Annotated in this window: 53 protein-coding genes, 1 tRNA gene and 3 rRNA genes (1 of these 57 running past the window's edge); 36 read left to right on the forward strand and 21 right to left on the reverse strand. The window is 46.9% G+C overall.

The window, feature by feature from the left end; translation table 11 throughout:
- Positions 1-416: 416 nt before the first annotated feature.
- From MJ595_RS09900 to rrf (MJ595_RS09910), 3 genes are all read left to right on the forward strand, one after another.
- Positions 417-3,876 (forward strand): 23S ribosomal RNA (locus MJ595_RS09900).
- A gap of 170 nt (positions 3,877-4,046) precedes the next feature.
- A 5S ribosomal RNA gene (gene rrf, locus MJ595_RS09905) occupies positions 4,047-4,162 on the forward strand.
- 71 nt (positions 4,163-4,233) lie between these two features.
- Positions 4,234-4,349 (forward strand): 5S ribosomal RNA (rrf, locus tag MJ595_RS09910).
- Between the two features lie 372 nt (positions 4,350-4,721).
- Here the strand turns inward: rrf (MJ595_RS09910) and MJ595_RS09915 are convergent.
- The 3 genes from MJ595_RS09915 to MJ595_RS09925 are packed head-to-tail and all read right to left on the reverse strand — an operon-like array spanning position 4,722 to position 6,938.
- A complete protein-coding gene (locus MJ595_RS09915; protein WP_263322158.1) occupies positions 4,722-6,245 on the reverse strand; it encodes an IS66 family transposase in 1,524 nt (507 codons plus the stop codon).
- A gap of 40 nt (positions 6,246-6,285) precedes the next feature.
- Positions 6,286-6,636 (reverse strand): IS66 family insertion sequence element accessory protein TnpB, encoded by a 351-nt coding sequence (gene tnpB / locus MJ595_RS09920; RefSeq protein ID WP_263079172.1) that lies wholly within the window; start codon positions 6,634-6,636, stop codon positions 6,286-6,288.
- On the reverse strand, positions 6,633-6,938 hold the full coding sequence (locus tag MJ595_RS09925; protein WP_263079171.1) for a hypothetical protein: 306 nt from the start codon (positions 6,936-6,938) through the stop codon (positions 6,633-6,635). The genes tnpB and MJ595_RS09925 overlap by 4 nt, the downstream gene beginning before the upstream one ends.
- Positions 6,939-7,386: 448 nt before the next feature.
- Here MJ595_RS09925 and MJ595_RS09930 point away from each other — a divergent pair, with 448 nt between their 5' ends.
- The 3 genes from MJ595_RS09930 to MJ595_RS09940 all read left to right on the forward strand — a co-directional run bounded on the left by MJ595_RS09930 (position 7,387) and on the right by MJ595_RS09940 (position 8,805).
- Positions 7,387-7,635: an FHIPEP family type III secretion protein gene (locus MJ595_RS09930; protein WP_263322159.1), complete on the forward strand. Its 249-nt coding sequence runs from the start codon at positions 7,387-7,389 to the stop codon at positions 7,633-7,635.
- 182 nt (positions 7,636-7,817) lie between these two features.
- Positions 7,818-7,893: transfer RNA gene (locus MJ595_RS09935), tRNA-His, on the forward strand.
- A gap of 186 nt (positions 7,894-8,079) precedes the next feature.
- Positions 8,080-8,805: a glycerophosphoryl diester phosphodiesterase gene (locus MJ595_RS09940; protein WP_263322160.1), complete on the forward strand. Its 726-nt coding sequence runs from the start codon at positions 8,080-8,082 to the stop codon at positions 8,803-8,805.
- Between the two features lie 23 nt (positions 8,806-8,828).
- Here the strand turns inward: MJ595_RS09940 and MJ595_RS09945 are convergent, their stop codons facing one another.
- Both MJ595_RS09945 and MJ595_RS09950 read right to left on the reverse strand, forming a co-directional pair.
- On the reverse strand, positions 8,829-9,101 hold the full coding sequence (locus MJ595_RS09945; protein ID WP_263322161.1) for a DUF1971 domain-containing protein: 273 nt from the start codon (positions 9,099-9,101) through the stop codon (positions 8,829-8,831).
- Between the two features lie 127 nt (positions 9,102-9,228).
- Entirely contained in the window at positions 9,229-9,753 is a 525-nt protein-coding gene (locus MJ595_RS09950) for a DUF615 domain-containing protein (RefSeq protein WP_263322162.1), read from the reverse strand.
- 96 nt (positions 9,754-9,849) lie between these two features.
- Between MJ595_RS09950 and pmbA the strand changes: the two genes are divergently transcribed.
- Positions 9,850-11,205, forward strand: a complete 1,356-nt coding sequence (pmbA, locus tag MJ595_RS09955) for a metalloprotease PmbA (protein WP_263322163.1) — start codon at positions 9,850-9,852, stop codon at positions 11,203-11,205.
- A 480-nt stretch (positions 11,206-11,685) separates the two neighbouring features.
- The gene (locus tag MJ595_RS09960; RefSeq protein ID WP_263322164.1) at positions 11,686-13,344 is read left to right on the forward strand and encodes a hypothetical protein; all 1,659 of its coding nucleotides are present in this window, start codon (positions 11,686-11,688) and stop codon (positions 13,342-13,344) included.
- A 91-nt stretch (positions 13,345-13,435) separates the two neighbouring features.
- Here MJ595_RS09960 and mgtE read toward each other — a convergent pair whose 3' ends face one another.
- The 11 genes from mgtE to MJ595_RS10015 all read right to left on the reverse strand — a co-directional run bounded on the left by mgtE (position 13,436) and on the right by MJ595_RS10015 (position 22,705).
- A complete protein-coding gene (mgtE, locus tag MJ595_RS09965; protein WP_263322165.1) occupies positions 13,436-14,794 on the reverse strand; it encodes a magnesium transporter in 1,359 nt (452 codons plus the stop codon).
- 65 nt (positions 14,795-14,859) lie between these two features.
- On the reverse strand, positions 14,860-15,129 hold the full coding sequence (locus tag MJ595_RS09970) for an HPr family phosphocarrier protein (protein WP_263322166.1): 270 nt from the start codon (positions 15,127-15,129) through the stop codon (positions 14,860-14,862).
- Positions 15,126-15,989, reverse strand: coding sequence for an RNase adapter RapZ (gene rapZ / locus MJ595_RS09975; RefSeq protein ID WP_263322167.1), 864 nt, complete (start codon positions 15,987-15,989; stop codon positions 15,126-15,128). The genes MJ595_RS09970 and rapZ overlap by 4 nt, the downstream gene beginning before the upstream one ends.
- A gap of 272 nt (positions 15,990-16,261) precedes the next feature.
- On the reverse strand, positions 16,262-16,723 hold the full coding sequence (gene ptsN, locus MJ595_RS09980; RefSeq protein ID WP_263322168.1) for a PTS IIA-like nitrogen regulatory protein PtsN: 462 nt from the start codon (positions 16,721-16,723) through the stop codon (positions 16,262-16,264).
- An 18-nt stretch (positions 16,724-16,741) separates the two neighbouring features.
- Positions 16,742-17,053, reverse strand: a complete 312-nt coding sequence (raiA, locus tag MJ595_RS09985) for a ribosome-associated translation inhibitor RaiA (protein ID WP_263322169.1) — start codon at positions 17,051-17,053, stop codon at positions 16,742-16,744.
- A gap of 123 nt (positions 17,054-17,176) precedes the next feature.
- Positions 17,177-18,643 carry an RNA polymerase factor sigma-54 gene (locus tag MJ595_RS09990; protein WP_263322170.1) on the reverse strand — a complete coding sequence of 489 codons (1,467 nt, stop codon included), beginning with the start codon at positions 18,641-18,643 and terminating at the stop codon, positions 17,177-17,179.
- A gap of 224 nt (positions 18,644-18,867) precedes the next feature.
- The gene (gene lptB / locus MJ595_RS09995; RefSeq protein WP_263322171.1) at positions 18,868-19,593 is read right to left on the reverse strand and encodes an LPS export ABC transporter ATP-binding protein; all 726 of its coding nucleotides are present in this window, start codon (positions 19,591-19,593) and stop codon (positions 18,868-18,870) included.
- A 25-nt stretch (positions 19,594-19,618) separates the two neighbouring features.
- Positions 19,619-20,149, reverse strand: coding sequence for a lipopolysaccharide transport periplasmic protein LptA (lptA, locus tag MJ595_RS10000; RefSeq protein ID WP_263322172.1), 531 nt, complete (start codon positions 20,147-20,149; stop codon positions 19,619-19,621).
- Positions 20,136-20,705 (reverse strand): LPS export ABC transporter periplasmic protein LptC, encoded by a 570-nt coding sequence (lptC, locus tag MJ595_RS10005; RefSeq protein WP_263322173.1) that lies wholly within the window; start codon positions 20,703-20,705, stop codon positions 20,136-20,138. The genes lptA and lptC overlap by 14 nt, the downstream gene beginning before the upstream one ends.
- Positions 20,706-20,736: 31 nt before the next feature.
- Positions 20,737-21,711, reverse strand: a complete 975-nt coding sequence (locus MJ595_RS10010; protein WP_263322174.1) for a KpsF/GutQ family sugar-phosphate isomerase — start codon at positions 21,709-21,711, stop codon at positions 20,737-20,739.
- 40 nt (positions 21,712-21,751) lie between these two features.
- Positions 21,752-22,705, reverse strand: a complete 954-nt coding sequence (locus tag MJ595_RS10015) for a calcium/sodium antiporter (RefSeq protein ID WP_263322175.1) — start codon at positions 22,703-22,705, stop codon at positions 21,752-21,754.
- A gap of 410 nt (positions 22,706-23,115) precedes the next feature.
- Between MJ595_RS10015 and MJ595_RS10020 the strand changes: the two genes are divergently transcribed.
- The 9 genes from MJ595_RS10020 (at position 23,116) to MJ595_RS10060 (ending at position 29,606) form a co-directional block, all read left to right on the forward strand.
- Positions 23,116-23,934, forward strand: a complete 819-nt coding sequence (locus MJ595_RS10020; protein ID WP_263322483.1) for an ATP-binding cassette domain-containing protein — start codon at positions 23,116-23,118, stop codon at positions 23,932-23,934.
- A complete protein-coding gene (gene mlaE, locus MJ595_RS10025) occupies positions 23,924-24,718 on the forward strand; it encodes a lipid asymmetry maintenance ABC transporter permease subunit MlaE (protein ID WP_263322176.1) in 795 nt (264 codons plus the stop codon). The genes MJ595_RS10020 and mlaE overlap by 11 nt, the downstream gene beginning before the upstream one ends.
- Positions 24,719-24,720: 2 nt before the next feature.
- Complete coding sequence (mlaD, locus tag MJ595_RS10030; RefSeq protein ID WP_263322177.1) at positions 24,721-25,197, forward strand: outer membrane lipid asymmetry maintenance protein MlaD; 477 nt, start codon at positions 24,721-24,723, stop codon at positions 25,195-25,197.
- Between the two features lie 49 nt (positions 25,198-25,246).
- Positions 25,247-26,029 (forward strand): ABC transporter substrate-binding protein, encoded by a 783-nt coding sequence (locus MJ595_RS10035; RefSeq protein WP_263322178.1) that lies wholly within the window; start codon positions 25,247-25,249, stop codon positions 26,027-26,029.
- 2 nt (positions 26,030-26,031) lie between these two features.
- Positions 26,032-26,364, forward strand: a complete 333-nt coding sequence (locus tag MJ595_RS10040) for an STAS domain-containing protein (protein WP_263322179.1) — start codon at positions 26,032-26,034, stop codon at positions 26,362-26,364.
- A 430-nt stretch (positions 26,365-26,794) separates the two neighbouring features.
- Positions 26,795-27,043, forward strand: a complete 249-nt coding sequence (locus MJ595_RS10045; protein WP_263322180.1) for a BolA family transcriptional regulator — start codon at positions 26,795-26,797, stop codon at positions 27,041-27,043.
- A 19-nt stretch (positions 27,044-27,062) separates the two neighbouring features.
- Positions 27,063-28,325 (forward strand): UDP-N-acetylglucosamine 1-carboxyvinyltransferase, encoded by a 1,263-nt coding sequence (gene murA, locus MJ595_RS10050; RefSeq protein ID WP_263322181.1) that lies wholly within the window; start codon positions 27,063-27,065, stop codon positions 28,323-28,325.
- Positions 28,326-28,488: 163 nt separating this feature from the next.
- The gene (locus MJ595_RS10055) at positions 28,489-28,830 is read left to right on the forward strand and encodes a helix-turn-helix domain-containing protein (RefSeq protein WP_263322182.1); all 342 of its coding nucleotides are present in this window, start codon (positions 28,489-28,491) and stop codon (positions 28,828-28,830) included.
- 335 nt (positions 28,831-29,165) lie between these two features.
- The gene (locus MJ595_RS10060) at positions 29,166-29,606 is read left to right on the forward strand and encodes an Hsp20/alpha crystallin family protein (RefSeq protein ID WP_263322183.1); all 441 of its coding nucleotides are present in this window, start codon (positions 29,166-29,168) and stop codon (positions 29,604-29,606) included.
- A 345-nt stretch (positions 29,607-29,951) separates the two neighbouring features.
- Here the strand turns inward: MJ595_RS10060 and MJ595_RS10065 are convergent, their stop codons facing one another.
- Positions 29,952-31,076, reverse strand: coding sequence for a trypsin-like peptidase domain-containing protein (locus MJ595_RS10065; RefSeq protein ID WP_263322484.1), 1,125 nt, complete (start codon positions 31,074-31,076; stop codon positions 29,952-29,954).
- 76 nt (positions 31,077-31,152) lie between these two features.
- Between MJ595_RS10065 and MJ595_RS10070 the strand changes: the two genes are divergently transcribed.
- Together MJ595_RS10070 and MJ595_RS10075 are read left to right on the forward strand one after the other, a co-directional pair.
- On the forward strand, positions 31,153-31,914 hold the full coding sequence (locus MJ595_RS10070; protein ID WP_263322184.1) for a Nif3-like dinuclear metal center hexameric protein: 762 nt from the start codon (positions 31,153-31,155) through the stop codon (positions 31,912-31,914).
- A gap of 588 nt (positions 31,915-32,502) precedes the next feature.
- Positions 32,503-33,255, forward strand: a complete 753-nt coding sequence (locus MJ595_RS10075) for a hypothetical protein (RefSeq protein WP_263322185.1) — start codon at positions 32,503-32,505, stop codon at positions 33,253-33,255.
- Positions 33,256-33,361: 106 nt separating this feature from the next.
- Here the strand turns inward: MJ595_RS10075 and MJ595_RS10080 are convergent, their stop codons facing one another.
- A complete protein-coding gene (locus tag MJ595_RS10080; protein WP_263322186.1) occupies positions 33,362-34,696 on the reverse strand; it encodes an OprD family porin in 1,335 nt (444 codons plus the stop codon).
- A gap of 264 nt (positions 34,697-34,960) precedes the next feature.
- Between MJ595_RS10080 and MJ595_RS10085 the strand changes: the two genes are divergently transcribed.
- The 9 genes from MJ595_RS10085 (at position 34,961) to MJ595_RS10125 (ending at position 47,123) form a co-directional block, all read left to right on the forward strand.
- On the forward strand, positions 34,961-35,272 hold the full coding sequence (locus tag MJ595_RS10085; protein ID WP_263322187.1) for a PTS sugar transporter subunit IIB: 312 nt from the start codon (positions 34,961-34,963) through the stop codon (positions 35,270-35,272).
- 51 nt (positions 35,273-35,323) lie between these two features.
- Positions 35,324-36,652 carry a PTS sugar transporter subunit IIC gene (locus tag MJ595_RS10090; RefSeq protein WP_263322188.1) on the forward strand — a complete coding sequence of 443 codons (1,329 nt, stop codon included), beginning with the start codon at positions 35,324-35,326 and terminating at the stop codon, positions 36,650-36,652.
- Between the two features lie 84 nt (positions 36,653-36,736).
- Positions 36,737-37,045 carry a PTS lactose/cellobiose transporter subunit IIA gene (locus tag MJ595_RS10095; RefSeq protein WP_263322189.1) on the forward strand — a complete coding sequence of 103 codons (309 nt, stop codon included), beginning with the start codon at positions 36,737-36,739 and terminating at the stop codon, positions 37,043-37,045.
- A gap of 345 nt (positions 37,046-37,390) precedes the next feature.
- Positions 37,391-38,392 (forward strand): LacI family transcriptional regulator, encoded by a 1,002-nt coding sequence (locus MJ595_RS10100; protein WP_263322190.1) that lies wholly within the window; start codon positions 37,391-37,393, stop codon positions 38,390-38,392.
- 188 nt (positions 38,393-38,580) lie between these two features.
- A complete protein-coding gene (locus MJ595_RS10105) occupies positions 38,581-39,885 on the forward strand; it encodes a 6-phospho-beta-glucosidase (RefSeq protein WP_263322191.1) in 1,305 nt (434 codons plus the stop codon).
- A 59-nt stretch (positions 39,886-39,944) separates the two neighbouring features.
- Positions 39,945-40,679, forward strand: coding sequence for a chitin disaccharide deacetylase (gene chbG / locus MJ595_RS10110; RefSeq protein ID WP_263322192.1), 735 nt, complete (start codon positions 39,945-39,947; stop codon positions 40,677-40,679).
- A gap of 224 nt (positions 40,680-40,903) precedes the next feature.
- The gene (locus tag MJ595_RS10115) at positions 40,904-42,100 is read left to right on the forward strand and encodes a glycine C-acetyltransferase (protein WP_263322193.1); all 1,197 of its coding nucleotides are present in this window, start codon (positions 40,904-40,906) and stop codon (positions 42,098-42,100) included.
- A 34-nt stretch (positions 42,101-42,134) separates the two neighbouring features.
- Positions 42,135-43,160: an L-threonine 3-dehydrogenase gene (gene tdh, locus MJ595_RS10120; RefSeq protein ID WP_263322194.1), complete on the forward strand. Its 1,026-nt coding sequence runs from the start codon at positions 42,135-42,137 to the stop codon at positions 43,158-43,160.
- A gap of 111 nt (positions 43,161-43,271) precedes the next feature.
- Positions 43,272-47,123 carry a hypothetical protein gene (locus MJ595_RS10125; protein ID WP_263322195.1) on the forward strand — a complete coding sequence of 1,284 codons (3,852 nt, stop codon included), beginning with the start codon at positions 43,272-43,274 and terminating at the stop codon, positions 47,121-47,123.
- Positions 47,124-47,302: 179 nt separating this feature from the next.
- Here the strand turns inward: MJ595_RS10125 and folE are convergent, their stop codons facing one another.
- Positions 47,303-47,857, reverse strand: a complete 555-nt coding sequence (gene folE / locus MJ595_RS10130; protein WP_263322196.1) for a GTP cyclohydrolase I FolE — start codon at positions 47,855-47,857, stop codon at positions 47,303-47,305.
- Positions 47,858-48,111: 254 nt separating this feature from the next.
- Here folE and MJ595_RS10135 point away from each other — a divergent pair, with 254 nt between their 5' ends.
- The 5 genes from MJ595_RS10135 to MJ595_RS10155 all read left to right on the forward strand — a co-directional run bounded on the left by MJ595_RS10135 (position 48,112) and on the right by MJ595_RS10155 (position 52,826).
- On the forward strand, positions 48,112-49,131 hold the full coding sequence (locus MJ595_RS10135; protein WP_263322485.1) for an amino acid ABC transporter substrate-binding protein: 1,020 nt from the start codon (positions 48,112-48,114) through the stop codon (positions 49,129-49,131).
- A gap of 80 nt (positions 49,132-49,211) precedes the next feature.
- Positions 49,212-50,324, forward strand: a complete 1,113-nt coding sequence (locus tag MJ595_RS10140; RefSeq protein ID WP_263322486.1) for an amino acid ABC transporter permease — start codon at positions 49,212-49,214, stop codon at positions 50,322-50,324.
- A 10-nt stretch (positions 50,325-50,334) separates the two neighbouring features.
- The gene (locus tag MJ595_RS10145) at positions 50,335-51,420 is read left to right on the forward strand and encodes an amino acid ABC transporter permease (RefSeq protein WP_263322197.1); all 1,086 of its coding nucleotides are present in this window, start codon (positions 50,335-50,337) and stop codon (positions 51,418-51,420) included.
- A 34-nt stretch (positions 51,421-51,454) separates the two neighbouring features.
- Positions 51,455-52,177 (forward strand): amino acid ABC transporter ATP-binding protein, encoded by a 723-nt coding sequence (locus MJ595_RS10150; protein WP_263322487.1) that lies wholly within the window; start codon positions 51,455-51,457, stop codon positions 52,175-52,177.
- Between the two features lie 151 nt (positions 52,178-52,328).
- Positions 52,329-52,826, forward strand: coding sequence for a TIGR00645 family protein (locus MJ595_RS10155; RefSeq protein WP_263322198.1), 498 nt, complete (start codon positions 52,329-52,331; stop codon positions 52,824-52,826).
- An 88-nt stretch (positions 52,827-52,914) separates the two neighbouring features.
- Here the strand turns inward: MJ595_RS10155 and MJ595_RS10160 are convergent, their stop codons facing one another.
- A complete protein-coding gene (locus MJ595_RS10160) occupies positions 52,915-53,532 on the reverse strand; it encodes a trimeric intracellular cation channel family protein (RefSeq protein WP_263322199.1) in 618 nt (205 codons plus the stop codon).
- 169 nt (positions 53,533-53,701) lie between these two features.
- Here MJ595_RS10160 and MJ595_RS10165 point away from each other — a divergent pair, with 169 nt between their 5' ends.
- The 3 genes from MJ595_RS10165 to MJ595_RS10175 all read left to right on the forward strand — a co-directional run bounded on the left by MJ595_RS10165 (position 53,702) and on the right by MJ595_RS10175 (position 56,744).
- Complete coding sequence (locus MJ595_RS10165) at positions 53,702-54,328, forward strand: trimeric intracellular cation channel family protein (RefSeq protein WP_263322200.1); 627 nt, start codon at positions 53,702-53,704, stop codon at positions 54,326-54,328.
- 381 nt (positions 54,329-54,709) lie between these two features.
- The gene (locus tag MJ595_RS10170; protein ID WP_263322201.1) at positions 54,710-56,026 is read left to right on the forward strand and encodes an OmpP1/FadL family transporter; all 1,317 of its coding nucleotides are present in this window, start codon (positions 54,710-54,712) and stop codon (positions 56,024-56,026) included.
- Between the two features lie 133 nt (positions 56,027-56,159).
- Positions 56,160-56,744 carry a hypothetical protein gene (locus MJ595_RS10175; RefSeq protein ID WP_263322202.1) on the forward strand — a complete coding sequence of 195 codons (585 nt, stop codon included), beginning with the start codon at positions 56,160-56,162 and terminating at the stop codon, positions 56,742-56,744.
- Positions 56,745-56,917: 173 nt separating this feature from the next.
- Here MJ595_RS10175 and yaaA read toward each other — a convergent pair whose 3' ends face one another.
- Positions 56,918-57,671, reverse strand: partial view of a peroxide stress protein YaaA gene (gene yaaA / locus MJ595_RS10180; protein ID WP_263322203.1) — the 3' portion only. The gene runs 26 nt beyond the window's last position; only the last 754 of its 780 coding nucleotides appear in the window; its start codon lies off the right edge, out of view; the stop codon is at positions 56,918-56,920.

Raw genomic sequence — 57,671 nt, forward strand, 5'->3', positions numbered from 1 at the left:
CTGATTATCCTGAACAACACTAAGTTGCTCGGGATTTTCTTTGCTCTTTAACAATGTGGAATCCAAATTTAAGCTGAATTGAATTATTCAACTGATTGATTATTTATAATTAATTGGTCGTTTAATAAATTCTTGCTGAGACACTCTTAACGCCAGGATGGCGTGTATGCTGATAATGCAGGAGCAATTTTCAGCCAAGTGTATGGCGGTCCGATTCAATCGGACAATCGTTAAGGTAGTTATATGATTCATATGACAATCCTGAGTATTTTATTTTGACAAAGTATTTTTGCTTTAATCGAGGCGCAAGCTGAGTGATTGAGGGAGCATACATACCGTATGTGACCGAATGAACGAAGATTGCAACGACGAGTAGAGGAAAAAGACGAAGCCAAAAAGATCGCTTTGGGTTATATGGTCAAGTGACTAAGCGTGCACGGTGGATGCCTTGGCAGTCAGAGGCGATGAAGGACGTGGTAATCTGCGATAAGCGTTGGTAAGCCGATAAACAGGCCGTGACCCAGCGATTTCCGAATGGGGAAACCCACTCACATAAGTGAGTATTCCAGTGCTGAATACATAGGCGCTGGGAGGCGAACCCGGGGAACTGAAACATCTAAGTACCCGGAGGAAAAGAAATCAATTGAGATTCCCCCAGTAGCGGCGAGCGAACGGGGATTAGCCCTTAAGTTTATTTTGGTTTAGCGGAACGCTCTGGAAAGTGCGGCAACAAAGGGTGATAGCCCCGTACGCGAAAGGCCAATTTAAGTGAAATCGAGTAGGTCGGGACACGAGAAATCTTGACTGAACCGTCTTCGGACAAGGGGGGACCATCCTCCAAGGCTAAATACTCCTGACTGACCGATAGTGAACCAGTACCGTGAGGGAAAGGCGAAAAGAACCCCGTTGAGGGGAGTGAAATAGACCCTGAAACCGTGTACGTACAAGCAGTGGGAGCCCAGCTACTTAATCATTCTGGAAACTTTATGTATTACATTTATGTACTGCAAAATAAACAAGGTGATTTTTATATAGATTATACCTCTGATCTCAAAAGGAGATTAAAGGAGCATAACTCAGGAAAAAACACTTCTACGAAGTCTCATTCATGGGATCTTGTTTATTACGAAGCTTACAGATCAGAGATCGTAGCGAGAGAACGTGAGAAAAAATTAAAAGCTCACGGTCGATCAAAACAACTTTTACTCGAACGTGTTAAGGCACAGTTCTAGAGTGATTAAGTAGCTGGGTGACTGCGTACCTTTTGTATAATGGGTCAGCGACTTACATTCTGTGGCAAGGTTAACCGCATAGGGTAGCCGTAGGGAAACCGAGTCTTAATAGGGCGCCATAGTCGCAGGGTGTAGACCCGAAACCGGGCGATCTAGCCATGAGCAGGTTGAAGATCAGGTAACACTGATTGGAGGACCGAACCCACCGTCGTTGAAAAGCCGGGGGATGACTTGTGGCTAGGAGTGAAAGGCTAATCAAGCCCGGAGATAGCTGGTTCTCCTCGAAAGCTATTTAGGTAGCGCCTCGTGTCTCACCATCGGGGGTAGAGCACTGTTTGGGCTAGGGGGTCATCCCGACTTACCAACCCCATGCAAACTCCGAATACCGATGAGTGCAATCACGGGAGACACACGGCGGGTGCTAACGTCCGTCGTGGAAAGGGAAACAACCCAGACCGTCAGCTAAGGTCCCCAAGTAATAGTTAAGTGGGAAACGATGTGAGAAGGCCCAGACAGCCAGGAGGTTGGCTTAGAAGCAGCCACCCTTTAAAGAAAGCGTAATAGCTCACTGGTCGAGTCGGCTCGCGCGGAAGATGTAACGGGGCTCAAACTATTCACCGAAGCTACGGGTTCAGCACTTTTGTGTTGAGCGGTAGAGGAGCGTCCTGTAAGCCGTTGAAGGTCAAGCCGGGAGGCAGGCTGGAGGTATCAGGAGTGCGAATGCTGACATGAGTAACGATAAAGGGGGTGAGAGGCCCCCTCGCCGGAAGACCAAGGGTTCCTGCGCAACGCTAATCGGCGCAGGGTGAGTCGGCCCCTAAGGTGAGGTCGAAAGACGTAATCGATGGGAAACGGGTTAATATTCCCGTACCGCTGTTGACTGCGATGGAGTGACGGAGAAGGCTAGGCCAGCATGGCGATGGTTGTCCATGTTTAAGGTCGTAGGCCGAGGGTTCAGGCAAATCCGGACCCTCAAGGCCGAGAACCGATGACGACCGATCTTTAAGATCGGGAAGTGGTCGATGCCAGGCTTCCAGGAAAAACTTCTAAGCTTCAGGTCAACAGGGACCGTACCCCAAACCGACACAGGTGGTCAGGTAGAGAATACCAAGGCGCTTGAGAGAACTCGGGTGAAGGAACTAGGCAAAATGGTACCGTAACTTCGGGAGAAGGTACGCCCCCGCCGGTGATCGGACTTGCTCCGTAAGCTAGTGGGGGTCGCAGAGACCAGTTGGCTGCGACTGTTTATTAAAAACACAGCACTGTGCAAACACGAAAGTGGACGTATACGGTGTGACGCCTGCCCGGTGCCGGAAGGTTAATTGATGGGGTTACCTCACCACCAAATTGCTCTTATGTACTACATATATGTGATTCAAAACGTAAACGATGAGACAGATTTTTATCTGGGTTATAGCTCTGATCTTCGAAAAAGATTAGATCAACATAATTCGGGTATGAATGCTTCTACCAAGGGTAGAATATGGCGCATTGCTTACTATGAAGCATATCAAGTCAAAGAGTTTGCGAGAGCTCGCGAAGCTAAACTAAAGCGCAACAAAAAAATGCGTCAGATGTTAATGCAACGTGTGCGAGAGCAATTTGGTGGTGAGGGAAGCTCTTGATCGAAGCCCCGGTAAACGGCGGCCGTAACTATAACGGTCCTAAGGTAGCGAAATTCCTTGTCGGGTAAGTTCCGACCTGCACGAATGGCGTAACGATGGCCAAGCTGTCTCCACCCGAGACTCAGTGAAATTGAAATCGCTGTTAAGATGCAGTGTATCCGCGGCTAGACGGAAAGACCCCGTGAACCTTTACTATAGCTTCACAGTGGATCTTGATGTTGCTTGTGTAGGATAGGTGGGAGGCTTTGAAGCGTGGACGCCAGTCTGCGTGGAGCCAACCTTGAAATACCACCCTGGCAATATTGAGGTTCTAACCCAGGTCCCTAATCGGGATCGGGGACATTGTGTGGTGGGTAGTTTGACTGGGGCGGTCTCCTCCCAAAGAGTAACGGAGGAGCACGAAGGTGCGCTAAGTACGGTCGGACATCGTACGGTTAGTGTAAAGGCACAAGCGCGCTTGACTGCGAGAGGTACATCTCGAGCAGGTACGAAAGTAGGTCTTAGTGATCCGGTGGTTCTGAATGGAAGGGCCATCGCTCAACGGATAAAAGGTACTCCGGGGATAACAGGCTGATACCGCCCAAGAGTTCACATCGACGGCGGTGTTTGGCACCTCGATGTCGGCTCATCACATCCTGGGGCTGAAGCCGGTCCCAAGGGTATGGCTGTTCGCCATTTAAAGTGGTACGCGAGCTGGGTTTAGAACGTCGTGAGACAGTTCGGTCCCTATCTGCCGTGGACGTTGGAAGTTTGAGGAGAGCTGCTCCTAGTACGAGAGGACCGGAGTGGACGAACCACTGGTGTTCGGGTTGTGTCGCCAGACGCATTGCCCGGTAGCTATGTTCGGACGGGATAACCGCTGAAAGCATCTAAGCGGGAAGCCCCCTTCAAGATGAGACTTCCCTGACTCCTAGAGAGTCCTGAAGAGCCGTTAAAGACTATGACGTTGATAGGCTGGGTGTGTAAGCGTTGTGAGGCGTTGAGCTAACCAGTACTAATGACTCGTGCGGCTTGACCATATAACGCCAAAGCGATTTACCTTCTAGAGACTAGGTGCTTGAAACTAGAGACTAGAAAAGCTGTACACGAAGAGTGTTGTGCAAGAATTAAAGCTTAAAACCGGATTCCAGAGTGAGTGGAGATCAACTGGCCGCTGCCCGCTGATAACTGCCCACTCAAACGTGATTCGCCTGGCGACCATAGAATGTTGGAACCACCTGATCCCATCCCGAACTCAGCAGTGAAACGACATATCGCCGATGGTAGTGTGGGGCTTCCCCATGTGAGAGTAGGTCATCGCCAGGCACTAAATTTAAGTGTTCTGATAGTTTATCAGGATACAGTTCCAGAGAAATATCTCGAACAAAATAGTTTAGCTTGACAGCCATAGAACATTGGAACCACCTGATCCCATCCCGAACTCAGCAGTGAAACGATGTATCGCCGATGGTAGTGTGGGGCTTCCCCATGTGAGAGTAGGTCACTGTCAAGCACTTATTAGAAAACCCTGATAGTATACGCTGTCAGGGTTTTTTGCTATGTGCGCCGAGTATGGCGGTAAGCGCTAATTTCAACCCACCTTAAAACTCCAAATCAAAAAAGTTAGGGTTTCTACTTTTTAAACCGCACCATGCTAGAAAATGTATGTTTTGATAGATCTTACCTGGTGCGGTTTATACCTGCTTAAAAACGTCAGCATTTTTTCATAACCTCTGGCTTTTTCAGATGCTTCTTGTTTATGCTCAAAGTTCTATATAGCCAATGGAATCAAACACCAGAATCTCTTTACCAGGCTGGACTATCAGCATCTCACCCTCGAACCTGCCAACGATTGATGTAAGCGATTAATTAACCCCACCTTGATTTAAGAAGAGTTTTGATTCCATGGCAGCAGTTGCTCAATATCCGCCAGTGTTTTTGCTGCGGGTAGCTGGGTAAACACCTCCTTTAAATAGGCATATGGCTCCAAGCCACAGGCTTTCGCTGTCTCTACCAGACTGTACAGATTAGCGCTGGCATTAGCGCCTGCCTGACTGGTGCTAAACAACCATGCTTTACGCCCGATGACAAAGGGGCGAATGGCGTTTTCTGCCAGATTATTGTCCATGCGCAGATAACCCTCATCGCAGTAGCGAATCAGTTTATCCCACTGGTTATTGAGGTAATTAAGCGCCTTACCCAACAGTGTTTTAGGGGGCGTTTGTGGTAGCGATTTATCTAACCATTGTCGTAGCTGACTGAGAATGTCCCGGCTTTTCTGTTGCCGGATCATTTTCTTTTCTTCACAGGAACAGTCTTTTATTTCCCGTTCAATACGGTAAAGCTTCTGGATATAGGCCATTCCCATATAAGCCTTTCCAGTTTTTACCCCTTTTTTCAGGCCTTTTACCGCTTCATTGAATTTTCTCCGGGCATGGGCCCAGCAGCCCTGGCTGATAATGCCTTCCTGTCGGCCTATGGCAGCATAGCCCTCATAGCCATCCGTTTGCAGATACCCCTTAAAGCCTTCCAGCAACCTGACAGGAACGGACCCACTCCGACTGGGATCATAATCAAATAGAATGACTCTGTGATCTGGAACAGGCTCTGCCACCTGTACCCACATGTACGACAGGCTCTGTGCTTTCTTCCCTGACTCCCTCAGCACCTTGACATGGGTTTCGTCACAATGGATCAGCGGAGATTCAAGTAAATGATCTCGCATCAGGTTGACCAGGGGCTGTACCAGTTCACCGCAACGCACCATCCACTGGGCTGTGGTTGCCCTGGCCACTTCAACCCCGAGCCGGTTCAGCACAAACTGTTCTTGGCGGTACAGGGGCAAGCCGTCCACATATTTTCCGGTGGCAATGTAGGCCAGCAAGCCCGGTGTAGCGATACTACCCGGTATGGGCTGGGGAGGCATGGGTGCGGTCTGGATGGAGCCTTCACAATGGCGACAGGCATACTTTGGGCGCACGTTCTGAATAACCTGAACCTTGGCGGGAATGATATCCAGTTGCTCGCTGACTTCCTCGCCGATCCTGTGCAGGTCATGGCTACCGCAACAGGAGCAGACCTTTTCCTGTTCAGGGAGGTCATGTTCCCGACGAACCCTGGGCAGGGCTTCAGGTAATGGCTTGCGCCCCGGCTTCTTGCGCTGATGGGCAGGGACTGTGATTTCTGCCTCTGCTTTTGCCACTGCATCAGGATTGTCAGGCTGGTCCTGCTCGGCCTCATTGAACAGGCCGAACTGATTGGCTGGTGCTTTTTCGCTAGACGCGCCAAAGCGCTGCCGGATCAGTTGCCGGATATGTTCCTCAAGAGTGGAAAGCCTGCCTTGCAGCTGGGCAATGTAGGCTTTGAGGATAGTGGGGTCATCAGGAAGATGTGCAAGGGTGTCGTTCATCCCTGAAGGATACCCTAAGGCAGGAAGACAATTCCCTGCATCAGATCATTGACGTGTAGGTCAGCGCAGGATGAGGTTGAGGAGGACGAATGTCATAGCCATCCAGCAGTCGGTTGAGAAGATCACCATCAATATGGGAGGGCATGCTATCCCAGTGCCATTGGAACCGGAATTTCTCCAGTCGCTTATACCAGAGGACAAAGCCATTGCGCTCCCAGTAAAGCAGCTTCACCTTGTCTCTTCCCCGGTTGCAAAACACAAACAGCTTGCGGTCAAAGGGGGACAGAGCCATCTCCTGTTCCACCAGAGTGGCCAGGCCATTGATAGACTTACGCATATCCACGGGCTCACTATAAAGGAATACGTCAGTATCAGCCGCTGGACGAATCATAGGCACTGCAACGCCTGAACCAGCCCAGGCACTTGCTCGACGGATACCTCCAGCTTGATACCAGAGGGCAGGTGCATGACAACCGGAGACTGAGAAACAAGGTCAGGCTTTGACATCCCAGCAACAGGAATCAGTTTTGGCTGTGCAGGCCTGGTCATCAACTTTTTCTTCCAATAACTGAACTGATGGGGAGACAGTCCCCTCTGGCGACACCAGGGAGTTTGCCTTATGCCAGATTGTTGCCAGTCCTTAAGGTGCTGCTGCCAAAGCTGTCTGAGTTTGGCGGCTTCATCTGTTTTCATAGTAGGGTTTCCTAAAAAATAGAAAACCTAACTTTTTTGATTTGGAGTTTTAAGGTGGGTTTAAATTGGCGCTTACCGATTGATGGCCCTTTATCGCATCTGTAAAAACGAGTCAGCTGAAGCCGTTGCCCACAGTATTGGTCGCGATCCCCGCAGCGTTCGGGCATGGTTGAAAAAATATAATAAGTTTGGCCCTGAAGCATTGCATTACAGTCTTACCATAAAGCCATTGTTGTACAAGAAGCAGCAAAACGGCTCAATCTCGAGTTGATACCGCTACCCGCTTACAGCCCCGATTTTATGCCTGTAGAGGCTTTGTGGCGATGGCTCAGGGAAGATTTAACCTACCATTACTGTTAGGGATCAAAAGATGAACTTGCCGGTGCTGTCAATCAATTTTGCCAGGAGATTAATCAAGACCCAATAGCTGTGGCTGACCGTCTGTGGGTTGTTTCCTCACTGGTGCATATTCTGGCCTCCCCTGGAACCCAATATTACAGAACAGCTTCAGAAGCAATTACCGGATATTACCGGTCAAATGCAGAATACCGGCAAAACGCCTATCCTGCTGGCCGCCCCCCAGATCAGGCCGCTACTGGCACGCTTTGCCCGTATATGCTCTCCTGAGCTGGCGGTGCTGTCCTATAGTGAAATACCCGATAACCGGCAGATAACAGTGGATCTTACTCTGGGTTAAGCAGTGGTATGTCAAACGGTTACAATGCTCAGGGCTGTGGCTGATTGAAAGTATCCGAAGAGGTGATATGTAATTTCCGAATACAACCCAATTATTTTCAAAAAGGGCTTGAATAGCCGGGGCGCTTCCTTATAATTCGCATCCGTCTGGTGAGGGCAGCAAGCCTTACCAACGACGTAGTGGTGGGCGTAGCTCAGTTGGTAGAGCTCCGGATTGTGATTCCGGCGGTCGAGGGTTCGAGCCCCTTCGCCCACCCCAATCTCTTCTTTTAGATCATTTCTTGATTTTTTACTCTCCTCTCCAGTTATCTGAATCATCAACATCGTTTCTTTTTTGTAGCGTACGAAAGCTATTATTTTCCAATGTCATTGCTATGTGATTCAATCAGAATATAGTCAGAATCATCTCTACTCAGGAATGAGGAATAGTGCATTGGGCAGGTTAATGAGTTCTATCATTGGTCATCGTGGTGCTGCGGGTCTGGCTCCAGAGAATACCCTTGCGGGTATAGACAAGGCCGTAGAGCTTGGTATTGGCTGGGTTGAGCTGGATGTTACCTTGCTTGGCGATGGACTTCCTGTGATGTTCCATGACTCCCGGTTGCATAGAACAACCAATGGCAAGGGCTATATCAATAAAGTGAGCGGCCGTGAAGCCGGTTTACTGGATGCGGGTGGTTGGTTTTCTGATGAGTATGCGGGGGAGAAAATTCCAGGCCTTTTTGAAACGCTGGAATTAATAAAGCAAAGTAATCTTGGCCTTAACCTTGAGTTGAAACCTAATGGTTGTGATATACAACAACTGTCAGAAAAAGTTATTGATATCATCTCGCAGACATCCTTTCCAAGGGAAAAATTGTTAGTATCCAGCTTTAATTACGATATTCTTGAATTATATCAGGCTCAGTCTGATCATCAGTTAGGCTGTCTTTTTGAAAGGTTGCCAAGAAACTGGAAAGTGCTGGCTGAGAATGTGGGTGCTGTTAGTATCCACCTGAATGCCAATAAAATAACTGAAAAGAAGGTGGTGCAGATTAAGGATGCCGGGTATGAAATATACTGCTACACCGTAAATGATCCAGATAAGGCCTTAGTTCTTAAAGACTGGGGTGTTGATGGCGTATTTTCTGACTATCCCCAGCAATTGACTGGTATTTTTAAGAGGCTCTGACCTGGTTGTGTTCCTGTCGAGAACTAGTGATAGAATTCAACGTAGATCTCAGCATATCCACTTAATTTAAGATGATGCCTTTTGGTAGGAGCAATAACCATTTTTTTGTCTTTAGCTAGTGGGTATTCCTGACCCGTTTCATCATCACAGAATATCAGAGTTCCTTCAATAATATGGAGTATCCCCCAGGTTCCGGGGGCTGTGCTGTGTTCTTTAAGAAAAGCTTTAGGAATATTATCTGAAGTAAAAATAGTTGTTTTTTTATAGGGGGTGACTGAGCTGGGTAATTTAGTCATGACCGTATCTCCTATATGCAAAAGCATTGCCCATAACTTGCAAAAGCAGATTAACAGGCATGCTGCATCAAAGGTTTAGGAGTCCATGCTCAGTGCATCAAGCATGGCTCCTGCCTGTTATAGGTGTTTATGGCTCATCAATTTCCCGAAGGTACTTAAATAATTTTCGAGAGGCCGCAGGAGGCTTTTGTTGCTCAGCCTCTTTTTTGGCATTTCGAACCAGTTGCCGGATATGCTGGTGATCAGCTTCAGGGTATTTATCCAGATATTCTGTTAATGCAGGTTGTCCCTCATTGATCAGTCGTTCCCGCCAGCGTTCCAGTTGATGGAAACGACGATTGTACTCTTCGCTGGAGCTATCCAGCCTGTCCAGAAATTCCTGGATAGGGGCAATATCCTGATCCTGCATCAGTTTGCCAATAAACCCCAGATGACGCTTACGGGCATTATGGCTTTTAATGCGCTTGCTTTCATCCAGCGCATCCCGCAGCCGCTCGTTCAGGGGGAGCTTGTCTAGCATTGATGGCTTCATATCCATCAGGCGGGCGCCCATATCTTTTAAGGCGTGCATTTCGCGCTTGATTTCGGACTTGCTGACATATTCGATTTCTTCCTCGTCAAGGGTGTCCTGAGGAAGTTTATGGGAAGACATACAGTGCTTTACCGCTCAGATTGCTATGTTTGAACTCATTATTATAATAATTCTCGGGCTAGTTAAAAAATTAAATGATAAGGAACGGGTGGAGCTATGGGTGTAAATTCCAATGAAGTGCTGGATCCCAGAATGGAAGAAGGCCGTCTGAAAGGTTTAGTCAGTGATATTCTTGATGAGGCTCGCAAGCAGGGTGCTGATGGCTGTGAGGTGGGGGTTAGCCTGGATGCCGGATTATCTGCCAGTGTTCGCATGGGGGAAGTGGAGACGGTAGAGTTTAATCGTGACCAGGGATTTGGTATTACGGTTTATCTGGGGCAAAAAAAAGGGTCTGCCAGTACTTCCGATAGCACGGCTGGAGCTATTAAGGATGCGGTGAAGGCTGCCTGCAATATTGCGCGGTATGCCTCAGAGGATCCTTGTGCAGGCTTGGCAGACGCTGAATTGATGGCAAAAAATCTGCCAGACCTGGATCTTTATCACCCGTGGGATATCAGCGCAGAGGAGGCTATCGAGTTGGCAAAAACCTGTGAGGATGCCGGAAGGGGTTATAGTGATCAAATTGTCAACTCTGATGGAACTCACACTTCCTCACACAAAGGTTGTCGTGTTTATGGTAACAGTCACGGTTTTATTGGAAGCTATGTATCCAGTCGCCATAGCATCAGTTCGGTCTTGATTGCCCGACAGGGTGAAGAGATGCAGAGGGATTACTGGTATACCCTGGGCAGGGCGGCCTCTGCGCTGGAGTCTGCCGAGCAGGTGGGGCAAAAGGCTGCAGAAAGAACGCTTAGCCGTCTGGGTGGCCGTAAGGTTGAGACCGGTAAGGCACCTGTCCTGTTTGCCCCGGAAATGGCTTCCGGACTGATTTCGCATTTTCTGGGGGCTATCAGTGGTGGCAGCCTTTACCGTCAGTCTTCCTTTTTACTGGATCATCTTGGTAAGCAGGTGTTCCCGGAATGGCTGCGTATCCATGAGCAACCCTTGCTAAAAGGAGGGCTGGGTTCTGCCAGTTTTGATAATGATGGTCTTGGAACCCGGGCTAAAGATTTCATTAATGAGGGAATTCTCCGGAATTATATTTTGAGCACCTACTCTGCCCGTAAGCTGGGTATGCAGAGTACGGCTAATGCCGGTGGTGTCAATAACCTGTTCGTTGAAAGTAATGCTGGTGGGCAGCAGGCGTTGTTGAAAAAAATGGGAACCGGGCTTTTGGTTACAGAACTGATGGGGCAGGGGGTAAATCTTGTCACAGGGGATTACTCAAGGGGAGCTGGTGGTTTTTGGGTTGAGAATGGAGAGATTCAGTATCCGGTATCTGAAGTTACCATTGCAGGCAATCTAAAGGATATCTTTATGGGGATTGTTGCTGTGGGGAATGATGTTGATAAGCGAGGGAATATAGAGACAGGCTCTATTCTGGTGGATGAAATGGCACTTGCTGGTAGTTAGTTTTTTTGTGATTTTGCTATCCGGTGCCCGTAGCCGGATAGCTATCTACTAGGTTTGGAAGCCATGGTCTATCCCGTGAGTATGGCAGGTATTTTAACCGAAAAGATATTGTAGTGTTTAGGGAATAGACAGCTAAACTAGGATATTTCATAGATAAAGGTAAGTTCTGCCCAATCTGTTGATATGATTGAGTCGACAGGCAAAATGTTTCGGAGAGAGCAAGTGGGAACTTGTCATGAGCAAATTATCAGCAAGTTTTAGGTGTTCTGGGTTAAACTTGTTTATGGCTTGCTCCGGGGGAGGTTTATATACCAATTATTCAGAGTTGTTTTTCTTCTGAGGTAATCCTTTGTATTGGCTGGCTAGAAGCGTAAGTCAGTGCTATTTGTCTAAAAAATACTTCCTGACTTGCTTAATCAGTGAGCGTCGATTATGGTAATGAATTTTAAGTAGTCTTAGTTTAGATGTTGAGGTTTTATTATGTTGAAAGAAAATAGCGGAGCAATGTATAGGAGGTTGAGTTTCATTGTTATTACTTTATATGTATTTATACTTGCAACGATATCTTCTATATCAAATGCTGACCCCATAGATGCTGAAGACATAATAAGTATTGCTAAACAGTGGTGTTTTAATAGTGCAGAGTTATTGCATAAAACAATAAGGCAAGATAAGGGTGGGACAAAAAAAATTTTAAAGCAGGCGTTGGGGAAAGGGAATATAGATAAATCATGTTATGGATTAATAGTCGTTGATCAGAATATACAAAAACTTGGTAAAAAAGTTGGAATTATTACTAAAATTATGATGAAAATTAAACAACAAGTTGATGCAGACAATGAAAAGGCTGCTCGTCGTATTGCTTCAGGATTTTCACAAGCTCTCGAAGAACCTGCTATTTCTAATATTAAGGCAGGGATTAACCAATTAGTTGGTAATGAAAGAAGTACCGAAGGTGAAGATTACCGTGGAACAGAAAAACCTGTTGCTATGACAGCTTATGTTTACTCTGAACCTACTGCCCCTCCTCCGTCGTTACCACCACCATATGAACCACTAAAAAGATGGGGTGATGTGAGAGTTAATGATTACCCCTCTGAAACTATTGCCCCTCCTTTGTCGTTACCACCGCAATATGAATCACTAGATTCACCTGTTTCAGAAGCTGTTGATGAAAAAAGATTGTCATTTGAGGAATGGCGAAAAGGTGTGAACGATTTTGCTAGTAATAATTGTTTTGGGAAAGCTTTTTTATTTGGAGTCATGTCTAATGGTCAGTTTAAATTTGAGGGAAAGGTATTTGATTATAAAGAAAATGTAGAGTTGCCTGTTTTGTTGGTTGGAACAAAACGACTAAGTTATCCTTTGGGTTCTGATCTTGATAATCCAAATGAAGAGAAATTGTTAAGATCAGATATGAATTTGACAGATGGTAATATTCAAGATTGCACAATGACCCCAATTCTTGTAGTGGCTCCAAAAAGTTGTGAAAACTTTTATGTTAAAGTAAAAGTCGCTGATTCTTGGCTGGATAGAACATCTCATCCATGTGATAACTTTACTGGAGAGATTGTGCTAAAAATTTGCACAAGAATTCATGAATTGACAAGAATAGATCAGTCGATAGTTAAAAATAAAAATATAGGTGGAAGGGGGCGATTTATGACAGTGAGCATGCCTTGCAAAAAAGATTGTAGACAGTGCAGCGGTAACCATAAATTCAAACATCCAGGGAAGTGTCTTTCTTTTGATTGCGTAGAAAAAGGGGTTGAAGAGTTCGCTGGCCAAGAAAACTTCCTGGCCCGCAGGAATTGTTTTTTTCATGCTTTTATTACAATGAAAGGAGAAAAAAAGCGAGAAAAGTTACAAACAGAAACCTACTCTTCTCATGGCTTTGCTAGCATGAATGTTGCTAACCATGATAATTCTGACGTTACACTAAAGTTCGCAAATTTGATGACCTCAGGTGAGGCATGGAAACCTGTTCGATTTGTGAAAAAAGAAAGTAGTTCATACTCTTTGTCTAAGCCTCACTCGGTGAGAATTTATTTAGTCATGGAAGACCAAGGCGCTATAATCGAAGAATCTGACTATGTTCAACGGAGTCAGGAAAAAATGAACAAGTTAGGTTATTACTAACGACCTGTTTTTAGTGGGACTGGTCTGGCAAGAGTTCATCCATTACTTCAATGTCTACCGGGGTTTTCCTGCCAAAAATCAAACAGCGCATTTAACCGTAAAAAAGTGTGGCCAGCCCGAGAAACGACAGAAAGCCGATCACATCCGATACGGTTGTTAGAATGATGGTTCCTGCCAAAGCCGGGTCAACATTGATGGATTTCAGCAGGATAGGGAGGCTGGCTCCGGTCATGACCGCAACGGTAAGGTTGATAACCATAGCGCAGGCGATAACAAGGGATATGATCGGGTCCTGAAACCAGAACCAGGCGATAGCTGAAACCAGTGCAGCCCAGAGCAAGCCATTCAGAAAGCCGGCAGCGAGTTCCCGGCTAAGCAACCACCTCAGGTTTGTGGTACTGATTTGTCCCAGTGCCATCCCCCGAATGACCAGGGTGAGGGCCTGTCCTCCGGCATTTCCCCCCATTCCTGCAACGATGGGCATCAGGACGGCCAGGGCAACTACCTTATCAATGGTTTCCTGGAATACTCCAATAACGGAAGCCGCGATAAAAGCGGTAATCAAATTAATGCCGAGCCAGACCGCACGTCTTCTGGCTGTTCTGAGCGGCGGGGCAAAGGTGTCTTCATCATCATCAAGGCCCGCCATACTCATCATTGAGTGCTCGGCCTCTTCACGAATAACATCGATGACATCATCAATGGTGATCCGTCCCAGTAGTTTGCCCTTGTGGTTGACCACTGGTGCAGAGATCAGATCCTGTCTTTCAAAAATCTGGGCAACCTGGGTTGCCTGGGTATCCGCCTCAATAGGATCAAGGTCTGTTAACATTACTTCTCTGACGGTGGCTGAAGGGTCAGTGGTTAGCAACAAGGTCAGGGGAAGCCTGCCTATGTACTCATCCCGGCGGTTGACCACCAGAAGGCTGTCGGTCATATCCGGAATTTCTTCGTGTCTGCGCAAGTACCGGAGCACAACATCCACAGTATTGCTGGGGCGAATAGTGATGGTGTCAGTATTCATCAAACCGCCAGCAGAATCCTCAGGGTAGGATAGAATGGCTTCTACCCGCTGGCGATCCTGGCTATCCATGGAGTCCAGAACCTTGCGGGTGATGGTATCAGGAAGTTGCTGCAGTAAATCTGCTATGTCATCAACGTCCTGACCCTCAGTGATGGCTTTAAGCTCCGCAACATTCATTCGGTCCAGGAAAAACTGACGGACTTCATCACTGAGTTCCTGGAGTACATCCCCTTCCTGTTCACGATCAATAAGCCGCCAAAGTAAGCTTCGCAGCTTTGGTGGCGATGATTCCAGCAGGTGTGCCGAATCTGCCGGGGGCAGGCTATTAAGCATGACTCGCAGTTCTTGAGAAACACCATTCTCAAGCGCATCGTTCAGCTCCTTGAGTTCCTTGTCACCAATGCTTAATTGCAGTTGCTGGACCATATTTTCCGCCTAGAGGTCACAGATAAAAATAACGGTGTTATTTTATCGGTATGGAGAAGTTTTAATCACTCTCCCTCATTAAAATAATTATTGATGAGGGTGCAGAGAGCGTCACAGGCTTCTTTTTCATCATGGCCGTCAAGCATCAGTTCAATAGATGAGCCTTGTCCAGCCGCCAGCATCATAACAGCCATAATGCTTTTGCCATCAATATCCTGACCATTGAAAGAAACTCTTACCTTACAGGAAAAGCCTGAAGCGATGGATACAAACCGGGATGCTGCACGTGCATGCAAGCCAAGTTTATTGATGATTGTGACCTGCTTTTTTATCACTCTTCAGGCAGCTCCCTGTGACGGACTTGTATACTATGTGAATGATTGAAGAGCCTGCCTAGCCTCTCGGTCAGGAAGACGGAGCGATGTTGCCCTCCAGTGCAGCCAATGGCAACAGTCATATAAGTTCTCTGTCCCGATTCAAATTTGGGTAGCCATTTTTCGATAAAGGCTGATATATCATCCAGCATGCTTTGTACATCGGGCTCAGTTGATAAGAAGTCCTGAACGGGTTGTTCCAGGCCTGTGAGGCCTCTTAAGGATTCCACCCAGTAGGGATTGGGTAGACAGCGCACATCAAAAACAAAGTCAGCATCCATGGGGATGCCATGTTTAAAGCCGAATGATTCAAATAGCAGGGTGATACGGGAAGCATCTGCTGATTCTTCGATGCACGCTTTCCTGACCCGCTCCCTGATTTGATGAACAGAAAGTGGCGAGGTGTCTATTTTGATAGTGGCAAGGGATTGAACGGGACCAAGCAGTTTCTTTTCCTGCTCAATGGCTTCAGAGAGGGAGCATTGTTCGTTGGTCAGGGGGTGTTTGCGCCGTGTAGCACTGTAGCGTTGCATTAATGTGTTGTTATCAGCGTCAAGAAAGATAACCTTGCAATCAATGCCCTGTGCTTTAAGTTTGGCAAGAACATCCGGAAAGTTATCCATGGCACCGGGTACATTTCGGACATCAATGCTCACAGCCATGGCCGGAGGTGTGCTATGGGTCTCTTTCAGGGTGGTGTGAAGCCGGTCCAGAATGCTGACGGGAATATTGTCTACACAGTAGAATCCCCCGTCTTCAAGTGCATGCAGGGCTGAACTTTTTCCTGATCCGGATCGTCCACTGATAATAAATAGCTTCATAACACGTGATTTCCTGTCGGCCTCCTACTACAAAAGCACTCTAAGCTTTCAGCATAGAAAAGTATGGAGGGTTATTCATACAGATTTTAAACAAAATTTATGACTTTATGAATTATACCCATCACTCAATGGACAATAGGGAATAATTAGCGGGAAATGGAGTGGGATGCTGCTTCCCGTTAACTATTCCCTATTGTCCCGGGAAGTTGGGCAAACCTGTCTTTGGAGGCGGTCAGGTTATGGTTTTAAATCACTGGGGCCATCAAGAGATGTCAGGAAATCTCTACGGGAGTGGTAAAGTAGTCATAGAGCTCGTCCGATGAGTGGGCTTCACGTAATTTATTGAGCAGTGTGCTGGATTGAAACCGGCTGGCCAGGGCCTTAAGGATTTCCAGGTGTTCCTGGGTGTCTTCCACAGGTACAATCAGGGCAAAGACCAGATCCACGGGTTTCTGGTCCACTGCTTCGAAGTCAACGGGTTCCGCCAGCTGAAAAAGCAAGCCAGTGGGCTGGGTGCATGACTTGTGACGGCAGTGCGGAATAGCTATGCCATTGCCAAGACCCGTGGTGCCGAGGCGCTCACGGGACACAAGGCAGCCAAAAAGATCTTTGGCATTGATGGCAGGAACTTCGTCACTGATCAGGGTAGCAACGGCTTCAAGAACTTTCTTTTTGCTAACCCCGTGCACACCACAGAGGGTGCGCTCGGGAGTCAGTATGTTTTCAATGATCATACAATAATAAATATTGGCTCAGAACTTACCAGAGACGCCTTGTGTGCGATTCAGGTTTTTCTCTTTGTGTTTGACCAGCTGGCGGTCGAGCTTATCCGACAGCAAATCAATGGCGGCGTACATGTCCTCTGAGTCAGCGGCAGCATTGATATCTGCACCTCTTGTGTGAAGACTGGCTTCAGCCTTGTGGGTGAGTTTTTCTACACTCAGTGTCACTTGCACATTGGTGATACTATCGAAGTGTGCATCCAGGCGCTCAAGCTTTTTGGTTACGTAGTCGTGCAGAGCTTCTGTTACCTCGACATGATGTCCACTGATGTTGACTTGCATGTAGCGCTCTCCTGATCCCGTGTCTTGACTTCTACCAACCCCCGGGATCTTTCGGGTTGGTATAGGTTGATTCTATCATCCAAGACGCACCTTGCGATGCTTCAGGACAAAAAAATAATAATATTAAACGAGTCGCTTCCGTTCATTGGATGGCGGAATATGCAATGATTCCCGGTATTTGGCGATGGTACGCCTGGCCACCTTGATTCCCTGTTCTCCCAGTAATAGGGCAATTTTGTTGTCACTCAGGGGCTTCCGTGAATTTTCCTCGGCCACTATCTTCTTAATCAATGCCCGTATCGCTGTTGAGGAGCATTCGCCACCCCCGGCCGTACTGACATGACTGGAAAAAAAGAACTTTAGCTCATAAACCCCCCGGGGGGTATGCATATACTTTTGAGTGGTAACCCGGGAGATGGTGGATTCGTGCATGCCGACGGCATCAGCAATATCTGCCAGTACCAATGGCTTCATGGCTTCTTCACCCTGGTTGAAGAAGTCGTATTGGTACTCAACTATTTTTCGGGCAACCTTAAGCAGGGTGTCGTTGCGGCTTTGCAGGTTTTTTAAAAACCATTTTGCCTCCTGCAAGTGGTTTTTCATGAAAACATTATCCCGTGAACTATTGGCTCTCTGAACCATAGAGGCATAGTTGTTGTTAATTCGCAGGCGTGGAAGCGCTTCGGCATTCAGCTCAACCTGCCAACTGTTCTTGAACTTTCTGACCATAATGTCAGGGATGATGTATTCAGAGGCAGGTTGCTCAATCTCTGAACCGGGGTGGGGGTTAAGACTTTGAATCAGGCTTAGTGCTTCACGCAGAGGCTCTTCCTTTAGCTTCATTTTTTTCATGATACCGGCGTAATCATGATTACCCAGGGCAGGAAGGTGTTTGTCAATCAATTGGGCGGCAATATCCATATAGTCTGTGGAATCTGCCAGCTGATTAAGCTGAACGGTCAAGCATTCCCTGAGGTCATGGCTGGCACAGCCAACGGGGTCAAACTGCTGGATACGATGCTGTAGAACCATCACCTCATCCAGTTCAAGCTCCTCAAACTGTTGGTGAAGCGTCTTAAAAATATCTTCGATAGGGGTTGTCAGGTAGCCATTAGCGTTAACAGATTCAATGATAGTCAGGCCAATTAAACGATCCAGGTCGCTCATGGGGGCCATATTCAGCTGCCACTCCAGGTAGTCCTGCAGGGTGTCCACGGTGCGATTTTTGGCGAAGGGGTCCAGGTCTTCATCAGAAACGGGCGTAGCAGGCGCACTGGGATAGATATCATCCCACTTGGAATCCAAAGGAAGCTCTGATGGAATTTCATTATTCCACTCGGTTTCTTCTTTTGTTGTTTCCTGCCGGGGGCTGTCACTGAAGTCAGGTGGCTGCTCTCCCTGATATTGCTCTTCGCTGGCGGTGTTTGCAGAGTTGTCTTCCTCGGCCTCCAGCATAGGGTTTGACTCCAGTATTTCCTGAATCTCCTGCTGCAGATCCAGAGTAGATAACTGCAGTAGGCGAATGGCCTGCTGTAGCTGAGGAGTCATGGTCAGCTGCTGGCCCATTGTGAGCTGTAAGGATGGCTTCATAGGGCAACCGTTTACCTGTACTTCTTTATAAAAATTTTGACCTGTTATATTTGTACGTCATCTCCGTATAGTGGCGACTATAATCCTATCGTTGCCACAGGCAAAAGCAACTGATTTTTATAGGAATTCAGGTTTTCTGTATCTTGAAACCCGAGATGGCGAAAGATGCGTCCGGTGGGTGGCGGGTCGAAGTGGTAGGGTATTTCAACCCGCCGGGATAAAAGTTAAAGACTGAATTGATGCCCAAGATAGACATCACGGACTTTCTGGTTCGCTAATACCTTCTGACTGTCGCCTTCAGCAATGATATGTCCCTCACTGACAATGTAGGCATTCTCACAAATATCCAGGGTTTCCCTGACGTTGTGGTCAGTAATCAGGACGCCAATTCCGCGTTGTTGAAGGTGTCGTATAATCGCTTTAATGTCACCTACGGATATGGGGTCTACACCGGCAAAAGGCTCGTCCAGCAAAATGAAAGCGGGATCTGTAGCCAGGGCCCTGGCAATTTCGGCGCGTCGCCGTTCACCACCGGAAAGGCTCATTCCTGTACTGTCCCGGATATGGGTGATATGGAATTCTTCCAACAGGGACTCTGTTTTTTCAAGACGCTGCCGTTTTGATAAGTCCTTACGGGTTTCCAATATGGCCAGAATGTTATCCTTTACAGAAAGTCGGCGGAAGATAGAGGCCTCTTGTGGCAGGTAACCTATACCCGCCCTTGCCCTGCCATGCATCGGCTCGAAGGTAAGATCCCTTTGATCTATTCTGACAGCTCCCCCATCCGCTTTAACGAGACCCACTATCATATAAAAACAGGTGGTTTTACCGGCGCCATTGGGGCCTAGCAGGCCAACAATTTCACCACTATTGACTTGCAGGGAGACATCCCGGACCACCTGTCGTTTTTTATAGCTTTTACTAAGCTGTGTTGCGGTTAATGTTGCCATTCAGATGTATTTTAAAACCTTTGCTCTAGTTGGCAGGGGGGGTTGCAGCCTTTGGCTCCGGTCTGGGTTGGATGACCATGATGACCCGGCCTTTTTCGCCATTTCCGGCAGGTTGGCCAGAGGCATTAACGGTTTGCAGCTTCAGGTTGTATTCGATTTTTTCACCTTTGAATACATCGCCCTCCTGGGTGAGCTCTCCCTGTTGGAGTAGCTCAATGCGATCCCCGGCTGCATCATAGTTGATGGTGTTCCCCCAGGCTTTCAGCTTTCCCTTACCATTTTCCTGCTGTTGTTCGTAGTAGGCACGTTGGCCTTTTGCCACAACACGGGTCACTTTTCGATGGGCGTCATTGTATATGGTGATCAGGTCACCTTCTATCCGGGTACTTCCCTGAGTCATAATAACATTGCCACGGTACACGGAAATGCCTTTCTTATTATCAAGGTCAGCGGAGTTTGACTCAATTTCAATGGGCTTTTGCCGGTCTGATTGCAGCGCTGCTGCGATACCTGGAAGCATCAGTATCACAAGAAAAAAAGACTTAATTCGATTCATGGACTCCTCTTACCCTTGATTTAAGGTGGATCTGGCCTTTTTCATAATAGGTTTTCATTCCTATGGCCCTGACTTTGCTGTTGTTGCTGGTGATCAGTACAGGCAAGTCTGTTTCTGCCATTCCCTGGTCGGAATAGAGCGTAAGATAATCGGTATTCATCCGGGTGTGCCTGCCGGTGCTGATTTTATCCTGGTTCATAATGACATTATTCCATAGAACCAGCGTATCATTTCCTGATAATAATTTACCGTTCGCCGCATGGGCTGTGGTTATCTGTCCTGTTTTACGGTAGCTGGTCATGTGAGGCAAGCTCAATAGCGTCGTATCATTATGCGGGTAGTGGGAAATACTTTGGGATGTCAGCTGGTACTCAAGCTTGCCACCTTTACCGTATTGAAGAATATTGGCCTGTTCCAGAAAGTAGTCCGCATTTTTCCGGGCATCAGTGGATTTTTTCTGTGTTCCCGGGTGAAGGTCTGTGTCATAAGCCCAATAGCCCATAGCCAAAAGCATAAAAAGCAGGCTTAAAAAAATGGGAAGGTTCCGGTTGAACATGAATGGGACCTGATTCAGAGTGGCTAATAGATTACACAATGCCTGCTTTTAGCAGGTCGTGCATATTAATGGCACCAACGGCATGATTCTCATTGTCAACACAGATCAGTGCATTGATTTTGCGATCATCCATGATTTTGAGCGCCTCGGCAGCCAGTATATCCGGTGAAACTGTTGTGCACTTGGCGGTCATGACATCATCAATATTGGTGGTTTTGGGATTAGCCCCATGATCCAGTGCCCGCCTTAAATCACCATCAGTAAAAATACCAATAACTTTCCTTTGGCGGTCACATATGGCTGTCATCCCAAGCCCTTTTTGGGTAACTTCCAGCAAGGCATCGCCCAATAGGGTTCCCTCTGGAACCGTGGGCATTCGACTGCCCTGGTGCATGATATCCCTGACTTTAAGCAGGAGTTTGCGACCAAGGGTGCCGCCCGGGTGAGAGAATGCGAAGTCTTCCGCAGTAAACCCTCTGGCTTCAAGCAGGCTGATGGCCAGGGCGTCTCCCATCACCAGCTGGGCTGTGGTACTGGAGGTGGGCGCCAGATCCAAAGGGCAAGCTTCCCGGCCGACGCTGATATCCAGATTCACATCCGCTGCCCTGGCGAGGGTGGAACCGGGGTTTCCCGTCATACTCACAAGAGGGGTTCCCAGCCTTTTAAATAAGGGCAGCAGGGTAACGATTTCAGGGGTTTCACCGGAGTTGGACAGGGCAAGGATACTGTCATCATGGGTGACTGTTCCCATATCACCATGACTGGCTTCTCCGGGATGAACAAAGTAGGCCGGTGTTCCTGTGCTGGACAGGGTGGCTGCGATTTTGCGGGCAATGTGCCCGGATTTGCCCATCCCGGCAACAATCACGCGCCCCTGGCATTCCAGCAGGGTTCGACAAGCGGTTGAAAAATGGCTGTCAATCCTTGGGCTTAGAGACTGGATCGCTTCCAGTTCCATGGCAATGGCTTGCTTGCCTGAGCGAATAAACGAGTCGTTTTCGGTCATAGCTGTAGAAACCTGTGGGAGTTCGGCCTGTTATTTTATGTTATGTGTTCTGAATGTATAGCCAGCCACCATAAAAACAATAACTCAAAAGCAGAATTGTACCGGTGAACCTGCCAACCTGCCTTGATTTTCCACCGGCAATGGCTACAACCAGTACTAATAATGTCAGCCCCAGCATTACGGGATAATCGCGCATTATGACAGACTCATTAAGCGGTCCCGGAGATATCAAACCCGGCATGGGAAGCACTGCCAGAAGGTTGAAAATATTGGAACCCACCACATTGCCCAGGGCAATATCATGATGCTGGCGCAGGGCACTCATGATCGATGCGGCCAGCTCCGGTAAGCTGGTGCCAATAGCTACAATGGTCAGGCCAATAACCAGTTCACTGACACCCAGTAACTCGGCAATCCTGCTTGCCCCCCATACCAGTATCTGTGAGCTAACCAGCAATATAGCCAGTCCACCCAATAGTTGGATATAGGCTGCTTTTGACGTGAGTTCAGGTAATGCATCCGTTTCAGCCAGGGGCTCATCCGGGTGGTGTTTTTGCCACCGAATCATCAGGTAAAGGGTTGCAACAAGACCGCAGAGTAGAATCAGGCTATCTATGACGCCTAAATAACCATTAATCAAACAGCCACCGGCAATCAGGGTTATAGCTGCCAGCCAGGGTAATTCCCTTTTGGCTATTGCCTGTTTGACAGGCAGGGGGGCGATGATGGCCGTTATCCCCAATACCAGGCCCAGGTTGGCAATATTGGAGCCTATGGCGTTACCTACAGCAATATCTCCGTGGTTTTGGGAAGCGGCGATAACTGAAACAAGAATTTCAGGGGCCGAGGTTCCTATAGATACCACGGTAAGACCAATAAGCATCGGAGAGATATTCCAGTTCCTGGCTGTTGCAGCTGAGCCTGCCACAAACTTATCTGCGCTCCAGGTCAAGGCTATAAAGCCTGAAATAATCGCGAGTATGGCCGTAATCATCGTTGGTTTTATCTTGCTGGTCTTTCTCTATTCTACCCGTGAGTTTGCCAGACTTACCACTGGCGGACAGAGAAAAAAATCCCTTTGGACTATGTTATTGCTGCGTGCCTGTATCTTGTCACAGAGCCTTTTTCCCAAACTTGTTATAAGGACGGTTTCCCGGCAGGACATATAGCTAATTGAGAACGCCCCCTGGATACGGTACTCTCAGGGGGCTGGATGGTGAAAAAGTGTGTAACTTAGCCATTATTAAGCGGGTATTCGTAAAATTTGGATTAGTTTCCGTATAAATAGCTGAACCAAGGCCGACGGCAGGTTTATGAAATACCCGGGATAGGGCTTGACCCTGTATCAGGTGGGACCTCGAGATATGCTGGCCCGCTATTGCCACTTCAAGGAACCCTGGTTTGATGACAGAAGTTAACAGGAACTTTATAGAAATCCGTGGCCTTAAATTTCGCCGTGGTGAACGAGTCATCTTTAATGGCATTGATCTTGATATCCCCCGAGGCAAGGTTGTGGGCGTTATGGGGCCTTCCGGAACAGGAAAAACAACACTGTTACGCCTTATAGGCAGGCAGTTGAAGCCTGATGCTGGCAGTATTGTGGTGGATGGTCAGGATCTTTTTTCCCTGTCCAGGGAGCAGTTATTCAGGTTGCGCCGCAAAATGGGGATGCTTTTCCAAAGTGGAGCCCTGTTTACCGATATCAGCGTATTCGAAAATATTGCCTTTCCTCTCAGAACGCATACCCGTCTCCCTGAAGCGATGATCCGCGATATTGTCCTGATCAAGCTTCAGGCCGTTGGCCTACGGGGCGCTGCTTCGCTGATGCCCAGTGAGCTGTCCGGGGGAATGAACCGGCGGGTTGCCCTGGCAAGGGCCATAGCCCTTGATCCTGAAATGGTGATGTATGATGAACCCTTTGTGGGTCAGGATCCCATTGCAATGGGGGTTTTGGTACAGTTGATCCGTCGTTTGAATAAAGTGCTGGGTGTCACCAGTATTATTGTCTCCCATGATTTGAATGAAACCGCCAGTATTTCAGATTATTTATATCTTATTGCTGATGGAGAGGTTATTGGTCATGGGTTGCCCGATGAAATGCAGCATTCGAATGATCCCAGGGTCAAACAGTTTATGAGGGGCCTGCCTGATGGTCCGGTTCCCTTTCATTATCCAGCGAGAGATTATCGGGAAGATCTTCTGAGAGGTTTCAATGAAGCTTGAACTTCTGGAAAGGGTGAGGTTGTTAGGACAGTTTGGCTTGAGCCATCTGCAGGCTATGGGGCGTACCGGTATTTTTCTGGTTCTGGCTATATGCTCCCGTTCTGGTCTGGGGAGTCGGTTTTCTCTTTTAGTCAAGCAATTGTATAGTGTTGGCTTTTTATCACTGATAATTATTACCGTGTCGGGTCTGTTTATCGGGATGGTGCTGGGTTTACAGGGGTATAATATCCTGGTGCGCTATGGGTCTGAAGATGCGGTGGGTCAGATGGTTGCCCTGAGCCTGGTTCGCGAACTTGGGCCGGTGGTTACAGCGTTACTTTTTGCCGGTAGGGCCGGGTCGGCATTAACGGCTGAAATTGGCTTGATGAAAACCACAGAACAACTTTCCAGTATGGAAATGATAGGCGTTGACCCTTTGAAGCGGGTGGTTGCCCCCCGCTTCTGGGCAGGGGTTATATCCATGCCCATCCTTGCAGCTATATTTAATGTGGTGGGTATACTGGGGGGGGCTATGGTAGGTGTTGACTGGCTAGGTGTTCACTATGGCTCCTTCTGGTCTGGTATCCAGCAGTCTGTTGACCTGTTTAATGATATCGGCAATGGTCTGATTAAAAGTCTGGTTTTCGGGTTTGTTGTCACATGGATTGCCGTGTTTCAGGGATACGACACTGTACCCACATCAGAAGGTGTCAGCAGGGCAACCACAAGGACTGTTGTCTATTCTTCATTGGCAATTCTTGGCCTTGATTTCATTCTTACCGCCGTTATGTTTGGAGAACTATAAAGATGCGGATGCGTACAATAGAAATCAGTGTAGGCGCCTTTATGCTGGCGGGTATTCTGGCGATGGTGGTGTTAGCCCTGAAAGTCAGTGGCCTGTCCCTGGACACTTCGAGGGATTCCTATCACTTGCATGCCATGTTTGATAATACCGGTGCCTTGAAAAAGCGGGCAAAGGTGGCCATGGCGGGCGTGATCATCGGCAAGGTCACTCATGTGGAACTGGATAAGCACACCTATATGGCCAGAGTAGAAATGGAGATTGACTCCGGCATTGATAATATTCCCATAGACAGTACGGCATCAATTATTACTGCTGGGCTGCTAGGCGAAAAATATATTGGTATCAGTGTGGGTGGTGATGAGCGTTTTCTGAAAGATGGCGATCGAATTGAGGATACCCAGTCAGCACTGATTCTGGAAGACCTGATCGGTAAGGTCCTTTTGGCTCTTGTGAATAAAAAGGATGTTGAAGATAAATAGGTTAAGGTTAGCTATAGTGAGGCAAACAGTGTTAGGCAGAAGGATTGCAATGGCATACAAGAGTGAAGGCAAAGGTCTGTTCTGGCAAACCATAGGTTCCGGAATACTGCCTGTTATTTTGGCAATGTGCCTGGGATATACGTCTCCGGTTATGGCCTGGCAGGCGGTTGAAGGAAAAGGGGGAGTTGCTGCAACTTCTGAAGGGATATCAGGTGAAGCCAGTGCCCAGGCGGATATTTACTCACCCAGTAAAGAGGTTGAGGCGATAACCCGGGATCTGTTGCAGAGATTTCAAACCAACAAGACTCGCTATCAGAAAGACCAGGATGCATTTGTTAATGAGGTGGACCGACTGCTGTCCCCGGTGGTTGCTTTTGATTCGATTGCCCGCGGTGTTATGGGCAAATACGCCCACAGATCGGAGCCGGCACAGATTCAACAGTTTGAGAAAGTGTTTAAAGACAGTTTGATCACCTTTTATGGCAAGGCGCTGTTGAAACTGGATGATGCTCCCGTTGATATCCTGAAGGTTGATGATGTGCCAGCTAAAGTCATGCAAGAGTATCAGGAGGGAAAAATTCGTCAGGTGCCCGTCAATATGGCGGTTAAAACCAGTGACAGAACACTGGTCATCTCCTATTCCATGATTTTTGATGAAAATCGCTGGAAGCTGCGCAATATCATTATTGATGGTATCAATATAGGCATCCAATTCCGAAAACAGTTTGCCGAGGCTGTTGAAAGTCACCGTAAGGTTCAATATGTTATTGATCACTGGCTGGATATCATGGCATCCAATAACGCGAAGGGTAAAAAAAGAAGCGGGGGTTAAGGATGTCTCTTGAAATGGCTGATAAAGGGCACTTCGTCCTTGATGGCCCTATAACGTTTGATAATGCCGCCTCAGTGGCAGCAGAAGGCGAGTCTGTTTTATCCCGTTTTTTTGAGGAAAGTGCCGAAGGCCACTGGGATATTGATTTGGGTAAGCTGGAGCTGACTGACAGCTCGGCTCTATCGGTTTTTTTATCCTGGATGCGACTTGCCCATAAAAACAACGTTACCATTTGCTTTTCTAATATCCCCTGTCAGCTGGCAGCCCTGGCTCAAGTCTGCGATGTGCAGGAATTGATGCAAGGTGCCAGTTGTGAGCTGACCCAACACTCATAAGCGTGCTTTTTTCACTTAAAGGGATTAGGGGTATGGTTGACTGGAAATAAAAGACCTGCAACTTCCCATTAACCATACCCCCTAGGGGCTGTTGACGTTTGCTCGTGTGCTCAGCCAAAACCAGCGGTTTCGTGGCTAGGCGCAGTAGCGCAGGAATAACCTAAAGGTCACGCGTACTCGCGTCTTTCAAGCTACTGCAACGATGGCACGGAATCGCTGGTTTTGGCCCTTCGGGTGGTTCGTAAAGCGGCTTTCCGACTGCGTTGGACTGACTTGACGTAGAACAACTATGCCTGCACCAGTCCTCCTTGCGGAAAACCGCTTTACGAGCCACTGAGCTCACGATCAAACGTCAACAGCCCCTAGTAAGCCCTGATACTCTCCTATATCATTAGTTGTTTTTGCTCGTTATTTCCTGAGAGGTGAATTCATGCAAGCCACCGAAGTCAAGGCGCTGCTTGAAGAACAACTACCCGATTCGGAAGTCCTTGTTGAAGGTGAAGGCTGTGATTTCCGTCTCACGGTGATCAGCGACCAGTTTCATGGGGCTCTGCCTGTCAAGCGCCAACAGATGGTCTACCATCACCTCAATGATTTTATTGCCAATGGCACTATTCATGCCGTCACCATGACCACCTTGACCCGCGATGAGTGGGAAAAACGAAAGAGTCAGGACTAAGGCGCGCACTGGAGCAACGATGGATAAATTAATTATCACAGGCGGAGTACGCCTGGATGGCGAGATCAGGATCTCAGGTGCCAAAAACTCTGCACTGCCTATTCTTGCTGCGACCTTGCTGGCTGATGATCCAGTAACTGTTTGTAACCTGCCCCATCTCCATGACATTACCACCATGTTTGAGCTGTTTGGCTGCATGGGGATTGATTTGCTGGTGGATGAGCGCATGAATGTTGAAGTTCATGCCAGAACTATCAAAAAACTGAAAGCACCCTATGAATTGGTGAAAACCATGCGGGCCTCTATTCTGGTACTGGGCCCTCTGTTGGCCCGGTATGGCCAGGCTGAAGTCTCTCTGCCAGGAGGCTGTGCAATCGGTAGCCGCCCGGTAGACCTTCATATTCAGGGACTGCGGAAAATGGGGGCTGATATTGTTGTTGAGGACGGCTATATCAAGGCCCGTGTGGAGAAACGCCTCAAGGGCGCCAAGATTTTCATGGATATGGTAACAGTGACTGGTACTGAAAATATCCTGATGGCGGCAACCCTGGCAGAGGGTGAAACCATTATTGAGAACGCAGCCAGGGAACCTGAAGTGGTTGATCTGGCTGAGTGCCTGATCACCATGGGAGCGAAGATTGAGGGCCATGGCACAGACACCATCCGGGTTCAGGGAGTAGAGAGCCTGAAAGGTTGCACCTACTCTGTTCTGCCAGACCGTATCGAAACAGGAACCTACCTGATCGCAGCAGCGGCTACTGGTGGCAAGGTGCGGCTAAAAGATACCCAGCCGGATATTATGGATGCCATTCTGTTAAAGCTTCGTGAGGCCGGTGCCAAAGTGGAGTGGGGAGAGGACTGGATTGAGCTGGACATGGAGGGGAGAAGGCCCGTAGCCGTTGACCTTAAAACCGCGCCTTTCCCGGCCATGCCAACGGATATTCAGGCCCAGTTCACCGCGCTGAACGCGATAGCAGAAGGCACAGGTCGTATCACTGAGACCATCTTTGAAAATCGCTTTATGCATGTTCAGGAAATGAAGCGGATGGGAGCAGACGTGGACGTGGAAGGGAATACCGTTATCGTCAAAGGTGTTGGCGGGCTGAAAGCTGCACCTGTGATGGCCACTGACCTGAGGGCTTCTGCCAGCCTGGTGATTGCTGGCTTGATTGCCGATGGGGATACCGTGATAGACCGGATCTACCATATTGACCGGGGCTATGAGTGTATTGAAGAGAAGCTTCAGCAGTTAGGTGCTGATATCAGGAGGGTCCCTTCCTGATATAGGAAATAGGCAATGGTTAATGGGGGATAGGTATTTATTTATCCAAAATCCGCGTAATACCCCCACTGACCTAAGTGGGAGATACAAGCGACCAGCCCAATGAGGGCTGGCTATATACGATACTTGAAATTCTCACATTCTCTTGTCTATTCTCGTAAGCATGAAAAAGAAACGTGCTTACAAATACAGATTTTACCCGACCGTTGAGCAAGAAAAGCTACTTGCCCAGACCTTCGGCTGTGTGCGTTTTGTTTACAATCATATCCTTCGCTGGCGTACTGATGAGTACTATAAAAACGGCAACAGCGTTAATTATAACGATGCCTCAAAGCAGCTTACAGAACTGAAAAAGAACCCTGAATATCAGTGGTTGAAAGATGTTTCATCTTTGTCTTCGTTGTACGCACTGGCCGGTTCTACATCCCATTCGGATTGGGTCACGGCCAGCCTGCGTTGCTGGAAGCAGGGCTTTACCTGGTCATCCCGAAGCAGCTCATCGTAGAGCCGCATGTCCCGACCTCGCTGTTGGAGGACACTGTCGGGGTTTTCCATGAGTATATGGGTATATAGGCTTTGCTCATCAGTATGCCGTGGTCGGCCTGGGCTATTTTTGCCGAGGGTGGGTTTGTTGGGCATTGTCGATCATTCCATCGTTTTTTTAAATCATTCCTTGGGTAGCAGGGGTGAGTAATGCACAAAAATCCCATAAAAAAATTTTTTATAAAATTTCATTATTTAAAAAGGGATTGAATTTTCTATTGTTGTTTCCATATAGATTATCGGGTAAGCGCTTATCGAAGGGTCATCAATAAGGTAACAAACAACAGGAGAGATATTATGAGTCTTACACTCTGGGATCCATTCACTGAAATGGAAAACCTGCTCAATAAATACGGTCGCTCATCCAGGAAGTCCCTTCCTGCATCATCTTCTGAGCAAACCATGGAGGTGGGGGACTGGATGCCCTCTACGGATATTGTTGAAAACCCCGATGCGTTCAATGTGAAGCTGGAGATACCCGGGGTCGAAAAAGAGGATGTCAAAATCACTGTTGAAAATAATGTTTTATCAATCAAAGGAGAAAAGAGGCATAAATACGAAGATAAAAAGCATCACCGGGTAGAATGCTCTTATGGCTCTTTTGTCAGGAGTTTTACATTGCCTAATTCAGTGGATGGAGAGAAAGTCGAAGCAGTCTATAATAATGGCATTCTTGAGTTAGTACTTCCCAAACAGGAGGAGGCAAAACCGAGGCTTCTGGAAATACAGGTAAAATAATGAACCAGCTCAGGGATGAGCTGTGTTAAGGCTCAGTACCCTGTGAAGTCATTACTTCCTCTTACACTACCGTAGCCCTTTTCTGACTGGATACTTTGTCCGTTACCAAGGGCTACTTCCATCCCCCACCTGCTTCCTGCCACTGGCGGCATGGTCAAAGCTGGCGCAGCTCTTGGATGAAACTTTGGCCACTGCCCTTATCTTCGATCAGCAGAGAGTGTATGCGATGAATAGGGTCGGTTCTGGTGGCTTCCAGGCATAGAAACTAAGAGTTTGAACACACAAGGCATTAAGTGGGGGCCACGAGACCCCAAAGGAAAAAATGCTGCCACTTCTTGCGCTGTTTTAATGATTCACAATATTTGGCCTTATCCCCACCTGGGTTTTGATACTCATGGCCTGGTCATTACGAATAATCTCCAGGATGACCTCGCTGCCAGGAGGTTCCTGGGCAACCTTATTCATCACTCGTCTGCCATCGCTGGTTTTATCACTATTGATTCCCACCAGAATATCCCCCCGGCGTAATCCTGCCTGGTCTGCGGGGCTGCCTTCGTATATTCCTGAAATTAAAATACCCATGTTAGCGTTTATACCATAGGCTTCTGCCAGGGAGCTGCTGATAGGCTGTGATTCAATGCCCAGCCAACCTCGAACCACCCTGCCATGCTGTTTGATGGAACTCATAACAAAACGGGCCATATTGGAAGGAATAGCAAAGCCAATGCCTTCGTTACCCCCACCCCTGGAAAAAAGCAGGGTGCTGATACCGATCAAGTCGCCATAGGCATTAACCAGTGCTCCCCCTGAATTGCCAATATTAATAGCCGCATCGGTCTGAATAAAATCTTCATAGGTGTTCAGCTGCAAGTCGTTGCGTCCAGTGGCGCTAATAATACCCATGGTGACGGTTTGCCCCAGTCCAAAAGGATTACCAATGGCCAGCACCACATCGCCAATTTCAGCTTTGCTGGAGTCTGCCAGATGAATGTAAGGAAGGTTTTGCAGGTTGATTTTAAGGACGGCTAAATCGGTTTCAGGGTCACGGCCTACTATAACAGCACTGACTTCACGGCTGTCCCTTAAGGCAACGATAATTCGGTCGGCACCTTGAATAACGTGGTTGTTAGTGAGAATAAATCCGTCTGGACTCACTATTACGCCTGAACCCAGGCTGCTTTCCACTTTATTCTTGCGACTTTGCAGGTGAGGTGGGATTTCCCTGGGTGAACCTTCCCGCTCAATGGCTGTTTTGGTGGATATATTCACTACCGCCGGGGTGGCTTTTTTCACCGCAGAACTGTAAGACACTGGACTTGTTCCAGAAAGCCTGGGGCTGAATCTGCTGATGGCGTTGTCAACATCCAGGCTTGTCAGGCCAGCCAGGTCAGGCTTTATAAATAATATCATTATGCTGGCTACCAGCCCGAACAGTACAGGCCAGCCCAGATATCTCAGCAGTTTTTTCATCATATGCCGTTTATATTCATTGGGTTTTATAATGTTAATCTCAGTAATCCGTTTTATATACCCTTTGGAGATAATTATGGGCATTGCGTTAAAAGAATTGCTGGCCTGTTTGGATGAAGAGCTTCAACCCGGGCTTTTTAAGGATTACTGCCCTAATGGCTTGCAAGTTGAAGGAAAGTCGGTTGTCCGTAAACTCGTAACTGGCGTTACTGCGTGCCAGGCATTGATTGATAAAGCGGTGGAGATGAAAGCTGATGCGCTGCTGGTTCATCATGGTTATTTCTGGCGAGGGGAAGATGCCGTTATTACCGGAATGAAAAAGCGTCGGGTGGAGACCTTATTAAATAACGGTATCAGTCTGATTGTTTATCATCTGCCCCTGGATGCCCATCCTGAGTTGGGAAATAATGCCGAACTGGCCAGGTTGATGGATTGGAATACGGAAGGTGGTATGGAACCTGGTAAAGCAAGGTCAATTGGCAGTTGGGGTACGGTTAGCCAGCCAATGACCGTCACGGATATGGAGAAACATCTGGAAAAGGTTCTGGGGCGTAAGCCTTTGGCCATATCAGGGGGTGACCATGCAATTGAGCGTATTGCCTGGTGTACAGGGGCGGCACAAAGCATGATTGATAAGGCTCTTGACCTTGGCGTGGATGCTTTTGTCAGCGGTGAGATATCTGAGTCAACGGTGCATTTTGCCCGGGAGAATGGCATTCATTATTTCAGTGCCGGGCATCACGCCACTGAGCGCTATGGGGTACAGGCCTTAGGTGGCTGGCTTGAAAAAAAGCAGGCTATTGAACATCAGTTTGTTGATATTGACTCACCGGTTTAATGCTTCGTGTAGAGTATGGAGAGAGCTTATATGTAGTTGTACTTGGATTGAGTGCTAGGGGCTGTTGGCATTTGTTCGTGTGCTCAACCAAAACCAGCGGTTTCGTGGCTAGACGCAGTAGCGCAGGAATAACCTAAAGGTCACACGTACTCATGTCTTTCAAGCTACTGCAACGACGGCACGGAATCGCTGGTTTTGGCTCTTCGGGTGGCTCGTAAAGCGGCTTTCCGACTGCGTTGGACTGGCTTGACGTAGAGTAACTATGCCTGCACCAGTCCGCCCGGTGTGCCCCATTGGGTATTGCGGAAAACCGCTTTACGAGCCACTGAACTCACGATCAAACGTCAACACAGCCTAAGCCTGCCCTAATCTGGAGCGATTGGTATTATTAGTTTTGGTGGGGTCGCTCCTCAAGGTGGAAAAATAAAGCGAAGCCGTTTTATGATTGAACTAACAACTATACTTTAGTGCTATTTTTAGTTTTACAGCTCAAGATGATCCCTACCATCATAATTGATGTTTCTTTTCATACTATGTCTAATTGAGTAGGTAGCGGTTACTGAGAACTTACTTTGTGAGATCGTTGTAATGAATATTAAAAGTCTGTTTTTTTATTTTTCACTGATGTCAGTTGGAATAAATTCTTATGCTGTAACCGAGGAGGAAAGAGAAAGTCTTTTGAAGCCTTCTCCTGATTATAGTGAAATATACAATGAATTATGTTCTCTTGGATACTGGGGTGAGAATTATCATTTCAGTTTTGATGAAGTCCAAGGTTTCCTGGAGACAAGTTTGAGTGATGATGAAAAATCTTTAGTAAAAAAAAGAGGTATTTTTTTATTTAAGAATCATAGACACCTTATGGTTGGTGAAAATTATAAAATAGTTGAAGAGCAAACTAATGAAACAGGAAAATTGAGAACATATCCTCAGCTATTGAGATATGATGATCGCGTTGGACCGTATTATTGGGCTTGTAGAGACGGTAAGGTTTTACCTTTGGAATTCTCACGAGATCCTGCTGTTCTGGATATTGACGATCAGACTTTAGATTTGATTGTAAAGATTTTTAATCTTTTAAAATCGAGAGGTTATCATGAAGCTTTTGGCATAACTATTTCTGAAAGATCAAGCCTGCCTTTAGTTGAAGGTTATTCTGTTAAAGAAACTACCAATGAAAAAGAAACATGTAGAGAATTGGTTTCAACTTCTGAAATTGGAAGTGATGTTGCAATAACTGCCGTACCTGCTATTAGTTCAATGGATGCTGATGGAGGAGTTTGCGTTTATTGCTCAGAGACAGATGAAAAGGGACGGTGTGTTTATCAAAGTTTCCATTAGCCTGTAACCCCATAAAGTGCTTATCCTCTTCTACCGCCTTCCCAGCTGGGAGGTAGTGTCGTTACACTCTCTTCCCGCTGGGAATACAGACGGCTATTTCAGTTCATTAAAAAACTTTCACATTATAGGTTGCCATGACTTTGATGTCGTTGCGATCAGACTTTACCTTGGTGTCGTCTACACGAAGGAATCCGGGGAATACCCCAAGCCACAGTCCCTCAAGTGCTCCAGACTGGACACTGTAACTAACCTGAAAATCCAGGGCCTGCATTTTGCCATCGCGGTTTTCGTTGGCTTCACCACGGTTGTTATAGTTATCCCAGCCGTAGTTATAGTTAACACCGGTGCTGAGGCCTTTCCAGCGGCCGTCAAAGTCATAACTGGCGGCAAGTTTGACAACTTTCTGTCCATCCCAGAGGAAGTCATCCAGCTGTGCCCAGGTTTGCAGGAAGTTACGGTGGTCACTGTTGCCATAGGCCGTTAAGCGGAGCTGGTATTCCCCGCTGTCTCTCGCTTCAGTCTGGCCATATCCCATAAGCATTTTCCAGCCACCTTTAGCCAGAATTGCGCTTGAACTCCAGGTAGACTCACGCTCCGCGCTATCTCCTTTAATATAGGTAGAGCCGGCAGCCCCATCCTGATATTTAGCACTTTGGTAATAAGATGTCAGTGTCAGCTTGCTGTCATTACCGAGTTCAAAGTCGTAAGCGCCTGCCACATGGTAATTCTTCCGGAAACCCTTGCCTTCACCATAGGCTACATCTACCCAGCCTGCTTCATTCAGAGTGTAGCGAGCACCAAGGGAGTGAATAAAATCAATATTTTCTCCCCCTTCGAGATGTTTGTTTAGGTGCCAGGAGTTAGTGAGTTTACGATACTGGTCATCCCAGTCATTCTGGAAGCGGTCGGCCCAGCCATAACTTAACTCAAGATTGTGCCAGTCAAATTTAGCGTCGATGCCCCGGTAGGTGTGTGAGTTAATACCTGCCGATGTGCCAATAGTACCCGCATTAATATCGGTGTAACCTGCCAGGATATTAGCACCAACGGTTTCATCACCAAATTTCATTTTTGCCCGGGCTTTACCAATACGTGAAGAGCTGCGTTCTTCCCCGGTTTTCTCATTATAATAGAGCACCTCGGATTGGCCGTGACCACTGCCCCCCATTAAATCTATGTTGCTAAACACAGACACATCGACCCCCAGCCACCCCTGATACCAGCCAGACCTCAGGTTAGCATTGAGTCCCAGTGCATGGACGCGGATTTCATTAGGATCAATGGAGGTATCTTTATGATCCCGCTCGCGGCCGTAATACATGATGCCCAAATCCATGGAAGCCCCATCAATAAACCCCGCATCGGACTCAGCCATAACAGAACCGGAGGAAAGTAAAGTAGCTGCAGCAATGGCGCTAGCTATCAGTGTCTGTCTGAACATCGTAACTCTTTTCCTGATAGTGTTTGCTTGTTTTTTTCCAATTTCCTTTATTTTATGTCGGCTTTTTATAAATGTAACCGGTTGCTGTAACCGGTTACGTCAATTTTAAGTAAGGATTGCGTTAGATCAATAAAATGGTGTAACCGGTTTCAGTAACCGGTTGCTTTTTCTTTACTGCCTGTGATTTGATTGGCATTGTTCAACTGGTTCTGTCTGCTATAACACACGGCATGAATCAACCAGAAAGGGTTAATGGAGTCTAAAATGAAAAAAATATTTCTTTGCTGTAGCGCCGGTATGTCCACCAGTATGCTGGTAAAAAAAATGGAACAGGCAGCCGCTGGAAGAAACCTGGAAGTTACCATTGCAGCCGTCCCCATGGCCGGGTTTGATGAGGCTATCGAGGAATACGACGTATGTCTTCTTGGTCCCCAGGTGAAGTTTAAGTTGGCAGACTATCAAGCCCAGGCTGCCGAGCTGAATAAAAAGGTAGCAGCCATTGAGCCTATGGCATACGGGATGATGAATGGGGAAAAGGTACTGGATCAGGCCTTAAGCTTACTTGAAGCGGTGTAATTAAAAAGAACAACAAAGGGTGGTTGAAAATCAAGCTCCGGGGGGAAGTCAATGAAACTGTATAACCGGCTCATACAATTTGTAGAGCAAAAACTAGGGCCTATTGCAGGTAAGCTGGGTACACAAAGGCATATATCGGCGCTGCGGGATGGTTTTCTGGTGGCCATGCCGTTTATTATTGTTGGCAGTTTCATCCTGATTTTTGCCAACCCACCCTTTGCAGCAGATACCACCAGTGCCTTCGGCCAGGCCTGGCTTAATTTTGTGGCGAAGCATCGCGCGGTGATTGTCATGCCATGGACCATGAGTATGGGGATAATGTCGCTGTTTATCACCATGGGGGTAGCTTACAGTCTGGCACGTACTTATAAGATGGATGCCATTGGTGCTGCCGCCTTGTCCGCCATGTCATTTTTGCTAATCGCAGCCCCGGAAAAAAACTGGGCCCTGCCCCTGAATCATTTTGGGGGAACCGGTATTTTTACCGCCATACTGGTGGCGTACTTCTCGGTTGAGCTGACGCGTATTCTGCAAAAATACAATATAACCATTCGTATGCCAGAACAGGTGCCGCCAGCCATTGCCGCTTCCTTCGCCCTGCTGGTGCCGGTGCTGGCAATATTTCTCACGCTATACCCGTTAAGCCTGTTAATCCAGACCGGCTTCGATATGCAGATCCCTGATGCGGTGATGACCCTGTTCAAACCACTGATATCTGCTTCCAATAGCCTGCCTGCCATTATTGGTGCCCTCTTGCTCTGTCAGCTATTATGGTTTGCCGGCATTCACGGGGCTAATATTGTTGTTGGTATTTTGTCGCCTATCTTTTTGGCAAATATTGGGGCCAACGCGGCAGCTTATGCCGCCGGTGAGCCGGTGCCCAACCTGTTTACCCAGCCTTTTTGGGACTTCTATATTTTCATCGGCGGCGCAGGTGCCACTTTGGCTTTGGTTATGCTGATGAGCTTTAGTCGGGCTACACACCTGAAAAGTGTAGGGCGTATGAGCTTCTTGCCCGGGGTCTTCCAAATCAATGAGCCTGTCCTGTTTGGTGCTCCGGTTGTGGTGAATGCGACCCTGTTTATTCCCTTTGTGCTGGCACCCGTCGTTAATGCCGTAATCGCTTATATTGCGGTGAATACGGGGGTTGTGGATAAAGCGATTGCCGTGACTCCGTGGACAACGCCAGCCCTGATAGGTTCAGCCTGGGGAGCCGGTTGGGTGTTCAAGGCGTCTATTTTGACCGCAGTGCTGATGGTTATCGACCTGATTATTTACTACCCCTTCTTCAAGGCGTATGAGAAGCAGGTTTTACGGGAAGAAAAGCCCAGCGCAACCAGCACTGCCGATGCCAGCACGGGTGATCCCTCTCTGGCCTGATATCCATCAAGGGCAACAGTCTGTGGTGCCAACTGCAGACTGCCAATGACAAGCACACCAATAACATGTAGACAGGAATAGGTCATGGATCTTGAAAATGTAGTGATTGAGCTGATTGTTAAGGCGGGTGAAACCAAAAGCCTGGCAATGGAAGCTCTGAAGCAGGCCCGTGAAGGCGATTTTGCCCAGTCTGAGCAGTCTATGGCAGCCTCCAGGGAAGCCGCTAAACAAGCCCACAAAATACAAACTGCATTGATTGCAGCTGATGAAGGCCAGGGTAAAGTGCCGGTTTCCCTTGTGCTGGTACACGCCCAGGATCATCTAATGAATGCCATGCTAGCTCAGGATTTGGTTGAAGAGATGGTATATCTCTATCAACGACTGGAGAAGTAGTTTAGGGGCTGTTGACGTTTGATCGTGAGCTCAGTGGCTCGTAAAGCGGTTTTCCGCAATACCCAATGGGGCACACCGGGAGGACTGGTGCAGGCATAGTTGTTCTACGTCAAGCCAGTCCAACGCAGTCGGAAAGCCGCTTTACGAGCCACCCGAAGGGCCAAAATCAGCGATTCCGTGCCGTCGTTGCAGTAGCTTGAAAGACGTGAGTCTTCCTGCGCTACTGCGTCTAGCCACGAAACCGCTGGTTTTGGCTGAGCACACGAGCAAACGTCAACAGCCCCTAGGGGCTGTGAACATCAAGGGTGATCAGGGTCGGTTAGGATTTTTGTTAAGGTGAGCGTGATGGCGAGCATTAAGGATGTGGCGGCGTTGGCAAGGGTTTCCCGAGCCACGGTATCCCGGGTTATGAACAATACTGGACAAATCAGGGATGTTACCCGAAATCGGGTTCATGAGGCCATGAAGGCGCTCAACTATCGCCCCAACCCCCTGGCTCGCTCACTGGCCACTTCATCCTCTAACACGGTGGGGCTGGTGGTGACTTCCTACCGGGGTTCTTTTTTTGCAGAACTTTTGGCGGAAGTGCAGGAGCGCATGGATGAGGAAGGCAAATTCTTACTGGTGGGGCGGGGAAAGCGTTCAAGGGAAAATGAGCAACAGGCCATCTGTCGTTTTCTTGATGCCCGTTGCGATGGTCTGATTCTGCATGCCCGTAACCTGCACGACGAAGACTTGATGGAGCTGGCCCAGGCTAATCCCCCTTTTGTTTTATTGGATCGTGATGTCAAGGGCCTTGAAGATCGCTGTATCACATTTGAGCACACTGAGGCGGGTGAGCTGGCCGTTGAGCACTTAATTGCCCACGGGCATCGAAAAATAGCGTGCCTGGCAGGGTTAAGGAAAAGGGGTACAGCGCAGCTTCGTTTCCAGGGCTATGAGCGAGCCTTGCGTAAACAGGGTATTGCCCTGGATGAGTCGCTGGTGGCTGAAGCGGATTATGATCGGGATGGCGGCTATGCAGCCATGAAAATTCTGCTGGAGCGACACCCGGATATCACCGCAGTTTATTCCTGTAGTGAGGAAATGACGGTAGGTGCCTTTGACCTGTTCAGGGAACGTGGTATCCGGTTACCGGAACAAATTTCTATGGTGAGCTTCGACAGTGTGAGCGTTTGCACCACGTTAACGCCCAAGGTCACTACGGTGCATTTTCCCATAAAAGAGATGGCGGCACAGGCCTCCAAAGTGCTTTTATCCTTAATGAATGACAGCCATTTGTCACCTCCTAAAGTCTTCAAGCCTGAATTACGACAACGGGATTCTGTTCGGACTTTAAGCACTTAGTACATCATTTCAATGAGTTTGCAGGATTCTTTCAGTTCTTCTCGTTCCCAGCGTCCTCGCTGGGAATGCATAGGGGTATCTCTAACGGTTGCTGCCTGGGAACGAGTTTGGCCTGCATGTCAAACCCATTGAAACAGAGTACTGAGGGCCGTTTTGAATATACAAATACAGACTCTCAGGGACAAAATATGAACAACCTGAAACTGACCATTATCGGCGGAGGCAGCAGCTACACGCCTGAATTAATTGACGGTATTATCCGTCGTATTCATGATTTACCCGTGACCCATATTTGTCTGGTAGATATTGAGGAAGGCCAGTGCAAATTGGACATTATCACTGAACTCAGCCAGAGAATGATAAATAAGGCAGGTCTCGATATCAGTGTCAGCTCAACACTGGATCGCCGGGAAGGAATCCGGGGCGCGCAATTTATTATGTCCCAGTTCCGTGTGGGGGGACTGGCTGCCAGAGCGCGTGATGAGCGTATTCCCCTCAGGTATAACGTTATTGGCCAGGAAACCACAGGCCCGGGTGGTTTTGCCAAGGCTCTGCGTACCATTCCCGTTATATTAGACATTTGTCGTGATATTGAAGAGCTGGCACCTGATGCCTGGCTGATTAATTTCACCAATCCCGCAGGTATGGTGACTGAGGCGGTGATCAAACATACCCGTGTCAAGGTCATGGGGTTATGTAATGTGCCTATTAACATGCACTACTCCATTGCCCGAATGCTGGACGTAAAGCCGGAAGAGGTTTCTCTGGATTTTGCGGGCCTTAATCATATGGTTTGGGTTCATAGGGTCTCCATTGGAGGAGAAGATAAGACCCGGAAGGTGCTTCAGCTGGTGGGTGATGGCGCTAACCTGAATATGAATAATATTGCCGAAGAACCCTGGGACCGGACATTTCTGAAAGCACTGAATGCCATTCCCTGCCCTTATCACCGCTATTTTTACATGAAAGAAGCCATGCTGGCAGAAGAGCTGGAGGCAGCAAAGTCAGGTGCTACCCGTGCTGAGCAGGTGATGAAAACAGAACAGGAACTTTTCGCTCTCTATGCCGATCCGAATTTGAATGATAAGCCAAGCCAGCTGGAGAAACGAGGCGGCGCTTTTTATTCGGAAGTATCCCTTAATCTGGTTGATGCCATCTGGAACAATCGTAAAACCATTAATGTGGTAAATACCCGTAACAACGGTGCCATCAGTGGCCTTCCAAATGATGCGGTGGTAGAAATCAATGCGGTGGTGGATGCGGACGGTGCCCATGCCGTTTCTTTTGGAACCCTGCCAGTTCACCTGAATGGACTGATTCAACAGGTGAAAGCCTATGAAACCCTGGCCATTGAGGCTGCCGTTTATGGTGATTACGATAAGGCGTTAATGGCTCTGTCATTAAACCCCCTGGTTCCGGATATGGTCACTGGCCAGAAAATCCTGGAGGACATTCTGGCTGAAAATCGCGACTACTTACCTCAATTTTCATAAGGAGTGGAGGCTGGTGCAGTGGGCGCTAATTCTGCCTGCACTGTCCCTTTGGATTAATTATGCAACTGATTGTTAATGCAGATGACTTTGGCCTGAGTGAAGGGGTTAACCGGGGTATTATTGAAGCCTTTCAACGGGGTATTGTCCGTTCCACCACTTTGATGGTGGGTATGCCCGCTGTACCACATGCAGTGGAGCTAAGCAGGCAAAACCCTGCACTGAAAGTAGGCGTTCACCTTCGTTTAACGGCAGGGTTTCCCGAGGCGTCCTCTGTGCCTGGCTTACTAGGAAGCGACGGGCAGTTTCAGCATCAGGGTTTGTTCTGGGATAACCAGTCCATGAATTCTGAAGAAATTGAGCGGGAACTGCGTGCCCAGATTGAAAACTTTCTTGCCTATGATATTCCTCTTAGCCACCTGGATGGACATCATCATTGCCACCGCCATCCTCAGGTGGCACCTATTGCAAACAAGCTGGCGGAAGAGTACGGCGTGCCCATCCGTCCCTGCCATGAGCCTGTTCTGTATAATGGCACACGCCTGAGCTTTTCTGATGCGTTTTATGGTGATCAGCTTTCTATGGATCACTTGCTCGAAATTGTTGGAAGGCATAAAGATCAAACGCAGGTGCTGGAGATAATGTCACACCCTGCAATAGTGGATAAAGGACTGGGAAGTGCCAGTAGCTACACTCAGGCCAGGGCTGAAGAGCTTAAGGTGTTAACTGATCCCCTGTTAAAAAAAGCGTTACAGTCAATGGGTGTGGCAATCACCGATTATGGCTGTCTGAAATAAAGCCCAGTTATTTTTCCTGTTTATCAGGCTTTTAACGAAAAGTTACGCTATCTATCAGGGTTGCACAGAGTTGCATAACCGTAATTTCCTGATCAGGATCAGAAGAATCTGAATAATAGGTATAAATGCTGGTTATTTGGTGTCCCTTCGTGAGCCTATAGTGGCAAATACATCTACACTGGGTAACAAAAAAACCCATTCTCAAATATTAAGCCGGAGTTGGTATGAAGGCGGATTTTTACGCAGGGCTTCAGAAGCAACTGGATGAACTCAAAACAGAAGGACTCTATAAGAGTGAGCGGGTGATCACCTCCCAGCAGCAGGCTGACATTAAGGTAAACACGGGTGAAGAAGTGCTGAACTTCTGCGCCAATAACTACCTGGGTCTGGCTAATGCGCCCGAGCTGGTAGAAGAAGGAAAGAAAGCCCTGGATGAATACGGCTACGGCATGGCCTCCGTACGTTTTATCTGTGGTACCCAGGCTGTTCACAAACAGCTGGAAAAGCGGATGTCCGAGTTCCTGGGCATGGAAGATACCATTCTGTACTCCTCCTGCTTTGATGCCAATGGTGGCCTGTTTGAAACCCTGCTGGGGCCAGAGGATGCCATTATCAGTGATGCCCTGAACCATGCCAGCATCATTGATGGTGTCCGTCTGTGCAAGGCCAAGCGCTTCCGCTATGCCAATAATGATATGGCTGACCTGGAAGCCAAGCTGAAAGAAGCCGATGCTGCCGGTGCCCGTTACAAGCTGATTGCCACTGATGGTGTGTTCTCCATGGATGGCGTGATTGCCAACCTGCAGGGTGTCTGTGACCTGGCAGATAAATACAATGCCCTGGTGATGGTGGATGATTCCCACGCTGTTGGCTTTATCGGTGATGAAGGCCGCGGTACCCATGAGTACTGCAAGGTGATGGAACGTGTAGACATTATTACCGGTACTCTGGGTAAAGCCCTGGGTGGTGCTTCCGGTGGCTACACCTCTGGTCGTAAAGAGCTGGTGGACTGGCTGAGAAACCGTTCCCGTCCTTACCTGTTCTCCAATACCCTGTCTCCAACGATTGCCGCAGCTTCCATTAAAGTGCTGGATATGCTGGAAGCCGGTGATGACCTGCGCAAGCGCCTGAAGGGCAATGCGGAATACTTCCGTGCTGAAATGACCAAGCTGGGCTTCGAGCTGGCAGGTGCTGATCACCCCATTATCCCCGTGATGCTGGGCGATGCTTCCCTGGCGGGTAAGTTTGCTGACCGGATGCTGGAAGAAGGCATTTATGTGGTTGGTTTCTCCTTCCCGGTAGTGCCTAAAGGGCAGGCCCGCATCAGAACCCAGATGTCTGCCGCCCATAGCAGAGCCCATATTGATAAGGCTATTGCCGCGTTTGCCAAGATTGGCCGCGAGCTGGGCATTATTGACTAATAAACGGATTTAGAGTAAGACAGGTCTTTGTGAAATGAAAACACTTGCCAAGTTAAAGCCCGAACAGGGCATCTGGATGGCAGACCGGCCCAAACCTGAAGTGGGCTATAACGATGTGCTGATTAAAATCCGTAAAACAGCAATTTGTGGTACGGACATGCACATTTTCAACTGGGATGAATGGTCCCAGAAGACCATTCCTGTGGGGATGCATGTAGGTCATGAATTCATTGGCGAAATTGTTGAGATGGGTGAGGGGGTTCGAGGCTTCGAACTGGGTCAGCGGGTTTCTGGCGAGGGTCATATCACCTGTGGCCATTGCCGTAACTGCCGCGCTGGTCGCCGCCACCTGTGTAATTTTACCGTAGGCGTAGGCGTTAATCGTGAAGGCGCCTTTGCAGAGTATCTGTGTATTCCTGCGGTTAACGCCTTCCCGATTCCTGATGACATCAGCGATGATCTGGCCTCTATCTTTGATCCCTTTGGTAATGCCGTTCACACAGCCCTGTCTTTTGACCTGGTGGGAGAAGATGTCCTGATCACCGGTGCTGGTCCTATCGGTATTATGGCTGTGGCCATCTGCAAGCATGTAGGTGCCCGCCATGTTGTGATTACCGATGTTAACGACTACCGCTTGGAGCTGGCGCGCAAGATGGGCGCTACTGCTACGGTCAATGTAGCCAGCACCTCCCTTAAGGAAGTGATGAATGACCTGGGCATGGTAGAAGGCTTTGATGTGGGTCTGGAAATGTCTGGCAATGGTCGTGCATTCCAGCAGATGCTGGAAAACATGAATCATGGCGGCAAGGTTTCCCTACTGGGTATTCCCGCCAGTGACACTACCATTGACTGGAATCAGGTGATCTTCAAAGGCCTGGTGATCAAGGGTATTTATGGCCGGGAAATGTACGAAACCTGGTACAAGATGACTAGCATGCTGCAGTCCGGTCTTGATATCAGTCCTGTAATTACTCATAGTTTCCCCATTGATGAGTTTCATAAAGGATTTGAAATCATGGGTTCCGGTCAGTCAGGTAAAGTGATACTTGACTGGACCTAGAGCCGGTTCATAAGTTAAAAACCCGGTGAATACCGGGTTTTTTATGCCTGTATATTTTAGGTGGCGAAACCATCAAAGGATAATAATATTAATATGATTGTCTGATTGGTTGTGAGAATTATTGCCTTGAATATGCATGCTAACAATAAACGACCTTACTTTATATTTTTAATTGTATTGTTTTTTTATGTGGATAAAAGAGTAATGGCGCTGATGACTGTGGATGAATATGTGAGTAGATATCAGTGCTTGTTTGAAGGGTATCAATTTAACAGGGATTTTGTTCCACCGATTGTTGATGTATATAATACCCTGGAAAGATTAAAAGGTGTTGATTATGCTGAGCAAATTGTCGGCAGTTTAAATGAATGGTTGTTGAGTAATTATAACTTTTCTGACAGAGAGTGTTTTTGTAAAGCCTTGGAGAAGGAAAAATGTTCACTGTTACCAATGGGTATGTTTGATAAGAATAGTGATGATTTTCAAATGGAGCTTCAAAAGCTGGTCAGGGTTTTGGAGTTTTGTGACCAAGATAAAAGTTGGGAAAGTGTTATAGTATTGGAATTATTGAAGAATGATGGGTTTTTGCTTCTTTTAGTTGAAGGAATAAACGAAGCAATCTCTCTTGAAACAAAGGGCGATGGGCAGGGGTATAGGAAAAAAATAGCAAAAGATATTCTTGGTAGTCATAGGTGGGTTTTGGATATTTGTCCGGAGACATACAGGGCTGAAGCTATTGGTCTTTTGAGTCTATTGTTTTTAATATGCTCGCCTGAAATGAAAAGTAAAATGTTTGAAAAGGGGTGTTTGTTGAATGAGAGTTTTTTACTAAAAGAAATTTTAAAAGAAGTGTTTTCTCCAGAAGAGTTGATCAGATTTGGAAATAAGTTAAATTACTGGCACCGTAAGTGGGAAACTATCGTTTTAGGTGAAACTGTGCTTTTGCATGGAAAGGATGTGAGACGAAGTTTTAATCGGCGAACGGTAAAATGGCCTGTTACATTCAGGACGCTTGATTATTTATCGCCTGAATTTTACAGCCAGGTAGACTCTTTTGTAAAAAAAAAGGTGGTTATGATTGCGGATCAAGATCTATATGATAATAACAGGGAGGGGGGGGTAACTATTTGTGAAAGAGATAATTACCAGGAAAAAATGACCGCCCTTTGTGATTTGCAAAGGGCGAGCTTTCAAAAAAATGGCAGTGTTAAAATGGTTTTGGAAGGCAGTCAGGCTTTAAGGGCTAATCTGATATTGATGTACTCTAAAGATCAACCTGAAAATTGCTGGATAGAGCCAAGGGATTGGGATTTCCTTGTAAAAAGAGAAGATTTTAATGATGTTTTAGTTGAGTTGGGAGTGGAGGATGAAATTGCAATTCAAATATTGTTAGGGCTTAATATAGAAAATGAAAATAGACGTATTACTATTGAGTCTGAGAATATGGGGTTTGAATACAGGGGAGCAAATAAATCTTCACCGCCAAAGTCTCTTCGGTATATAAAATGTTTTAAACAGGGAATACCACCTTTAATGGTGGATTTTGTTTTTGTTGATAGCTTGCCAGATGCAAAGCCAGTGAATTTTGCGATGGTTGGTATATTTCCCGTGGTCAGCATAAATCACAGCATTTGTTCTGCTCATAAAATGGTAGCAGGAAACTATCTTGCAGTGGATAAATTACCGGGAAAATATAAACCCTGGTTGTATCTGGATCATAAACATGGTCATAAAAAACTAAGTCAGCATGAATTAAAAGACCTTGCAACCTTGGTTAGTAAAATCGGTGTGTTGGATCTTTGCTGTGATCAGGTGAGGCAAAAGTCTGACTCTTCACTATTAGTAGAAAGTTCAGAGCCAGAAAAAAGCACAGGTCTTGTTATACCCGATAAACAGGTATTAGCAGAAGAGCAGACTGAAAAGTGTTGGACTCCAAGAGAATGCTATAGTGCCTGTTTGCTTCTGGGAGATAAGTGCAATGAAGAACAATGGCTAGAATATATGAGGCTGGCGAATGTTTTTTTGGAAGCCACTGAAGTTGGTACAGATGAAGACTTGAGCTGTGTCCTGTTATTATTAAGAGGTTTATTGAATAAAGTAGGTGAGCGTAGAGAACGACCCCCTGTTCTGCAGGCATTTTTTGAAAACATTCTTCATGTATTTGGTTTTGATCGTGTTTTCAGGAGTAAGGGGTGGCGTCAGCTGTATTGTTTGTTGCAGGCGCATGTGGGTGAAGAGTGCCTTGATTATCAAGGGCTTCCATTACTGTTTTTATTAAAGGGCTATTTATCTGACCTGGTTAATTTGGGTAAACTAAATACGGATGATATGGATGTTATTCGTAGTTGCTTTGATGAGGGAGATAGAATAAAGGTTTTTTTTAAGTATTCAGATCATTTTCATAAATGCAGTAAATGTTGTAAGAAAAAGAGGCAGGATGAATTGAATCGCTGTTTTTTAGATATTTTAAAGAACACATCTTTTTTAAAGAAACAATTGGAATTATTAATGGTTAAAATCAAGCTGGAGCCTAAGGAGGAAAAGGCTAAAGCTGAGCGGTGGAAAACTGCCGTTTTGGCAAGTGAATGGCTGGAGACAAAAGAGAAACTTGATTATTCAAGGCGTAAAATTGAAAAGATTAAGGATAGGGTAAAAAACGAACGAAAAAAAAAGGAGGGGGTGGCGAAGTTAGAAAAATATAGATCTGAAGTTATTGGTTATGAAGAAAAAATAAAAGAAAGAAGCAAGAAGGGGATTGAGAAAAAAACTGGAAAACAATCGTCATTAGATGGTTTTTTATATAGGGTGATCGCTGAAGTTGATCACCTTACATCTATTGATGCCATGAATAACCATGAAGCGATAAAAATAGTCGATAAAAATAAAAAGCTATTGACCTCCTTGCCTTACTCGATAAAGTTGGGTATTACACACGAACAGGCAGAGGCTATATTAGGATTACTTACCGCTGATGTGCTTTATAAACATTCCAGAGTCTTCTATCATGTTACCTTTCTTGAAGACATACTGAAGACTGATAATTTATGTGCAGCATTTGCAATGAATATGGAGAAGTTAAAGGAAGTGACTTGTGATGATATGAGGTTTTTTTACAGGCTGCGCTCCTCTCTTATTGAAGCTTTTCTGAGAATTGAGTATGGAGAAAAACAAGTGGGGCTAGTGGGAGTTAGCCTCTACTTGTATCATAAGTATTTAGTGAGTTATCCAGCGGATGAATTGAATCGTATTTGTAAACTGTTAGATGTAGAGGGGTATTTCGACCTGGTTTATAAACAATATTCCTGGATCAGAAAATTTAAAATGTGGCATGATATTGTTTTTCCTGATGTTGTTCAAAACGTTACATATTATCAGGAAAGAAATGACAGGTTTAAAGCGAGTATGTCCAGGGAAGAAAAAAGAAAATTGCATCGCTATTCTAAAACCAGTGGTGGTGATCGGGGAGCGGATAAACAGGTTGGCTTTTGTTTGCAAAAAGTCCATTCCGATGGATTCTCTGATGAAGAAAAAAAATTATTTGATTCACTGGATGCTATGCTTGAGCATCAGAAATTGATGGTATACAGAAATGCCGGGCTCAGAAACTGTATGATAGAAGGTGTAGAAATAGCTACAGTGCTAAATAGAGAATGCTGTGAATATTATGGGAATGCCGGGCTTTTGTCTGAAATGAAAGTAAAAAAATCTTCTCTGTTAGCCAAGGATGATTCAGTTCATGATCATCATGTCCTTTGTCAAAATCATCTGGTGATGAATTTTGATGAACTGGAAGAGTGCAGCCGCTTTATCAATACCAGTATTGGGATTCATTATTTTGAGTATGGCAATTATCAGTATAAAGAGATTAAGGCTCCAGATACGGAAACTCAGGTAGTTTTGCATTTAGGTGTAGTGGAATACAATGGAGATAAGTTTGTTGTACTTCTAACAAAGAAGCCGTAGAGGGCATTGCGGGTTTTTGCTGATCTGCCATACAGTAGATGGCAGATCAGTACTAAAGTGCTTCTAAATTAAAACCTGTTTGAAAACCGGATATTTCTGGCTTGTTCATTAAGCGAAGCGATTACTAAAGCGCGCCCATCACAGTTCCATCAAATTACGGCTCTCTAACGGGGCGTGGTTTAGTGTCTGATAAACTGCAAAAATTCTTCCCGTGTAGCCTGACGGTCACGCATCATGCCCCGCATCACGGAGGTGGTCATAGATGAGTTTTGTTTTTCTACGCCCCGCATCATCATGCACATATGCTGTGCTTCAATCACCACTGCCACACCCTTGGCGTTGACTGCCGACATAATGGCATCAGCAATCTGGGTGGTCATATTTTCCTGAATCTGCAAACGGCGGGCGAACATATCGACAATACGGGCAAACTTGGAGAGTCCCAGTACTTTGCCATTGGGTAAGTAGCCAATATGGCATTTGCCAATAAAGGGCAGCATATGGTGCTCACATAGAGAATACAGCTCAATGTCCTTGATAACCACCATTTCACTGATGTCTGAGTCAAATACAGCACCATTGACAATATCATCAAGATTTTGGCTATAGCCACGGGTCAGGAACTGCATGGCCTTTGCGGTACGTTGAGGTGTATCTTTCAGGCCATCCCGGTGAATATCTTCACCAATGCTTTCGATTATAGCTTTGTAGTGTTCTGTCAGTATAGGAGTCATCTAGAGTCCATCATGCATGCGTCCGCAATGATCAAGGCAGACCAGACTGTCTGGATAGGTTTGCGGTAGGAATAGCAAAAGGAGGCAGTCTAACACAAACTGCTGCGGCACTAGTACTCCGCCTGGTGGCATTATGCAGTTATCATTTGCTGCCGAATGGAGCACTGTCATATTGCTTCTTCACTTTGTTTGAGGGTATGGTTGAACCTGAAATACACGATCAGAGAAGAATAAAAATGGGGTCAGATCGTATTATGAAGAAAAAAACAGGAATATCCGTTGTTTTTGCGGGACTGTTAGCTGTAATGGCAAACAGCGCCCTGGCGGGAACGCTGGCTGATGTAAAGGAGCAGAAATTTCTGACCTGTGGCGTTAATACAGGGTTATCCGGTTTTTCAAGCCCTGATGCTTCTGGCAAGTGGTCAGGCCTGGATGTGGATATTTGTCGGGCAGTGGCTGCAGCAACGCTGGGAGATGCGTCAAAAGTTAAATATATCCCCCTTACCGCCAAAGAGCGTTTTACGGCTCTTCAGTCCGGTGAAATTGATCTGCTTTCCCGCAATACTACCTGGACACTGACCCGGGATGCCTCTTTGGGGCTGAACTTTGCCGGAGTCAGTTATTATGATGGCCAGGGATTTATGGTTAAAAAAAGCCTGGGGGTGGGCAGTGCCAAAGAACTGGATGGCGCATCGGTTTGTATTCAGGCAGGCACCACCACCGAACTTAATCTGGCCGATTATTTCCGTTTACATGGCATGAAATATCAGCCGGTGGTATTTGATACCTCTGATGGTACAGCCAAAGGTTTTGATTCAGGGCGCTGTGATGTCCTGACTTCGGATCAGTCCCAGCTTTATGCCTTGAGACTTCGTCTTACTCATCCTGATAAGGTACAAGTCCTTCCGGAAGTCATATCCAAGGAACCCCTTGGGCCTTTGGTTCGTCAGGGCGATGACCAGTGGTTCAATATTGTAAAGTGGTCCCTGTTCGCCATGATAAATGCGGAAGAGTTGGGGGTCAGTTCAGCCAATGTGGATAGCCTGAAAAAGTCTAAAAACCCTTCTATTCGTCGTTTATTAGGTTTGGAGGGCCCTCAAGGTAAAGGGCTGGGGCTGGATGATGACTGGGCATACCAGGTTATTAAGCAGGTGGGTAATTACGGTGAGGTGTTTGATCTCAATCTGGGTAAAGGCTCTCCCCTTAAGATAGAGAGAGGGTTGAATGCCTTATGGAATGAGGGAGGCATTCAGTACGCACCACCTGTTCGATAAGCGCTATGACGAAACCGATTGTACAACGCCCCCATCCCGTGGCCAGGCTGTGGCGGGATACCCGGATCAGATCATTTCTGATCCAGGGTTTCCTGATTCTGGGTTTGTTGGCCACGGGTGGCTGGATTATCCATAATACCCTGATGAATCTTGAATCGAGGGGTATCAGCACCGGGTTTGATTTTTTATCGCAACAGGCCGGGTTTGGCATTATCCAGTCCCTTGTGGATTACAATGAATCCCATAGTTTTGGTAAAACCTTTGTGGTGGGTGTTCTTAATACCCTGCTGGTTTCAGTGCTGGGTATTGTTGTTGCCACGATTCTAGGCTTTCTAATAGGTATCGCCCGACTATCTTCAAACTGGTTATTGGCTCGCCTTGCAGGAGCATATATCGAGATATTTCGTAATATTCCCCTGCTATTACAAATTTTCTTCTGGTATTTTGCTGTGCTGGCGGCATTACCCCATCCAAGGCAAAGCCTGGCGCTTGGTGATGCCATTTTTATGAGTGTTCGGGGTATTTATATTCCTGGCCCGGTTATGGAAGGGAATACCTCCTGGCTTATTATCAGTTATGTGGCTGTTATTGGTATTTGTTTTTCTCTTTGGTATTTGAATCGGAAAATTTTGAATCCTAAAGGAAGGAATATCGCAGGGCTTGTGGGATGGGTTGGATTACTTCTGGTTCTACCCTTGCTACTGGGCAGCTTTATTGATGGGGGAATCAGCTGGGAAAAACCGGTTCTGAAAGGATTTAACTTTACCGGTGGTATTGCCATTATTCCTGAGCTATGTGCCTTATTAATGGCCTTAAGTATTTATACCGCAGCGTTTATTGCTGAAATTGTCAGGGCAGGGATTGAATCTGTCAGCAAGGGACAAAAAGAGGCGGCAACTGCCTTAGGGCTGAAACCCGGTGTGGTATTAAGGCTGGTTATTATTCCACAGGCCATGCGTGTTGTTATTCCTCCCCTGACCAGTCAGTATCTCAACCTGGTGAAGAATTCATCACTGGCAACAGCCATTGGTTATCCTGATCTGGTTAATGTATTTGCGGGTACGACTCTGAATCAGACGGGGCAGGCAGTGGAAGTCATTTCAATGACAATGGCCGTGTATTTGTTGATCAGCCTGTTAGTCTCACTGTTTATGAATATTTATAACAAAAAAATGTCGTTGGTAGAGCGCTAAAAGATTAACTATGCCAATTATTCCTGCGAGAAAACCACCCCTAAAAAGAAGCAGTGTCTCTGGCTGGTTCATTGAAAACTTATTCAGCTCACCAGCCAGTTCCATTCTGACACTGCTGATTTGCTATGGCGCCTATTTGGTTATCCCCCCGTTATGGCAATGGGGGGTGACAGATGCCCAGTGGTTTGGCAGTAGCAGTAACGACTGTGAAGGAAAGGGTGCCTGCTGGGCCTTTGTAACCACCCGGCTCAATCAATTTATTTATGGCTTCTATCCAGAAACAGAACAATGGCGTGGCAATGTGTTTTTTATTCAGCTGGCTGTTGTCATCAGTTGGCTGGTTATACCTAAAAGCCCATTCAAAACCCAGGTCCTGGCCTATGGATTACTGGCCATGCCCGTTGTTTCCTGGTGTCTGCTTTATGGCGGTTTTCTGGGGCTGGAACGGGTGGAAACCCACCTTTGGGGCGGGTTAATGCTGACACTGCTGTTGGCTCTGGGAGGGATGATTGCCTCTCTTCCCTTTGGTGTTCTGCTGGCTCTGGGTCGGCGTTCTTCAATGCCCGTGGTGCGGGCGGTATCTACCGCTTATATTGAGCTTTGGCGGGGAGTCCCTTTGATTACGGTGCTGTTTATGGCATCGGTGATGCTTCCACTGTTTGTTCCGGAAGAAGTGGTGTTTGATAAACTGCTCAGGGCGCTTATCGGTATCATTATGTTTCAGTCTGCCTATATGGCAGAAGTGGTTCGGGGAGGATTGCAGGCTATACCAAAGGGGCAATTTGAGGCATTTGAAAGCCTGGGGCTCAGTTACTGGCAGGGAATGGGATTTATTATCCTGCCCCAGGCATTACGGCTGGTTATTCCGGGTATTGTTAATACATTTATTGCCCTGTTTAAGGATACCAGCCTGGTGTTGATTATTGGTCTGTTTGATTTACTGGCGATTGTCCAGGCCGGGTTGAATGATCCGAACTGGCTTGGCAATGCGATAGAGGGCTATTTATTTGCCGGTCTGGTATTTTGGGCATTTTGCTTTGCTATGTCCCGTTATAGCCAGCGTCTTGAGCGGCTGCTGAAGCAAGAGCAAGGATAAAAATATGAATGCGGGTAGTGAACAGTCATCCCATATCATTGAAATTAGCGGACTGAACAAATGGTATGGCGAATTTCATGTACTACGGGATATTAATCTTAAAGTAACAAAAGGCGAAAAAATTGTTATCTGTGGTCCTTCAGGGTCAGGCAAATCCACTTTGATTCGCTGTATTAATCGTCTGGAAACCCATCAGGAAGGCGAGATTGTTGTGGATGGCACTTTACTGTCCCGGGATCTGAAAAACATTGAAAAAGTTCGCAGCGAAGTGGGCATGGTATTTCAGCAATTTAATTTATTTCCCCATCTGACGGTGCTGGAAAACTGTACCCTGGCTCCTATCTGGGTTCGTAAACAACCGGTGAAAGACGCTGAGGCCCTTGCCATGGAATACCTGAAACGGGTCAAAATACCGGATCAGGCGGATAAATATCCGGGGCAACTGTCGGGTGGGCAGCAGCAACGGGTAGCCATTGCCCGAAGCCTGTGTATGAATCCGGAGGTTATGCTGTTTGATGAGCCAACCTCTGCCCTTGACCCGGAAATGATTAAAGAAGTCCTGGATGTTATGATTGAGCTGGCTCAGGACGGTATGACCATGCTGTGTGTCACCCATGAGATGGGGTTTGCCCGCACAGTGGCAGATCGGGTGATCTTTATGGATGAAGGGCAGATTATTGAGGAGGCAGAACCCGAGGTGTTTTTCAGTGCGCCAGCTTCAGGACGAACCCGGGCATTTCTTGGGCAGATACTCTAGCCCGGATATAATATCTATACAAGCTAAGCACCTCGTTCCCGGCGTCCCCGCTGGGAATGCATACGGGTGTTTCAGCTTACTCAATAACTGTATGGATATTACGCTTCCCTGCACTGGTGATGTACTGGTTCAGTAACTGGAAATAAGAAGTATGGAAAAAATATTTGAAAACCTTATGTATTCAATACGATGGTTGCTTGCTCCCATATATCTCGGATTAGGCCTTGTGCTGGTGGCATTGCTGGTGGAGTTTTACCAGAGTATCTTTTATCTCATTACTCACGTGGTGGAGATGGGTGAAAGTGAGGTAACCCTGAAGGCATTATCACTGATTGATGTCACCCTGGTGGGCGGACTGGTGGTGATGGTGATGTATTCAGGGTATGAAAATTTTGTTTCCAAACTGGATATTAAAGAGGGCAGGGAAAAGCTCAGCTGGCTTGGGAAAATGGACTCCGGTTCCCTGAAGGCTAAAGTGGCTGCCTCCATTGTTGCCATTTCATCTATTCACTTGCTAAAGATTTTTATGGATGCCGGCAATATCGATAATGAAAAGCTCAAGTGGTATGTGCTGATTCACCTGACCTTTGTTATATCTGCCTTTGGTATGGGGTATCTTGACTATATAACCAAAAGGCAAAAAAGCTAAATCGCGCATAGCCGGACAATCGCAGTTTGATAGATCCGGGCAAGGCGCGCTTTGATGGTTTACCAGGGGAACGAGAAGCAGGCAGTAATCAGTGGGAGGGCCCCTGGTAGTCAAACTTGGGAAGTTCCAGCTTTAATCGCACTGCCAGCATTCTTAAGGTAAACCCTGTAACCAGAGTGATAATTACGACAATGGGTTGATTAAGGTCGAACATCATTAAACCAAAATAAAGCCCAATGGCCGCAAGGGATATGCTGGCATAGAGTTCTTTTCGGAAGACCAGGGGGACGTCATTACAAAGAATATCCCGCAACACTCCGCCAAAAACACCGGTGATGACCGCCATAATCGCGGCAATGATATAGCCATGCCCGAGGTCCAGTGTCTTCTGGGCGCCGATTATGCTGAACGTGATCAAACCGATGGCATCAAGAATTAAAAACAGCTTGAGCATTTTCTTCATGTAGTGGCTCAGGAGTATGGTAATCACTGCCGCTATTGCCGTGATAACGATATATTCAGGATGCTTAATCCAGGTGAGCGGATAGCTTCCTAGCAGCATATCCCTTACTGAGCCGCCGCCAATAGCTGTAATACAGGCAATGAATATGACACCTACCGGATCCATATTTTTGCGGCCAGCAGATAGCGCACCGGTCATGGCTTCAGCAGTGATCGCGATAACGTATAAAACTGTCAGCAACATTAAAGACTCCCAGGTGGGGTTAAGCAAAGAAGATTGAAAGGCGCGGGATAGTAACAAACTGTCTTGAGCTTCCTAATACGTACAACTAGCGCTGTTTCAGGTGTTTTGAAATGAAGAAAAGTCATATAATTCGTTTTTCGCAGAAATAATTATGATGATGGTGGGCGAAATGCTTTTCTACTATACGGATCTGCTGGGAACGGCCGTATTTGCTATCACTGGTATATTAGTAGCCTGTAGAAAAAATATGGATTTATTTGGTGCCTTTGTCCTGGCATTTGTGACGGCAGTGGGTGGTGGTTCGATTCGTGATATATTGCTTGGGGCTAATCCGGTTTTCTGGATAGGCGACACCAATTACATACTGGTGGTTATTGCAACCACAGTTGTAACCTTGCCATTGCGTCATTGGCACAAGCAGTTTTATTGGCCATTGCAGTTGCTGGATGCCCTGGGACTGGCCGTCTTTACTGTTATTGGTACCAGCAAGGCCTTGGCTTTCGGTGCATCACCCATTGTCGCTGTTATGATGGGTGGACTCACCGGTTGCGGTGGAGGAGCGCTGCGGGATGTGTTAGCGGGTGACGTCCCCATGGTGCTCAGGAAAGAGATTTATGCCTTTGCAGCCATTGCCGGAGGGGCGCTCTATATCGTGTTAGAGCCTGTTATGGGGCAGGGGGCTGATTTGACGGCCCTCACTATTTTTGTGGTGCTGGCCATCAGGGTATTGTCCCTGTACAAGGGAATATCCCTGCCTCCCTTTATGTTGCCCAACTTCCATGGACGCCAGAAATAGGCGTTATTGCAGATGGTTGATAGTTGATGGTGAAATACACTTTTCCATCAACTATCAACCCGCTGTTTGTATGTAAAAGCTGTGTAAATGTTGGCCTTTTATTGTAACTGGCTGAGAATATCTTCTGAATAAATAATGGTTTTTCTGTATTTATAATATGGATTCTGAGCTTATTGCGGCTTTGGGTAGGTGGTTATATGTAACCTTTGTCGTTAAAACGCTACGCTCTGAAACAAAAAGTAACAGACTGATCTGAAAAACCTCTATAAAATTCAGTCCGGTTATAAATCAAGTGACGAAGATCACAATATTCCCTGTGCAACTTCTCTTCCATTTCTACAAAAGGACGCACAGGTTTCGGGGTTTACACTAGGGGTTATTATGCAGTTCCCATTCAATCGCAAGGTTCTCCTTGCTTCCGCTGTTGCACTCGCCACCCAGGCCAGTTTCATCCAGGCTGCCGGATTCAGCGTTAATGAGCATTCCGCCAGTTCCATGGGGACAGCCTATGCCGGTCGTGCTTCCAATGCTGAAGATGCCTCTATTGGTGCAGCTAACCCGGCGGGTATTGCCCTGCTGGATAGCCATCAGGTTACTGTGGGTTCTGCGGTTGTCCTGGAGGGAGGGAATTTTGAAAATGGGAATTTTGATAACACACATGTTCCTGCTAGTTCTTCCAAAAGTGAAAACTTTCTAAAAACAACGGCAGTGCCTTTTGGTCACTATGTTTTACCTGTTAATGATAAGTTTACATTTGGCCTGAATGCCTATGCACCATTTGGTTTGAACCTTGATTATGACGATGAGTTTGCGGGTCGTTACTTTGGTGATAAAACTCTTATCGAGAATGTTAATCTGCAAAGCACCTTTGCCTATAAAATTCAGGAAAATTTGTCAATTGGTATTGGTCTGACAGCGTCTTATCTTAGTGGTGAATTAACACAGAAAAAATATAAGAATATTAGTGGAGTTAAACTCAAAGATATTGATGCCGTTGTTAAAGGTGATGACCTTGCCTTCACATGGAATGTTGGTGTTATCTGGAAGCCAAGTGATGTTACAACCTTAGGTGCTTCTTATCATGCAGCTACCAAATTTAAGCTGACAGGTGATATTACTGCTACTAATATCAATGTGCCTCTTATCGGTAATCTTGATTTCAAGCACAAAGGAGAACTCGAAGTAACCATGCCGGAGCGTGTGATCTTTAGTGGTACGCATCAGCTTAATGAGCAGTGGACTGTAATGGCTGATGCAGCATGGACTCGCTGGAGCCAACTTGATAGCATTACTATTGTTGATAAGGAAGCTACGTCTTTACAAAATGGCACAACACATGTACCAATGAATTGGCGTAATGTTTGGGCGCTGTCTGTTGGTACTGCCTATAAGGTGAATGACCAGTGGACATTAAAAACCGGTTATATGTTTGATCAGTCTCCAACTACAGATGATAACCGAACCGTTCGTGCGCCTGATAATGATCGTCACTGGCTAACTGCTGGAGCTAAGTGGAACGCAACAAAGGATATGACCTTTGATTTCTCCGCTGCTTACGTCATGTTGAAAGATGGCAAGATTACTGAGAATGCTCATGAGACCGATGGCTCCGTTGATGATGGCTATGGTACGCTGACCGGTGAATACAAAGACCAGGCTTCCTGGGTACTGTCCGCTCAGATGACCTACCGCTTCTAATCGATTTTTTCGAGTAACAGTGTGAAAAAAAACGGCATTTTTATATGCCGTTTTTTTATGGGCTATTTTTAACCCGGTCTACAGGATGGCTTGCATAGGGGGCACGCCTATTTAGCGGGCTATGGTATTGTAGATGAGTCAATGGATTAAGGATGTAGGCGTCATGTTAAGTGTAATAAATAAAATAGTGGCACTGGGACTGGCCGGGTTCCTGTTGGCAGGCTGTAGCACGGTGGAGAAAAGTGTCACTGGAGCTAATGAGTCGGTTGATACTGCTAAAGCCTGTGCTGCCCTGGAAAAAGTATTTTTAAATAGTGAGGATGGTTTTAAGGCCATTCGCCTGAAACCCCGCTTTCACAACAAGATCACTTTATGGAAGAGCAGCTATCAGGTGATTGAGGGGAGCTGTGAGATTTGGCAATGGTCTAACCGGTACAGCTATGTTTGCAGTCGTGTATTGCCCGATGAACTGACGGCGCAGCAAGTGTATAACCGTGCCAGGGAGCATATTAGCCAGTGCCTGACAGGTGCTGAACATGCATGGTCTGTACAGGCAGGTAGTTTGCCAGATAAAAAAGGAGAAAAAACAGACTACCTGCTAAACGGACAAGCTCGAGGGTCCCTGCAAAGAGTGCGAACTGGGGGTCTGTTCTCCAGCGACTGGACGGTGTATCTGCTGATAGACTCACCCAAACTTAACATTCCTTCATCGCGCTAGCCTGGCTGAACGGTGGTGAAGGTCGTAATTAATCTCGTTCCCAGCTTGAAAACCGGATATTTATAGCTTGCTTATTCTGCGAAGTGGCTCCTAAAGCGTGCCTTGCACAGGTCTATCGAATAATGGTGTTCTAACCGGGCGCGGTTTAGGCGGGCAGTCAGTAGAAAAAGTTATCAACCATCAACCTGGTCTCTGATAAAAATCCATTTATCGTCTGTGGACATGTCTTTATTAAACAGGTAGCCGGCATAGTCGAATTGCTTGAGTTTATCAGCCTGGGTAATGCTGTTATCAATGGCATAGCGACACATAAGACCCCGGGCTTTTTTGGCGTAAAAGCTGATGATTTTATATTGACCGTTTTTCCAGTCTTTAAACACCGGGGTAATCACTCTGGCCTGAAGCTGCTTTGGTTTGATCGCCTTAAAGTATTCATTGGAGGCGAGATTGACCAGGGTATGACTTTTTTGTTCAGCCAGTGTCTCATTCAGCTTTTCTGTAATCAGGTTCCCCCAAAAACTATAAAGATCCTTCCCTCTGGGGTTGCTGAATTTTATGCCCATTTCAAGACGGTAGGCCTGCATAAGATCCAGGGGACGGAGGATGCCATAAAGGCCGGATAATATTCGCAGGTGTTTTTGGGCAAACTGTAGTTGCTTTTCAGACAGGCTGGCGGCATCCAGTCCCACGTAAACATCTCCGGTGAAGGCCAGGGCAGCCTGTTTGGCATTGGTCAGGGAACATTGGGGCGACCATGCCTGATATCGGGCTGTATTGAGCTGTGCCAGCTTGTCACTGATACTCATCAGGCTGCCCAGTTGCGCTGGACTCAGCTGGCGAAGCTTATTGATAAGCAGCTCGGACTGATCCATAAAGTCAGGGGTGGTGTAGTTCCCTGTTGCTGCCGGTGTTTCGTAGTCCAGAGAT

It is taken from the genome of Endozoicomonas sp. Mp262, assembly GCF_025643335.1.
In the GTDB taxonomy this organism is placed as follows: domain Bacteria; phylum Pseudomonadota; class Gammaproteobacteria; order Pseudomonadales; family Endozoicomonadaceae; genus Endonucleibacter.

Coding starts and splice junctions, on each gene's coding strand:
- MJ595_RS09915 (WP_263322158.1), bottom strand. CDS start 6,245: ATGAACGACACCCTTGCACATCTTCCTGATGACCCCACTATCCTCAAA.
- tnpB (WP_263079172.1), bottom strand. CDS start 6,636: ATGATTCGTCCAGCGGCTGATACTGACGTATTCCTTTATAGTGAGCCC.
- MJ595_RS09925 (WP_263079171.1), bottom strand. CDS start 6,938: ATGAAAACAGATGAAGCCGCCAAACTCAGACAGCTTTGGCAGCAGCAC.
- MJ595_RS09940 (WP_263322160.1), top strand. CDS start 8,080: ATGAGTTCTATCATTGGTCATCGTGGTGCTGCGGGTCTGGCTCCAGAG.
- MJ595_RS09945 (WP_263322161.1), bottom strand. CDS start 9,101: ATGACTAAATTACCCAGCTCAGTCACCCCCTATAAAAAAACAACTATT.
- MJ595_RS09950 (WP_263322162.1), bottom strand. CDS start 9,753: ATGTCTTCCCATAAACTTCCTCAGGACACCCTTGACGAGGAAGAAATC.
- pmbA (WP_263322163.1), top strand. CDS start 9,850: ATGGGTGTAAATTCCAATGAAGTGCTGGATCCCAGAATGGAAGAAGGC.
- MJ595_RS09960 (WP_263322164.1), top strand. CDS start 11,686: ATGTTGAAAGAAAATAGCGGAGCAATGTATAGGAGGTTGAGTTTCATT.
- mgtE (WP_263322165.1), bottom strand. CDS start 14,794: ATGGTCCAGCAACTGCAATTAAGCATTGGTGACAAGGAACTCAAGGAG.
- rapZ (WP_263322167.1), bottom strand. CDS start 15,989: ATGAAGCTATTTATTATCAGTGGACGATCCGGATCAGGAAAAAGTTCA.
- ptsN (WP_263322168.1), bottom strand. CDS start 16,723: ATGATCATTGAAAACATACTGACTCCCGAGCGCACCCTCTGTGGTGTG.
- raiA (WP_263322169.1), bottom strand. CDS start 17,053: ATGCAAGTCAACATCAGTGGACATCATGTCGAGGTAACAGAAGCTCTG.
- MJ595_RS09990 (WP_263322170.1), bottom strand. CDS start 18,643: ATGAAGCCATCCTTACAGCTCACAATGGGCCAGCAGCTGACCATGACT.
- lptB (WP_263322171.1), bottom strand. CDS start 19,593: ATGGCAACATTAACCGCAACACAGCTTAGTAAAAGCTATAAAAAACGA.
- lptA (WP_263322172.1), bottom strand. CDS start 20,149: ATGAATCGAATTAAGTCTTTTTTTCTTGTGATACTGATGCTTCCAGGT.
- lptC (WP_263322173.1), bottom strand. CDS start 20,705: ATGTTCAACCGGAACCTTCCCATTTTTTTAAGCCTGCTTTTTATGCTT.
- MJ595_RS10010 (WP_263322174.1), bottom strand. CDS start 21,711: ATGACCGAAAACGACTCGTTTATTCGCTCAGGCAAGCAAGCCATTGCC.
- MJ595_RS10015 (WP_263322175.1), bottom strand. CDS start 22,705: ATGATTACGGCCATACTCGCGATTATTTCAGGCTTTATAGCCTTGACC.
- MJ595_RS10020 (WP_263322483.1), top strand. CDS start 23,116: ATGACAGAAGTTAACAGGAACTTTATAGAAATCCGTGGCCTTAAATTT.
- mlaE (WP_263322176.1), top strand. CDS start 23,924: ATGAAGCTTGAACTTCTGGAAAGGGTGAGGTTGTTAGGACAGTTTGGC.
- mlaD (WP_263322177.1), top strand. CDS start 24,721: ATGCGGATGCGTACAATAGAAATCAGTGTAGGCGCCTTTATGCTGGCG.
- MJ595_RS10035 (WP_263322178.1), top strand. CDS start 25,247: ATGGCATACAAGAGTGAAGGCAAAGGTCTGTTCTGGCAAACCATAGGT.
- MJ595_RS10040 (WP_263322179.1), top strand. CDS start 26,032: ATGTCTCTTGAAATGGCTGATAAAGGGCACTTCGTCCTTGATGGCCCT.
- MJ595_RS10045 (WP_263322180.1), top strand. CDS start 26,795: ATGCAAGCCACCGAAGTCAAGGCGCTGCTTGAAGAACAACTACCCGAT.
- murA (WP_263322181.1), top strand. CDS start 27,063: ATGGATAAATTAATTATCACAGGCGGAGTACGCCTGGATGGCGAGATC.
- MJ595_RS10055 (WP_263322182.1), top strand. CDS start 28,489: ATGAAAAAGAAACGTGCTTACAAATACAGATTTTACCCGACCGTTGAG.
- MJ595_RS10060 (WP_263322183.1), top strand. CDS start 29,166: ATGAGTCTTACACTCTGGGATCCATTCACTGAAATGGAAAACCTGCTC.
- MJ595_RS10065 (WP_263322484.1), bottom strand. CDS start 31,076: ATGAAAAAACTGCTGAGATATCTGGGCTGGCCTGTACTGTTCGGGCTG.
- MJ595_RS10070 (WP_263322184.1), top strand. CDS start 31,153: ATGGGCATTGCGTTAAAAGAATTGCTGGCCTGTTTGGATGAAGAGCTT.
- MJ595_RS10075 (WP_263322185.1), top strand. CDS start 32,503: ATGAATATTAAAAGTCTGTTTTTTTATTTTTCACTGATGTCAGTTGGA.
- MJ595_RS10080 (WP_263322186.1), bottom strand. CDS start 34,696: ATGTTCAGACAGACACTGATAGCTAGCGCCATTGCTGCAGCTACTTTA.
- MJ595_RS10085 (WP_263322187.1), top strand. CDS start 34,961: ATGAAAAAAATATTTCTTTGCTGTAGCGCCGGTATGTCCACCAGTATG.
- MJ595_RS10090 (WP_263322188.1), top strand. CDS start 35,324: ATGAAACTGTATAACCGGCTCATACAATTTGTAGAGCAAAAACTAGGG.
- MJ595_RS10095 (WP_263322189.1), top strand. CDS start 36,737: ATGGATCTTGAAAATGTAGTGATTGAGCTGATTGTTAAGGCGGGTGAA.
- MJ595_RS10100 (WP_263322190.1), top strand. CDS start 37,391: ATGGCGAGCATTAAGGATGTGGCGGCGTTGGCAAGGGTTTCCCGAGCC.
- MJ595_RS10105 (WP_263322191.1), top strand. CDS start 38,581: ATGAACAACCTGAAACTGACCATTATCGGCGGAGGCAGCAGCTACACG.
- chbG (WP_263322192.1), top strand. CDS start 39,945: ATGCAACTGATTGTTAATGCAGATGACTTTGGCCTGAGTGAAGGGGTT.
- MJ595_RS10115 (WP_263322193.1), top strand. CDS start 40,904: ATGAAGGCGGATTTTTACGCAGGGCTTCAGAAGCAACTGGATGAACTC.
- tdh (WP_263322194.1), top strand. CDS start 42,135: ATGAAAACACTTGCCAAGTTAAAGCCCGAACAGGGCATCTGGATGGCA.
- folE (WP_263322196.1), bottom strand. CDS start 47,857: ATGACTCCTATACTGACAGAACACTACAAAGCTATAATCGAAAGCATT.
- MJ595_RS10135 (WP_263322485.1), top strand. CDS start 48,112: ATGAAGAAAAAAACAGGAATATCCGTTGTTTTTGCGGGACTGTTAGCT.
- MJ595_RS10145 (WP_263322197.1), top strand. CDS start 50,335: ATGCCAATTATTCCTGCGAGAAAACCACCCCTAAAAAGAAGCAGTGTC.
- MJ595_RS10155 (WP_263322198.1), top strand. CDS start 52,329: ATGGAAAAAATATTTGAAAACCTTATGTATTCAATACGATGGTTGCTT.
- MJ595_RS10160 (WP_263322199.1), bottom strand. CDS start 53,532: ATGTTGCTGACAGTTTTATACGTTATCGCGATCACTGCTGAAGCCATG.
- MJ595_RS10165 (WP_263322200.1), top strand. CDS start 53,702: ATGCTTTTCTACTATACGGATCTGCTGGGAACGGCCGTATTTGCTATC.
- MJ595_RS10170 (WP_263322201.1), top strand. CDS start 54,710: ATGCAGTTCCCATTCAATCGCAAGGTTCTCCTTGCTTCCGCTGTTGCA.
- MJ595_RS10175 (WP_263322202.1), top strand. CDS start 56,160: ATGAGTCAATGGATTAAGGATGTAGGCGTCATGTTAAGTGTAATAAAT.